At 38.5% G+C, this 57,671-nt stretch carries 52 protein-coding genes, 2 tRNA genes and 1 other RNA gene (2 of these 55 only partly in view); 25 read left to right on the top strand and 30 right to left on the bottom strand.

Annotated elements, in window-relative coordinates:
• A protein-coding gene (gdhA, locus tag AAC388_RS13210; protein ID WP_017387156.1) for an NADP-specific glutamate dehydrogenase crosses the window boundary here: on the top strand, positions 1-752 show its 3' portion. The gene continues 652 nt to the left of window position 1, outside the view; 752 of the gene's 1,404 nt are visible here — the last part of the coding sequence; its start codon lies beyond the left edge, outside the window; the stop codon is at positions 750-752.
• 53 nt (positions 753-805) lie between these two features.
• On the opposite strand, the gene AAC388_RS13205 is transcribed toward gdhA, so the two are convergent.
• From AAC388_RS13205 to AAC388_RS13185, 5 genes are all read right to left on the bottom strand, one after another.
• Complete coding sequence (locus tag AAC388_RS13205) at positions 806-1,915, bottom strand: META and DUF4377 domain-containing protein (protein WP_032063129.1); 1,110 nt, start codon at positions 1,913-1,915, stop codon at positions 806-808.
• A 168-nt stretch (positions 1,916-2,083) separates the two neighbouring features.
• Entirely contained in the window at positions 2,084-2,860 is a 777-nt protein-coding gene (locus tag AAC388_RS13200) for a class III extradiol ring-cleavage dioxygenase (RefSeq protein ID WP_005075524.1), read from the bottom strand.
• 112 nt (positions 2,861-2,972) lie between these two features.
• A complete protein-coding gene (gene rlmH / locus AAC388_RS13195; protein WP_031997135.1) occupies positions 2,973-3,452 on the bottom strand; it encodes a 23S rRNA (pseudouridine(1915)-N(3))-methyltransferase RlmH in 480 nt (159 codons plus the stop codon).
• A 302-nt stretch (positions 3,453-3,754) separates the two neighbouring features.
• The gene (gene lon / locus AAC388_RS13190) at positions 3,755-6,184 is read right to left on the bottom strand and encodes an endopeptidase La (RefSeq protein ID WP_342370778.1); all 2,430 of its coding nucleotides are present in this window, start codon (positions 6,182-6,184) and stop codon (positions 3,755-3,757) included.
• 461 nt (positions 6,185-6,645) lie between these two features.
• The gene (locus AAC388_RS13185; protein ID WP_017398661.1) at positions 6,646-7,230 is read right to left on the bottom strand and encodes a 5-formyltetrahydrofolate cyclo-ligase; all 585 of its coding nucleotides are present in this window, start codon (positions 7,228-7,230) and stop codon (positions 6,646-6,648) included.
• A gap of 240 nt (positions 7,231-7,470) precedes the next feature.
• Between AAC388_RS13185 and AAC388_RS13180 the strand changes: the two genes are divergently transcribed.
• The 3 genes from AAC388_RS13180 to AAC388_RS13170 all read left to right on the top strand — a co-directional run bounded on the left by AAC388_RS13180 (position 7,471) and on the right by AAC388_RS13170 (position 8,455).
• The gene (locus AAC388_RS13180; protein ID WP_335996077.1) at positions 7,471-7,815 is read left to right on the top strand and encodes a hypothetical protein; all 345 of its coding nucleotides are present in this window, start codon (positions 7,471-7,473) and stop codon (positions 7,813-7,815) included.
• 112 nt (positions 7,816-7,927) lie between these two features.
• Complete coding sequence (locus AAC388_RS13175) at positions 7,928-8,041, top strand: hypothetical protein (protein WP_002117788.1); 114 nt, start codon at positions 7,928-7,930, stop codon at positions 8,039-8,041.
• Between the two features lie 93 nt (positions 8,042-8,134).
• Positions 8,135-8,455, top strand: a complete 321-nt coding sequence (locus AAC388_RS13170; RefSeq protein WP_335996075.1) for a hypothetical protein — start codon at positions 8,135-8,137, stop codon at positions 8,453-8,455.
• 140 nt (positions 8,456-8,595) lie between these two features.
• Here AAC388_RS13170 and ssrS read toward each other — a convergent pair.
• From ssrS to AAC388_RS13155, 3 genes are all read right to left on the bottom strand, one after another.
• A non-coding RNA gene (ssrS, locus tag AAC388_RS13165) (6S RNA) lies at positions 8,596-8,780 on the bottom strand.
• A gap of 192 nt (positions 8,781-8,972) precedes the next feature.
• Positions 8,973-9,257, bottom strand: a complete 285-nt coding sequence (locus AAC388_RS13160; RefSeq protein ID WP_005070547.1) for a cell division protein ZapA — start codon at positions 9,255-9,257, stop codon at positions 8,973-8,975.
• The gene (locus AAC388_RS13155; protein WP_002117619.1) at positions 9,254-9,814 is read right to left on the bottom strand and encodes a hypothetical protein; all 561 of its coding nucleotides are present in this window, start codon (positions 9,812-9,814) and stop codon (positions 9,254-9,256) included. The genes AAC388_RS13160 and AAC388_RS13155 overlap by 4 nt, the downstream gene beginning before the upstream one ends.
• Positions 9,815-9,878: 64 nt before the next feature.
• Between AAC388_RS13155 and AAC388_RS13150 the strand changes: the two genes are divergently transcribed.
• The 5 genes from AAC388_RS13150 to AAC388_RS13130 all read left to right on the top strand — a co-directional run bounded on the left by AAC388_RS13150 (position 9,879) and on the right by AAC388_RS13130 (position 14,826).
• Entirely contained in the window at positions 9,879-10,508 is a 630-nt protein-coding gene (locus tag AAC388_RS13150; RefSeq protein WP_017387159.1) for a UPF0149 family protein, read from the top strand.
• A 67-nt stretch (positions 10,509-10,575) separates the two neighbouring features.
• The gene (gene pepP / locus AAC388_RS13145; RefSeq protein WP_005070543.1) at positions 10,576-11,898 is read left to right on the top strand and encodes a Xaa-Pro aminopeptidase; all 1,323 of its coding nucleotides are present in this window, start codon (positions 10,576-10,578) and stop codon (positions 11,896-11,898) included.
• A gap of 31 nt (positions 11,899-11,929) precedes the next feature.
• Positions 11,930-13,138, top strand: coding sequence for a 2-octaprenyl-6-methoxyphenyl hydroxylase (gene ubiH, locus AAC388_RS13140; RefSeq protein WP_335996071.1), 1,209 nt, complete (start codon positions 11,930-11,932; stop codon positions 13,136-13,138).
• Complete coding sequence (locus AAC388_RS13135; RefSeq protein WP_206218359.1) at positions 13,135-14,367, top strand: FAD-dependent monooxygenase; 1,233 nt, start codon at positions 13,135-13,137, stop codon at positions 14,365-14,367. Before ubiH ends, AAC388_RS13135 begins: the two co-directional genes overlap by 4 nt.
• Positions 14,368-14,574: 207 nt before the next feature.
• Complete coding sequence (locus AAC388_RS13130) at positions 14,575-14,826, top strand: hypothetical protein (protein WP_002117665.1); 252 nt, start codon at positions 14,575-14,577, stop codon at positions 14,824-14,826.
• Positions 14,827-14,864: 38 nt separating this feature from the next.
• Here AAC388_RS13130 and AAC388_RS13125 read toward each other — a convergent pair whose 3' ends face one another.
• Complete coding sequence (locus AAC388_RS13125; protein ID WP_017387162.1) at positions 14,865-15,266, bottom strand: MerR family transcriptional regulator; 402 nt, start codon at positions 15,264-15,266, stop codon at positions 14,865-14,867.
• A 65-nt stretch (positions 15,267-15,331) separates the two neighbouring features.
• On the opposite strand from AAC388_RS13125, the gene AAC388_RS13120 reads away from it, so the two are divergent.
• The gene (locus AAC388_RS13120; RefSeq protein WP_005075543.1) at positions 15,332-15,973 is read left to right on the top strand and encodes a cation diffusion facilitator family transporter; all 642 of its coding nucleotides are present in this window, start codon (positions 15,332-15,334) and stop codon (positions 15,971-15,973) included.
• Positions 15,974-16,028: 55 nt separating this feature from the next.
• Here AAC388_RS13120 and AAC388_RS13115 read toward each other — a convergent pair whose 3' ends face one another.
• Positions 16,029-16,631, bottom strand: coding sequence for a LysE/ArgO family amino acid transporter (locus AAC388_RS13115; protein WP_342370777.1), 603 nt, complete (start codon positions 16,629-16,631; stop codon positions 16,029-16,031).
• Between the two features lie 105 nt (positions 16,632-16,736).
• Between AAC388_RS13115 and AAC388_RS13110 the strand changes: the two genes are divergently transcribed.
• Positions 16,737-17,627: a LysR family transcriptional regulator ArgP gene (locus AAC388_RS13110; protein WP_342370776.1), complete on the top strand. Its 891-nt coding sequence runs from the start codon at positions 16,737-16,739 to the stop codon at positions 17,625-17,627.
• A 2-nt stretch (positions 17,628-17,629) separates the two neighbouring features.
• On the opposite strand, the gene AAC388_RS13105 is transcribed toward AAC388_RS13110, so the two are convergent.
• Both AAC388_RS13105 and rsmI read right to left on the bottom strand, forming a co-directional pair.
• Complete coding sequence (locus AAC388_RS13105; RefSeq protein WP_002117574.1) at positions 17,630-18,016, bottom strand: hemin receptor; 387 nt, start codon at positions 18,014-18,016, stop codon at positions 17,630-17,632.
• Positions 18,017-18,115: 99 nt separating this feature from the next.
• Positions 18,116-18,952: a 16S rRNA (cytidine(1402)-2'-O)-methyltransferase gene (gene rsmI / locus AAC388_RS13100; protein WP_005075551.1), complete on the bottom strand. Its 837-nt coding sequence runs from the start codon at positions 18,950-18,952 to the stop codon at positions 18,116-18,118.
• Between the two features lie 209 nt (positions 18,953-19,161).
• Here rsmI and AAC388_RS13095 point away from each other — a divergent pair, with 209 nt between their 5' ends.
• The 3 genes from AAC388_RS13095 (at position 19,162) to AAC388_RS13085 (ending at position 21,217) form a co-directional block, all read left to right on the top strand.
• Positions 19,162-19,563, top strand: a complete 402-nt coding sequence (locus tag AAC388_RS13095; RefSeq protein WP_014206105.1) for a YraN family protein — start codon at positions 19,162-19,164, stop codon at positions 19,561-19,563.
• A 79-nt stretch (positions 19,564-19,642) separates the two neighbouring features.
• Complete coding sequence (locus tag AAC388_RS13090) at positions 19,643-20,350, top strand: BON domain-containing protein (RefSeq protein ID WP_002117601.1); 708 nt, start codon at positions 19,643-19,645, stop codon at positions 20,348-20,350.
• A gap of 3 nt (positions 20,351-20,353) precedes the next feature.
• Complete coding sequence (locus AAC388_RS13085; protein WP_002117650.1) at positions 20,354-21,217, top strand: alpha/beta hydrolase; 864 nt, start codon at positions 20,354-20,356, stop codon at positions 21,215-21,217.
• A 28-nt stretch (positions 21,218-21,245) separates the two neighbouring features.
• Here the strand turns inward: AAC388_RS13085 and nudC are convergent, their stop codons facing one another.
• The 3 genes from nudC to dnaQ form a co-directional block, all read right to left on the bottom strand.
• A complete protein-coding gene (gene nudC, locus AAC388_RS13080) occupies positions 21,246-21,989 on the bottom strand; it encodes an NAD(+) diphosphatase (RefSeq protein ID WP_005070517.1) in 744 nt (247 codons plus the stop codon).
• Positions 21,989-23,632, bottom strand: coding sequence for a chemotaxis protein (locus AAC388_RS13075; RefSeq protein ID WP_335996064.1), 1,644 nt, complete (start codon positions 23,630-23,632; stop codon positions 21,989-21,991). Before AAC388_RS13075 ends, nudC begins: the two co-directional genes overlap by 1 nt.
• Positions 23,633-23,762: 130 nt before the next feature.
• Positions 23,763-25,142, bottom strand: a complete 1,380-nt coding sequence (dnaQ, locus tag AAC388_RS13070) for a DNA polymerase III subunit epsilon (RefSeq protein WP_032005917.1) — start codon at positions 25,140-25,142, stop codon at positions 23,763-23,765.
• Between the two features lie 233 nt (positions 25,143-25,375).
• On the opposite strand from dnaQ, the gene AAC388_RS13065 reads away from it, so the two are divergent.
• The 6 genes from AAC388_RS13065 (at position 25,376) to AAC388_RS13040 (ending at position 35,540) form a co-directional block, all read left to right on the top strand.
• Positions 25,376-28,591: a LysM peptidoglycan-binding domain-containing protein gene (locus AAC388_RS13065; RefSeq protein ID WP_335996062.1), complete on the top strand. Its 3,216-nt coding sequence runs from the start codon at positions 25,376-25,378 to the stop codon at positions 28,589-28,591.
• Positions 28,592-28,606: 15 nt separating this feature from the next.
• Positions 28,607-30,442 carry an extracellular solute-binding protein gene (locus tag AAC388_RS13060; protein ID WP_335996061.1) on the top strand — a complete coding sequence of 612 codons (1,836 nt, stop codon included), beginning with the start codon at positions 28,607-28,609 and terminating at the stop codon, positions 30,440-30,442.
• 31 nt (positions 30,443-30,473) lie between these two features.
• On the top strand, positions 30,474-31,526 hold the full coding sequence (locus tag AAC388_RS13055; protein WP_342370775.1) for an ABC transporter permease subunit: 1,053 nt from the start codon (positions 30,474-30,476) through the stop codon (positions 31,524-31,526).
• Positions 31,526-32,536: an ABC transporter permease gene (locus tag AAC388_RS13050; protein ID WP_342370774.1), complete on the top strand. Its 1,011-nt coding sequence runs from the start codon at positions 31,526-31,528 to the stop codon at positions 32,534-32,536. Before AAC388_RS13055 ends, AAC388_RS13050 begins: the two co-directional genes overlap by 1 nt.
• A complete protein-coding gene (locus tag AAC388_RS13045) occupies positions 32,514-34,106 on the top strand; it encodes a dipeptide ABC transporter ATP-binding protein (RefSeq protein WP_342370773.1) in 1,593 nt (530 codons plus the stop codon). Before AAC388_RS13050 ends, AAC388_RS13045 begins: the two co-directional genes overlap by 23 nt.
• 189 nt (positions 34,107-34,295) lie before the next feature.
• On the top strand, positions 34,296-35,540 hold the full coding sequence (locus tag AAC388_RS13040; RefSeq protein ID WP_335996054.1) for an NADH:flavin oxidoreductase/NADH oxidase family protein: 1,245 nt from the start codon (positions 34,296-34,298) through the stop codon (positions 35,538-35,540).
• 41 nt (positions 35,541-35,581) lie between these two features.
• On the opposite strand, the gene AAC388_RS13035 is transcribed toward AAC388_RS13040, so the two are convergent.
• The 4 genes from AAC388_RS13035 to pyrC all read right to left on the bottom strand — a co-directional run bounded on the left by AAC388_RS13035 (position 35,582) and on the right by pyrC (position 39,655).
• On the bottom strand, positions 35,582-37,696 hold the full coding sequence (locus tag AAC388_RS13035) for a TonB-dependent receptor (protein WP_342370772.1): 2,115 nt from the start codon (positions 37,694-37,696) through the stop codon (positions 35,582-35,584).
• A gap of 183 nt (positions 37,697-37,879) precedes the next feature.
• Positions 37,880-37,955: transfer RNA gene (locus AAC388_RS13030), tRNA-Glu, on the bottom strand.
• Positions 37,956-37,973: 18 nt separating this feature from the next.
• The gene (gene rnt / locus AAC388_RS13025) at positions 37,974-38,636 is read right to left on the bottom strand and encodes a ribonuclease T (protein ID WP_002117536.1); all 663 of its coding nucleotides are present in this window, start codon (positions 38,634-38,636) and stop codon (positions 37,974-37,976) included.
• Complete coding sequence (gene pyrC, locus AAC388_RS13020) at positions 38,621-39,655, bottom strand: dihydroorotase (RefSeq protein WP_057062171.1); 1,035 nt, start codon at positions 39,653-39,655, stop codon at positions 38,621-38,623. Before pyrC ends, rnt begins: the two co-directional genes overlap by 16 nt.
• 149 nt (positions 39,656-39,804) lie before the next feature.
• On the opposite strand from pyrC, the gene AAC388_RS13015 reads away from it, so the two are divergent.
• On the top strand, positions 39,805-41,067 hold the full coding sequence (locus AAC388_RS13015; RefSeq protein WP_342370771.1) for a diguanylate cyclase: 1,263 nt from the start codon (positions 39,805-39,807) through the stop codon (positions 41,065-41,067).
• Positions 41,068-41,128: 61 nt separating this feature from the next.
• On the opposite strand, the gene argG is transcribed toward AAC388_RS13015, so the two are convergent.
• Positions 41,129-42,487 carry an argininosuccinate synthase gene (gene argG / locus AAC388_RS13010; protein WP_014206117.1) on the bottom strand — a complete coding sequence of 453 codons (1,359 nt, stop codon included), beginning with the start codon at positions 42,485-42,487 and terminating at the stop codon, positions 41,129-41,131.
• A gap of 297 nt (positions 42,488-42,784) precedes the next feature.
• On the opposite strand from argG, the gene AAC388_RS13005 reads away from it, so the two are divergent.
• The 3 genes from AAC388_RS13005 (at position 42,785) to AAC388_RS12995 (ending at position 45,695) form a co-directional block, all read left to right on the top strand.
• A complete protein-coding gene (locus AAC388_RS13005) occupies positions 42,785-44,815 on the top strand; it encodes an NADPH-dependent 2,4-dienoyl-CoA reductase (protein ID WP_033848690.1) in 2,031 nt (676 codons plus the stop codon).
• An 85-nt stretch (positions 44,816-44,900) separates the two neighbouring features.
• A tRNA-Ser gene (locus tag AAC388_RS13000) sits at positions 44,901-44,990 on the top strand.
• 366 nt (positions 44,991-45,356) lie between these two features.
• Positions 45,357-45,695 (top strand): hypothetical protein, encoded by a 339-nt coding sequence (locus tag AAC388_RS12995; RefSeq protein ID WP_342371581.1) that lies wholly within the window; start codon positions 45,357-45,359, stop codon positions 45,693-45,695.
• Between the two features lie 23 nt (positions 45,696-45,718).
• Here AAC388_RS12995 and AAC388_RS12990 read toward each other — a convergent pair whose 3' ends face one another.
• Both AAC388_RS12990 and AAC388_RS12985 read right to left on the bottom strand, forming a co-directional pair.
• Positions 45,719-46,807 (bottom strand): M48 family metallopeptidase, encoded by a 1,089-nt coding sequence (locus AAC388_RS12990; protein WP_342370770.1) that lies wholly within the window; start codon positions 46,805-46,807, stop codon positions 45,719-45,721.
• A gap of 19 nt (positions 46,808-46,826) precedes the next feature.
• On the bottom strand, positions 46,827-47,915 hold the full coding sequence (locus tag AAC388_RS12985; RefSeq protein ID WP_342370769.1) for a YjgN family protein: 1,089 nt from the start codon (positions 47,913-47,915) through the stop codon (positions 46,827-46,829).
• A gap of 937 nt (positions 47,916-48,852) precedes the next feature.
• Between AAC388_RS12985 and AAC388_RS12980 the strand changes: the two genes are divergently transcribed.
• The gene (locus tag AAC388_RS12980; protein WP_342370768.1) at positions 48,853-49,407 is read left to right on the top strand and encodes a TetR/AcrR family transcriptional regulator; all 555 of its coding nucleotides are present in this window, start codon (positions 48,853-48,855) and stop codon (positions 49,405-49,407) included.
• Between the two features lie 92 nt (positions 49,408-49,499).
• Here AAC388_RS12980 and AAC388_RS12975 read toward each other — a convergent pair whose 3' ends face one another.
• From AAC388_RS12975 to AAC388_RS12940, 8 genes are all read right to left on the bottom strand, one after another.
• Positions 49,500-49,859 (bottom strand): hypothetical protein, encoded by a 360-nt coding sequence (locus tag AAC388_RS12975; RefSeq protein ID WP_002120526.1) that lies wholly within the window; start codon positions 49,857-49,859, stop codon positions 49,500-49,502.
• A 377-nt stretch (positions 49,860-50,236) separates the two neighbouring features.
• The gene (locus tag AAC388_RS12970; RefSeq protein ID WP_204084600.1) at positions 50,237-51,595 is read right to left on the bottom strand and encodes an amino acid permease; all 1,359 of its coding nucleotides are present in this window, start codon (positions 51,593-51,595) and stop codon (positions 50,237-50,239) included.
• A gap of 145 nt (positions 51,596-51,740) precedes the next feature.
• Entirely contained in the window at positions 51,741-53,186 is a 1,446-nt protein-coding gene (locus AAC388_RS12965; protein WP_057068602.1) for an FAD-dependent oxidoreductase, read from the bottom strand.
• Positions 53,187-53,204: 18 nt separating this feature from the next.
• Entirely contained in the window at positions 53,205-54,536 is a 1,332-nt protein-coding gene (locus tag AAC388_RS12960) for an APC family permease (protein WP_032004091.1), read from the bottom strand.
• A 186-nt stretch (positions 54,537-54,722) separates the two neighbouring features.
• Entirely contained in the window at positions 54,723-55,430 is a 708-nt protein-coding gene (locus tag AAC388_RS12955; RefSeq protein ID WP_014206132.1) for a cache domain-containing protein, read from the bottom strand.
• A 65-nt stretch (positions 55,431-55,495) separates the two neighbouring features.
• Complete coding sequence (locus AAC388_RS12950) at positions 55,496-56,215, bottom strand: GntR family transcriptional regulator (protein ID WP_342370767.1); 720 nt, start codon at positions 56,213-56,215, stop codon at positions 55,496-55,498.
• A 55-nt stretch (positions 56,216-56,270) separates the two neighbouring features.
• A complete protein-coding gene (locus AAC388_RS12945; protein ID WP_002120573.1) occupies positions 56,271-57,041 on the bottom strand; it encodes a nuclear transport factor 2 family protein in 771 nt (256 codons plus the stop codon).
• Positions 57,042-57,069: 28 nt separating this feature from the next.
• Positions 57,070-57,671: the 3' end of a gamma-aminobutyraldehyde dehydrogenase gene (locus AAC388_RS12940; RefSeq protein WP_342370766.1), read on the bottom strand. 829 nt of this gene lie beyond the right edge of the window; 602 of the gene's 1,431 nt are visible here — the last part of the coding sequence; its start codon lies off the right edge, out of view; it ends in the stop codon at positions 57,070-57,072.

Here is a 57,671-nt window from a genome sequence, read left to right as displayed (position 1 = left end):
TTTCATTTGGTGGTAGCTTGATGCGTCCTGAAGCCACTGGTTATGGTACGGTTTATTTTGCAGAAGAAATGCTTAAAGCCCGTGGACAATCTTTTGCTGGTAAAACTGTTTCTGTTTCAGGTTCTGGTAACGTCGCACAATATGCAGCAGAAAAGGCGATGTTCTTAGGAGCAAAAGTTGTTACCTTGTCGGACTCAAACGGCACAGTTTATTTAAAAAATGGTTTTACAGATGAGTTACTTGCTGAAGTAATGGAACTGAAAAACGTTAAACGTGGTCGTATTTCCGAGTTTGCTTCTAAACATGGTTTTGAATACTTTGAAGGAAAAACACCTTGGCATATTCCTGTTGATATTGCTTTGCCATGTGCTACACAAAATGAATTAACAGGTGAAGACGCTAAAAAACTTATTTCTAACGGTGTCATTTGTGTAGCTGAAGGCGCTAATATGCCATCTACACTTGAAGCAGTTGAACATTTTATTGAAGCTAAAATTTTGTATGCGCCAGGTAAAGCATCTAATGCGGGTGGTGTGGCAACTTCTGGTTTAGAAATGTCTCAAAATGCAATTCGTTTAGGCTGGACCCATGCTGAGGTCGATGAACGCTTACATGCAATCATGAAAGACATTCATGCCAACTGTGTAAGATATGGTACTAAAGAAGACGGTACTGTGAACTATGTAGACGGTGCCAATATTGCAGGTTTTGTAAAAGTTGCTGATGCAATGCTTGCTCAAGGTATTTTCTAAGATAGAAATAAAAAATCCGATGCATAAACATCGGATTTTTTTAGTCTAAAAACTTATTTTTTAGGTTTTTTAACTAACTCTTGTTCTACAACCATATCTAATACATCTGCTTGACTAGATTGGTCTGCAGCCGGGTTTTTCACTTCAAAACGTTTTACACGCAAAATTACGCGTTGGTCTGGTTTGTGTTCAAAACCTTCGATTTGACCGTAATATAATGACCAGTTTTTGTCAGCGTAAGTTTTAACGCCTTTCTCGTCATATTTAATTTCACGAACTTGCATACAAGTTTGTGGCGCAACACCAGTACAAGATTTAGTTTCCGGAGCTACTTCAAGGAAAACAGTTTTTCCTTCAGATTGATATTTTGCTTCAGGTGTCATTTTACCAGTAAAAGTATATTTCTGGCCTTGAGCATCAGATACTGTCAATGTTGGTTGATCAACATTTGTAGTATTGAGTTCAAATGGAATTGCACGTTTTTGGAAGAGGCTGCTAGAGAACTGTTCCTGTTTCATTAAAGCAGGTTCACACGCCATCATCGTCGACATTACGTCAGCTGTTACAATCGTATTATTTTCAACTTTCCAAGTTGTTCCTTGGCGGTTACAACCTGTTGCGATAGATAAACGATCATTTGTAAAGTTAAGAACGATTGGCTTTTTAGTATTTTCAGGCTGATATGACCAAGAGTAGTCTGTTAAAGCTTGAGTATTAACTGCTTTTTGACCTTGGAAAATATGTTTTTGACCAGTTTTATCTGTCACCGTTAAAATCACCTGACCATTAGTGTTGCTAATTTCAATTGGTAATTTTGCTTCATTAAAGATGCTATTCGACAATTGTTCTTGTTTCATTAAATCATCTTGGCAAGCCATCATCGTTGAAACAAGATTAGAAGTAACAAGTTGGTTGCCTTCAACTTTCCAAGTACCGCCTTGGCCATTACAGCCCGTATTAATGGCTAATTTACCATCTGCATTAAAGTTAAGAATAAGTGGTTTAGAAGCTTTTACATTTTGATAAGTCCATGCATATTCACCTAAAGTGGTTGCAAGGTTTTGTTGTTGCTCAGAAACAATTGGAGCAGGAGTATTAGTAACTGTTTGACACGCCATCAAAGAAAAAGGTAATAACGCAAGAATTAAATATTTAATTTTCATTTAAAAACTTCAAGTAAAAAAACAACAGTAATAAGCTTAAAACATTCTTAAAAAAAGAAAATGTAAACATTTGATTGTTTCGGTTTTTAAAATGTATAAGTTTGTAAATTATTCTAATTTTCAACAAAAATAATGGTATACCCCGCAAAACGGGGTATTTCTTAATAATTAATCAAAACGATAGATGTCCATTCCTAATGAGCCCATTGTGAAGCTACTATGAACAATCGTAAAGCGATTGCCTGTACCCATAGCAAAAAACAAAGGTGCAAAATGTTCAAGCGTAGGGTGGTTGCGTTTCACAAACGGCAGTGATTGCCAGTCTAAAACTCCATCATAATCTTGATGGGAAAGCTTATTAACGACAGTATTTCTAAAAGTTGAAGCCCATTCAGGAACTTTAGAGTTGTCGCCTTGCCAAGATAATTCTGCAAGATTATGAGTAATACTTCCCGAACCAATGAGTAAAATTTGTTTGTCACGTAAAGGGGCGAGTGTTTGTCCTATACGATAAATTTCTTGTGCACTTAAATTTGATGGCAAAGAAATTTCGACTACAGGAATGTCTGCATCTGGGTACATATGCAATAAAGGCATCCATACGCCATGATCACGAGGACGGGTACTATTGGCATGTGCAACAAAGTGAGCATCGGCCAATAATTTTAAGATTTCTTCTGCTAATGCTGGTTCGCCAGGCGCACTGTAGCGAATTTCATATAACTCTTTAGGAAATCCACGGAAGTCATGCCACGTTTCAGGACGAGTCGAAATACTTACTTCAAGTGCTTTACTTTCCCAGTGCGCAGACATCACAATGATTGCCTTAGGTATAGGAAGATTTGTACCTAAGCGATGTAGAGCAGGTCCCACTTGTTCCGGATCAAGTGCAAGCATGGGCGAGCCATGAGAAATAAACAGTCCAGGAAGCGTTTGTAGTTCCATTTCATTACACCTGATTTGAAAAGCAGAATAATAGGTATTATGCCAAAATCAGAACATGATAAAAGTATCCAGATTTCAACGGATTGTTCTTAAAATGAAACGTTTGTTCCTTTTATGCACGGTGATAAGGATGATTGTGATTAATACTCATGGCCCGATATAGTTGCTCGATTAATAAAACACGTACCAACGGATGGGGCATGGTAAGTTTTGAAAGTGACCAATGCCAAGCGGCAGCTTTACGTACCTGATCTGACAAGCCATCTGGACCGCCAATAGCAAGTGCTACATCATTACCCTCAAGCATCCACTGTTTCATTGTGTCAGCTAATTTTTCTGTACTTAGTTCCCGACCACCAACTTCAAGAGCAATTAAGGTTTCATTCGATTTTAAAGCATTTAAAATACTTTCGCCTTCAATTTGGCAATACTTTAAAATATCCGCTTCTGAATCATTCTTACCACGTTTGGCCATAGGTAGTTCAATAACTTGGGTTTGAACAAAAGGTTGGATGCGTTTGAAATAATCTTCAAAACCAGTAAGAACCCAAGCAGGCATTTTTTGACCAATGGTCAGAATACGAATTTTCATGTTATCTATTCATTCAAATACAGCTGGCGCATTATACCTGATGAATGAAAGTATCTGACGATCTAAAAGCTGGCATAAAAAACGCAGTCCAAAAAACAGTGTTGGACTGCGATCAAATGATCATCTGTCTGGAGTTCAGATGATCATAGAGAATAAAAACAAGGCTATCTAAGAATTAGATAGTTAAGAGTACTCATTTATTTAAATACTCTTATTACCTATTATGAGGATGGTTGGATATTTTTCAATCAAATTGTGTAACAAAAAAAAGAGAGCCGAAGCTCTCTTTTTTATATTTTTAATTAGTGACGTGCTGCTTTTGAACCTTCCACCGGTTTTACAATTGGTGTTTTAGGTAAAGGCTTTGGCATCGAAACTAATGCTAAAGGTAAGATATCATCAATACTTTTCACAGCTTTGATTTCCAAACCTTCTTTAACATTCGCAGGAATTTCTGCTAAGTCTCGAACGTTGTCTTGAGGAATAAATACAAGTTTAATTCCACCGCGGTGTGCTGCAAGAAGTTTTTCTTTTAAGCCACCAATACGCATTGCACGACCACCTAAGCTTGTTTCACCAGTCATTGCAATATCAGGACGAATTGCAATACCTGTAAATGCTGATACAAGCGCAGTTGTTAATGCTAAACCAGCAGATGGACCATCTTTTGGTGTTGCACCTTCAGGTAAGTGAACGTGTACATCAGTTTCTTCAAAACGAGAAGCTTCAATACCTAACTCATCAGCACGTGTACGTACTAAAGTCATTGCTGTGGTAATAGACTCTTTCATTACGTCACCGAGTGAACCAGTCGTAATGAATTTACCTTTACCTTTAACTGCTGCAACTTCAATAGTTAGTAACTCACCACCTACAGATGTCCAAGCTAGACCATTTACGCGTCCTACTTGTGCTTCATCTTCTGCGATACCAAAGTCAAACTTATGTGGACCTAAGTATTCTGGAAGATTGGCAGAAGTCACATCAAGTTGTAAGTTTTTAGACTTTTTACTTACTGCTTCTTTTACCACTTTACGCGCAATTTTAGACACTTCACGTTCTAAATTACGTACACCAGCTTCACGTGTATAGCGTTGAACAATGTCACGGATCGCTTCTTCATGAATTGTTAACTCTTTTGGACGTAGACCATTGTTCTTAATTGCTTTTGGAACAAGGTAACGTTCAGCAATGTTAACTTTCTCATCTTCGGTATAACCCGGTAGACGAATAACTTCCATACGGTCAAGCAAGGCTTCTGGAATATTCATACTGTTTGCAGTACAGATGAACATCACTTCAGATAGGTCAAGATCAAGATCTAAATAGTGATCGTTGAACTTACTGTTTTGTGATGGATCTAATACTTCAAGCAATGCAGAAGCAGGATCACCGCGGTAGTCTTGTGCCATCTTGTCAATTTCGTCAAGTAAGAACAGTGGGTTCTTCACGCCAACTTTTGTTAAAGACTGCACAATTTTACCTGGCATCGCACCAATATAAGTACGACGGTGACCACGAATTTCAGCTTCGTCACGTACACCACCGAGTGCCATACGAACAAATTCACGACCTGTTGCTTTCGCGACAGACTCACCAAGTGAAGTTTTACCTACACCAGGAGGGCCTACTAAACATAGAATCGGACCTTTGAGCTTTTTAACACGCGACTGAACAGCTAAGTATTCAACAATACGGTCTTTTACGTCATCTAAACCGTAGTGATCTGTATCGAGAATTTCCTGTGCTTTCGCAAGGTTAATACTCACTTTGCTCGCTTTATTCCACGGCGTATCTAAAATTACTTCTAGATAGTTACGTACAACAGCTGCTTCACTAGACGCTGGTTGCATTGCTTTAAGCTTACGGAACTCAGCTTCAGCTTTTTTACGTACGTGTTCAGGTAAATCAGCTTCAGCAAGACGTTTCTCTATCTCAGCAACGTCATCTTCAGCACCGCCATTCATATCAGAAAGTTCACGTTGAATGACTTTCATTTTTTCATTTAGAAAGTATTCACGTTGGTTTTTTTCCATTTGACGTTTTACGCTGTCATGCAAAGTTTGTTCAATTTGCTGTTCGGCAGATTGATTTACCAAGTAGCTCATAAGCTCTTGCAAATGTGCTTCAAACTCATCGTGCTCTAAAAACTTCTGTTTAATTTCAATATTTAGAGGCACACGTGTTGCTACGAAGAACATGAGTTGTAGCAAGTCTTCAATTTTATTAGCCGCAGCAACGAGTTCGCGTGCATTACGTAATTTTGCTTCAGCATATTGAGCAAATAAAGTACGTAACTCTTGCAAACGAGTTTCTTGAGTAGCTTTATCTACGTTAATTGTCATTGGACTTAAGCTGTGTTCAGCAGTCAAATGGCTATCTTCATCGATAATCTTTTCAAGTTTAGAGCGATGTAAACCTTCAATAAGTACTTTAATGCAGTTTTCATCATTCTCATGATTTACGACTTGAACAATCTTGGCGACAGTTCCGTACTGATAAAGGTTATCGTGATCAATTTCTTCTGTAAGCGAATCTTTTTGCGCAACTACAAATACTAAATTGTCACTGTTACGAGCCACATCAACTGCATTGATCGATTTTTCACGACCCACGAATAACGCAATTTGCATGTGTGGGTAAACCACAACATCACGCAACGCTAAAAGTGGTAATACACTTGGAACCTGAGGCTCTAAGTCAGTTTTTTCATTCATAATAAGTTCAGACATGGGCACTCCTAATGAGTGACAACGAGGTTGCCATGTTTTTTATAGTGATGTGTATTTTAAAAATTACAAGGGCCTCACTAGAGAAAATGTGGAAAAAAGGACTAATTTAGTCAACTTTTTTTTAAAAATGTTATGAATCAAGAGATTAATTCTTAAGAAGAATAAAATTTTGTATTAATGCTAAGTAATTTAGCTTAATAATTATAAATATCCATATCACAAAAAATGTTCATGAATAGAAAATAATCATTTTACGGGCAATTTATAGACATTATATGGTTAACAATAATTCACAACTTACTCAATGTTTGGTGCCTACTAGAGGTGCTAATATAAGTTGGTGAAACGGTCTGTCACGTAAAAGTAACCATCCTTAGGGTGGTTACTTTTATGATTTTGAAAGACATAAAAGTAAAAAACTGGTTTTATATGACTAAATTTTATTAGTTTTTATATAAATATTATCTTTTAAAATAATAAACACGTTGAGGTGTGAGTAAAGCATCTAATGGCTGATCCCAACTCTGACGTTTTAAAGTATGTTCGATAAATTGAAATTGATGAGCTAACCCTAAACGATAAGGTTTGTGTTTTGCACTTGCCAAGGTACGATCATAATAACCGCCTCCCATGCCAATACGCGTACCATATCGGTCGCATGCCAGAAGTGGCATGATCAATAAATCAAGTGATGAAACATGTTTTGCTCTAGTTGCCATCGGTTCTTTCATTCCCAATGGGTGATGTGAAAAACGTCGGTTTATATATTGGTTTTTAGATATTTTTACCCAGACCAAACGCTGGTTCATAGAACAAATCATCGGTAAATAAACTTGCTTATTCTTTTTAAAACATAATTCTATGAGAAGCTCTGTGTGAACTTCTCCAAAGGCATGCAAATATAAACCAATTTTTTTGGAAGAATGAAAAATAGGCAGGGTATTTAAATGATGAAGAACATTAAGCTGAGCTTGTTTTTGCTCAAATGAACTTAAAGAACGTCTTTTAGATCTTAAATTTTTTCTAATAAAGCTGAGTTCATTCATGTATAAATCTAACTAAGATTAAAGATCAGTCGTGCAAAATTATACCTATTTTTCGACAGCTTTATGGAAATAGAAGGGTAATTCGAAAATAACTTAAATTCGTTAGACCAAAAGTCATAAATTGATCTGATCTATTGTGTTTAACTATTAAAAATTCTATTTCTTTACGTATTGTCAGTATTTCTTTACATTTAATAAGGTTAAGTATATTTAAAAGATTAATGCAGAATTGTTAAGCGTATGAAGTTGAAAATTTTAACCATTACAATAAGTGCTGGTATGCTACTTGGTGGATGTACGAAACAAGCCGAACCTGAAGCGGCGGAAGTTGATTATAAAGCTCAATTTGAAGAATCAGATCGTAAAATAGGAGAGTTTTTAGATCAACTAGATAACCCGAATACACCGCAAGAAGTTAAAGTCAAAATCTTATGTCATGACTATCCAGAAGTTTATAAGACCCAATATATGCCTGCCTTAATAAAAATTTCGCCTAAACCTTATACCGAAGAGAAATTATTATCAGATTTGAAAAGTGCGACGGACTACTATAAGGATGCTTTTGCGATTAGATGCACTCAATAAGTTTGTTTTGATTTTAATCTCAAAAAATCCGATAAATGTGAATTGATTGGCATTATTGAGTTGTGATAAATTTTCTTCTATCTTTATAAGGGAAAGTTTAGGGGATTTAGATATGGAAATCTTAAAGTTCTTACAGAGTTTTAATACAGTTGGTACATACTTAACGATCGCTTCAACCGTTTTAGTAGGTCTAATTATTTATTTTTATGTGATTAATCCAGCATAAAAACCTTTAAAAGAAATAGGGATCAATTTCCTATTTCTTTATTAATAATAAAATTCTGTAATTAATTTAAAGCTATAAAAATAAGGTAGGTATATGAAATTTAAATTATTTTTTCTTAGTTTTTTAGCTTTTGGCTGTTATGCCGATGAAAGTGTAAGTGACCCCGAAATTTGTAATGTGGTAAAGAAAGTTTCTTATACTGTCATGGAAGCGCGTCAACAAAAAGTCCCATCTGAAGACTTGCAGCATATAGCGAATAGTCTAGAAGATCCAAAGGCAAAAAAACTTTATCAAGATTTAATTACTTCTGCTTACTCAACCAAAGTATTCAAGACCAGCTTCTTTAAAAGAAAAGCGGTAGAAGATTTTCAAACAGCTTGGTATCAAGAATGCCTGAGTAGAAAAGAAAAGTAATTTTGAATGCAGAGACTTATTCATCTCTAAAATAATAATATCATGCTTATTGAATGCTTGAGAAAAAGATCGTACCGACAGGTCTGTATTGAAAGGCAAATTAAAATAAATATTTGAAATTTTATTATTTAATTAAAAGTAAATGCTCCGAAGATGCCGCTGCATGTGTCGTTACCCTGAACCCGATGAGTTCAAGGTGGACGCGACGTATACTTGCTGGGTTTCCTACTCGAAGGTAGGCATACACTCTAAATATACAGAACGCAATCCATAAGTTTAAGTATCGGCAGGGGAATAGACCCGCTGGCGAACATCCCAGAGATAGCTTAAGTATAACCGATCTAACTATGTTGGCAATCACTTGAGCCTATGGAACTGTAAACTTAGTTTGCGTTTGATGAAGCTTTGTACATTGAAAGTAGATAAAACGATATTCAACTGTAGTTGATAGTCAAAATAAAAAAAGCCTTGCATCTATGATTTATAGAGCAAGGCATTTTGTGGTAATCAAAGCTTGTTAAATAACCTGTTCCACATCTTCTAAAATCGTTTGAAGTAGACGTTCACAGTGAGTGTATTCCTGCAAAGATTTATTAAGACTCAGCACTTCTTGAGTTAACTGTAGAGCGACCATAATGACTAGTTTGTTGTGCTCAACACGTGGGGCACTACGGCGCATGTCATTAAATTTCTCATTGAGAAGTTGTGCAGCGCGTTCAAGTTCATCTTTTTTATCTGAGGTAGTCGCGAGTCTAAAAGTCTGCTCAATTAGCCTAAGCTCTACCATGACTTGTTCACTCATGATTGGATCTCCTCACCAGTTTCAGCATTAGGATGGGCAAGTTGCTGGATTTCTTGAGCGTGTTGATCTTGAGCAGTGCCTAAAATTCCTAAACGCTGAATAATGGCTTCAACTTTTGATTTGGCAAGCTCATTTTTTTGTAACAAACGGTCACGGTCTTGTTGTAAATCATGCAGCTCTTGTTGGGTTTGACGCTGGTGGGCTTGTAACTTCTCTTTTGCAACACGTAATTCATTTCGTTCGGCAAGAATTTCTTGAAAACGATTTTTTAAATCAGTCGTACTTTTTTCTAATCGGCTATAACGTTCGGCAAGTGTGTTAGCATCTTGATTCAATTGTTGAAATTGGCCTTTTAACTGAGAAAGTTGCTCAGTTACCGACTCAATTTCCTCTTGTTTTTTAGTGATAATACTATTTTTTTGCACAACTTGTGCGTGATGCTCTGTTTCAGCCAGTTCTTTAGCTTCCGAGAGTGCCGCATGTTCACTCTCTAAATGATGTAAGCGTGTTTTTAAAACGCTAATATGCGCTTGTAGCCGCTGTAATTGTTCTAACATAACGAGGTCGCACAGAATTGCAATCAAAGGTAATATATACAAAGTATAGAGATTGGATAAACGAATGCAAGACGATATTTCAGGCTGGACAGATTGGAACGCTCATTTTGAAGGAATTGAAGAAATTTCAAGCCCTAGTGAGTTACATGGTCTGTTAACAGGTATTGTTTGTGTGACAGAAGCGCCTACGCGTGAAGAATGGTCACAAATTTTAACAACCCTTAATGTACCAGAGTTAAGTGAAGATGCTTTAGCGCTTTTGACTGACGAAGCAGAAGATGTGGTTCATGCTTTATCTGAAGATGAATTAGATTATCTACCAATGCTTCCAGATGATGAACATCTACTTCAAGAGCGTGTGCAAGCACTATCTGATTGGTGTGCAGGTGTTGTGTTAGGTTTCGGTTTGGCATCGGGTCATGTTCGTAGTGATGAGCGTGAATTGATTGAACACCTTCAAGATGTTGCAGCAGTTGAATTTGAAGATTCTGACAATGATGAGGAAGGTGAAAGCAGTTACGAAGAATTGTATGAATTTGTACGCTTAATCCCTGTGAGCTTGTCTATTGGCAGAAAAAAAATCACTGTAGCTGAAAGTTCATTATTGAAAAACTTTCATGCAAAAAGTAAAACTGCGGTTCTAGGTACAGATCAGAATATTGTAGAAATGTTCACACCACATCGTCCAAGCTAATTGAGGCGATGTGTTATTGGTTGTATTTTATTTTTTGACTTTAAAATTCTAAATCAAGTAGATCATTATGAAATTGCCTCAAGCTGATTTTCAACATCGTAGAGACCGTTTAGCAGAAAAAATGGGTCCTAATAGTATTGCAATTATTGCAACGCGTGAGGAGATGTACCGTAATCGTGATGCGGATTATAAATTCCGTGCCGATAGCAGTTTTTTCTATTTGACGGGCTTTGCTGAGCCTGAGGCAGTTGCAGTTATTGAAACTTTTGAGGATGTAACTGACTATAGCTATAGTCTTTTTTGCCGTGAACGTAACCGCGAGATGGAAATCTGGAATGGTTACCGTGCCGGAATTGACGGTGCAATCGAAGACTATGATGCAGATGAGGCCTATGCAATTGATCTGCTTGATGAAGAAATTATTGAAAAGTTATTAAATAAAGAACGCCTTTATTATCGGATTGGGCAAAATGCTGCGTTTGATGCACGAGTGAGCCAGTGGATTAAAAAAGCAGATGCTGAGCATCGACATCAAGGTGCTCCAGCTCAACTGGTACAGCTCGACCGTATTGTTGATGAAATGCGTTTAATCAAGTCACCACAAGAACTTGAGCTGATGCAAACTGCTTCAAAAATTAGTGCTCAGGCACATACTCGTGCGATGCAAACTGTTCGCCCTGGCATGATGGAATATGCACTAGAGGCCGAGCTCAATTATATATTTGGGCAAAACGGCTGTGTCCCATCTTATAACAGTATTGTTGGTGGCGGGGCTAATGCTTGCATTTTACACTACGTTGAAAATAACCAACCTCTTAAAGACGGTGATTTAGTCTTAATTGACGCTGCATGCGAATATGAGTTCTATGCGTCAGATATTACCCGTACTTTTCCGGTCAATGGTAAGTTTAGTGCTGAACAAAAAGCATTATATGAAGTTGTATTGGCTTCTCAATATGCGGCGATTGATGCAGTACGCATTGGTAATTCGTACCGTGAGCCTCATGAAGTAGCCGTTAAAATTTTAACCGAAGGCCTAATTGAGTTAGGTTTGCTCAAAGGTGATATTAACGAACTTATCGAAACTGAAGCATACCGTCAGTTTTATATGCATGGTACAGGCCATTGGTTAGGAATGGATGTACATGATGTCGGGTCTTACAAAAAAGGTGAAGACTGGCGTCAATATGAAGAAGGTATGGTCGTTACCGTTGAACCAGGCCTATACATTGCACCAGACGATGAAACTGTAGATAAAAAATGGCGTGGTATTGGTATTCGTATTGAAGATGATGTGGTCGCAACCTCGAAAGGTCCACGAGTTTTAACTGCTGATGTAGTTAAAAATATTGCAGATATTGAACATTTAATGGCGCAAGCTAAATCATAATTAAACGTATTCGCCAAAGGAGCACAACTCGATGCAACAACAAGTGATTATTGTAGGTGGGGGAATGGTTGGACTTAGCCTTTCACTCATGCTGGCGAAGGCTAATATTGCAGTAAAGCTGTTAGAAGCTGTGAAATACCCAAACTATGATGATCAAAATGTTGCCCCTTATCATTCCAGTTTCGATGCGCGTAATACGGCTTTATCGCGTCGTAGTGTCCAGATTTATCAGAAGCTGGGGTTATGGGATGCATTACAGCAGCACGCGACTCCAATTCTACAAGTTCACATTACTGAACAAGGCAGTTTTGGTAAGGCACGATTAATTGCAGAACAAGAAAAAGTCGAAAGCTTTGGGCAGGTGATTGAAAATGCTTGGTTGGGTCGTGTTTTATTGACTCAAGTACGTCAGCAGCCTTTGATTGAGCTGATTGATGGCGTTCAAGTGACTGCTTTAACTCAAGATGCTGAGCAAGTACATATTGAGGCCAAGCGTGGTGATGAAGTTTTAAAACTTGAGTCAAAGCTATTAATTGCCGCAGATGGACGTGACTCTTTCTGTCGTCAGGCTATCGGCGTTGGTGTAGATGTTCATGATTATGATCAGGTTGCAATTGTCACTACCGTTCAGACTTCAAAACCACATGATCAAGTAGGTTTTGAGCGTTTTAGTGCATTAGGCCCTTTAGCTTTATTGCCTTTACCGGGCGAATATCGCCGTTCGGTTGTATGGCCTGTTAAAAAAGGCACTGAAAGTGAGTGGTTAGGCGATGAAAATGATCAGCATTTCTTAAGTGCGTTACAACAAACTTACGGTGACCGAGCGGGCAAATTTGAAAAAACCGGCAAACGCTTTAGTTATCCGCTTTCACAAGTGCTCGCACATAAACAAGCTGTCGGACGCGTTATTTTAATGGGTAATGCGGCGCATACAATCCATCCTGTTGCAGGACAGGGTTTTAACCTATGTCTACGCGATGCGGATGTTTTAGTGCGTTATTTAGTAAACCAGCTAACCGCTTCTGACGATATTGGCACCCCTGATAATTTACTGGCTTATGAACAGGCTCGTTTGTCAGATCAACAGCGAGTAATTAAGTTCTGTGACACTGTTGTGCGTGGTTTTAGTAACCAAAATCCATTATTAAAATTAATTCGTAATACGGGATTAATTGCATTCGATGTCATTCCAGGTGTTAAACCACTGGTAGCGAACTATGCAATGGGGTTAAAAGCATGAGTGAAGTACTAGATGTTGTCATTGTTGGTGGTGGGTTGGTTGGTGGTTTAACAGCTTTATTACTTGCACAAGGTGGTGTACAGCCTACTGTGCTTGATGCTGCTCCTGTACTGGATGTTGAAAAAACACTAAGTGTGATGAACCCACGTGTTTTAGCACTGAGCCAAGCGACCATTCATTTACTTAAAACTGTCAATGTTTGGGATGATCTAGCACGTCAAATGCCATATACAGGAATGCAGGTATGGAATCTGAATGGCTATGGTGAAATTAATTTTGGCCAGGAGTCCGTACAAAGGCCAATGCCAGAACAGTCCTTGGGTTCTATGGTTGAGCCAAGTGTATTGAATGTTGCCATTCAACAAAAAATGCTTGAGCAACTAAAAGATTATCGTACTCAGGTTCGTGTGACTCGCATTGAGCAGGGTGTTGGTTGTTGGCATATTCAATTGGCAGATGGTACGACACTTAAAACAAAACTGCTGATTGGTGCAGATGGTGCCAATTCATTTGTACGAGAACAGGCCTTTATTGACCTAGATGTCTTAGATTACAAGCAAGCAGCGATTAGTTGTGCCATTAAAACATCTAAACCCCACAATCATGTTGCTCGTCAAATTTTCTTACCTACAGGGCCTTTAGCTTATTTGCCGATGGCTAGTCTTGAAGAAAGTGAAAATGGCTACTGGCAGTCAATTGTCTGGACACTACCTGATGATTATGCCGATGAATATTCTGCTTTAACCGATCATGAATTTATGCAGCTTTTAACTCGTGAAAGCCAACATATGTTGGGTGAAGTGTTAGATGTACGTTCAAGAGCCCAATTCCCGCTCAAAGCGCGCGCCGCAAAACAGTATGTGAAAGCTGGTTTAGCTTTAATTGGGGATGCAGCACATGTTATCCATCCACTTGCTGGACAAGGGGTAAATATTGGTTGTTTAGATGCGGCTGTACTCTGTGATGCATTACTACATGATTTAGCGCGTGGCGTATGGGCAAATGAACAGACATTGTTGCGTTATGAGCATCGCCGTAAAGGTCAAAATGATGCAATGATGCATAGCATGTCGGCAATTGGCTGGTTGGAAAGTAGTGAGCTATTTCCATTTATCTGGGCTCGGAATGTGGGACTCAAGCAAGTTGAACAAATTTCCTTCTTAAAAGAGCGTTTTATGCAACAAGCAAACGGTTTAGGGTCTTTACAAAACACCCAGTATAGTCGTTAAAATAATTACGAAGTTTATGCTCTACTGGTCTAAATAAATATCAGTAGATATTTTTTAAACAATCATTTATATATCATTACCAATTGGGTTGAAAAAGATACACATTTGACCAATTTGGCTCTTTGCTAAATGCAAAGAGATTGCTAAATTTCTGAGGTCTTGGGACCATAGCGATGATGCAATAGAAATCATTCTGGGGAGTGAAAAATGTCAGATATCAATGATTATGAAGATGCAGAAGATTCTGCCGTAGATGAAGATGAAGCGAAAGCAGCTGAAAGCGGTGCAGCTGATGAAGAAGCAAGCAGTATTAATGATACTGATATTGCTGAGGCAGAAACACTGACTGTGACTGCTAAGCAAAAACAGCGCCAAGCGCTGGAAGATGAAGTTGCCGCATTTTTAGCTCGAGGGGGGAGAATTACCGAAGTTCCTCCAGATGAACATAGCGACCATTAATCCTAAAAAGCATCACATGAGTGATGCTTTTTTTATTTTTAAGGTGCATTTTGAAGTTCTTTCAAAATCCCGCATTCATCTACTGTTCGATTGGTAGAGCAATGCTGTTTTAAATCAATTAAAGATTCTTTTAAAAGTAATAATCGTTCGATTTTTTCAGATACTTCTTTTAAGTATTTATCGACTAAATTATCAATTTCTGTGCAGGCCTGTTTAGGCTGAGTTTTCATTTCTTTTAACGTTTTAATATCACTCAGTGAAATATTTAATTCACGGCAATGCTTAATAAATAAAAGGTCTGCAAGTGTTTGTTCGGTGTAAACACGATAATTATTTTCTGAGCGCTGAATACGGTCCAGCACACCTACTTTTTCGTAATAACGGATCGTATCAATTGGAATATCCGCTTTTTTTGATAATTGACCAATAGAAAGACTCATAAGACTTGACTCTGGAGCTACTCGAGGGTTTTTAATCACTATAAAAGAGTTTTTGAGGAAATAAAATGGCTGGATGTGGTTGTGCTTCAACATGTTCTCCTTCAAAGAAAGTGAGTCCGCGTTTTAGAAAAGCTTTATGGATTGCACTTGTAATCAATGCCTTAATGTTCGTGGTGGAAATATTGGGAGGTTATAAGGCCCAATCTGTTTCACTTTGGGCAGATGCATTGGACTTCGCCGGAGATGCAGCAAACTATGCATTATCTTTAGTCGTTCTTTCGATGAGTTTATATTGGCGTGCGACAGCGGCATTAGTTAAAGGAATAACGATGGCGGCTTTCGGTGTTTTTGTCATTGCGAAAGTGGTCTGGTCGTATTTTTATGGTGTTTCACCCGAACCAATGGTGATGGGGGCAATTGGTGTAATGGCTCTAATTGCTAACGTTTCTGTGGCGCTTATGCTTTATGCATTTCGTGATGGTGATGCCAACATGCGCTCTGTTTGGTTGTGCAGTAGAAATGACTCAATTGCTAATATTGCTGTAATTTTAGCGGCGGTTGGGGTATTTGGAACAGGCAGTGTATTTCCCGATTTATTTGTTGCCTTTGTCATTGCATACTTGGGTGTATCTTCTGGCTATGCTGTTATAAAACAGTCACAACAAGAAAGAAAACAGGCAAGAGTTATAGTTGCCAGTGAAGCGTAATACTAAAGAGTAATAAAAAAGGATCTTTTTATGATCCTTTTTTAATTTTAAGCCGCTAAAACAAGAGGGTTATAGCGATACTCCACATAACGCAACCAATAATGAAATCTAAAATTTTCCAAGCTTTAGGATTGGTAAATAGTGGCTTTAATAATCTTGCACCATAGCCCAGACTAAAAAAGAAAACCCAAGAGGCAAGAATGCTGCCCAAAGCAAAACTCACTTTATCTTCAAGCTGAGTTGCAACTGAACCAATCAGAACAATAGTATCTAAATAGACATGAGGATTAAGCCAAGTAAAGGCAAGACAGGTCACTAATGCTTGAGTTAATGTTTGTTTTTGACTGCTATCAAGGTCCATACTTTGGGTAGTCTTAAATGCAGCATAAAATGCTTTGGCACCATAAACTAATAAAAACGTTGCCCCTAAATATTTAGCTATGGTAATTAAGATAGGTGATGCCGTCATGATTTCGGCAAAGCCTAATACACCACAGGCAATTAAAATTGAGTCGGATAGAGCGCAGATTAAACACAACCAAAATACATATTGCTGTTTAAGTCCTTGTTTTAGGACAAAAGCATTTTGAGCGCCAATTGCTACGATAAGCCCACTGCCAATACCGAAACCTTTAAAAAATATACTAAGAGAGAACATAACAATAAGATGGAAAAATCAGATATGGGAATTATCTGACTTTTTATTAAGAAATAAGTAAAATTAAGAATATTTAGGTTTGGCTAAAAATAATTTAGGTTTGATATGTTAGATAGCAAACAATGTGAAGCCTTTCTTGCAGTTGCAGAATTGGGAAGTTTTGATGCAGCAGGAGAGTATTTATATATTACGCCCTCGGCAGTGTCCTTACGCGTACAAGCTTTAGAAAAGTATTTAGGACAAATACTAATTATACGTGGCCGCCCTTGTGTGCTCACTCAAGCAGGGCAAACTTTATTGCAGCATTTACGTCATACGAGATTAATGGAGCAAAATTTATTACAAGGTTTGATGGGGAAATCATCTGAATCTGAATTTTATAAAATTGCTCTAGCTTCAAATGCAGATTCATTAGCAACTTGGCTTTTACCAAATATTCAGCAAACGCTTTTTAAAGAAAAAATCGTGTTAGAACTAAAAATTGATGATCAATCTCACACGCACACTTTATTGGAAACAGGACAAGTCAATGCCTGTATTTCGGCAGAAGAGCAGGTCATGTCAGGTTGTTTAGCTCAACCACTAGGAAAAATGCGTTATAAAATGTTGGCTTCTGCTGATTTTGTAAATAAATGGTTCAGTGCTGGAGTGAATAGAGACGCATTAAGAAAAGCACCAGCAGTTATTTTTAATCATAAAGATTTAATGCATTCAGAGGTTCTATTAAAAGGATACGGTTTACCGATGCAAAGTTATCCTTATAGTTTTATTCCAGCAACAGATGCTTTCGTCAAAGCAATTCAATTAGGTTTAGGCTATGGCATGGTGCCCGAACTTCAAGTTCAACCATTACTCGAAAATGGAACACTTGTTGATATTATGCCTGAAGCCGAACTTGATGTTCCTTTATATTGGCACCACTGGAAAAGACAGTCACAGCAACTTGACGTATTAACTGAAACAATTGTTCAGTCAGCAAAAAAGATATTGAGATAAATTTAAGTCCGTGAGCGGGCATAAAAATTTGAAACATGCTGAATATAAAACTCTATATCTTGTGTTGAGTAACCTAAAAGTTGTCCGATTCTACGGTCAAGTTCTAAGCGATCTTCGAGTTGAGTCTCCTTTAGTGATTTTTCAATACATAACACAAGTTCATTTAAATCTGCTAAAGGAGCATTTTTATAGATCAGCATAATTGAAAATGGTAAAGGTAAAGAGGTTTCAATATCTTTACTCAGCATAGATAAAGTACCTTGCTCGAGATGCTCTAAAAACTCGGTAGGTAGTAGATCATAAAACAAAGCGATAGGTTTCTCGCCTGAAAGTAGTAATTCTAGTTCACACTCTTCATGCGGCCCAAGCTTTCCAAGCTGTTCAATCATGTAAATACTCTTATTTTTATCTTTAATATTATTATGCAAAATTCATGCACAGTGATGATGAAGGCTATTTATTGTTCATCACTGTGCTTAATCAAAAGATTAAGATTGTGTTAACTCAAGCGCACGTTGATAAGCGACTTTTTTCTTAACTCCTGTTAAATCAGCAGCCAGTTGAGATGCCGCTTTAACAGATAAATCTTGAAGTAAGCGCTTTAAAAGCTCATCTAGTTTTTCTTGTTCCAGATCTGTTTTTTCTGGTGCACCGCCTACTACAAGAACAATTTCGCCTTTTTCTTGGTTGTGATCATTTTCTATAAAACTGACCAAATCTTTTAAAGTCATTTTTTTGATGGTTTCAAAGGTTTTGGTAATTTCACGTGCGAAACCTACAGGGCGGTTTTCACCAAATACCTCAGCCATATTTTTTACACATTCTAAAATACGGTGTGGTGCTTCATAGAAAATTAAGGTCTGAGTTTCATTTTTGAGTTTTTCTAATTGAGAAATACGTTGAGAAGCTTTTGATGGCAAAAATCCTTCAAAACTAAAACGATCGCTCGGTAGACCTACTGCACTTAGAGCGGCAATTGCAGCACATGCGCCAGGCACAGGAACAACTTTAATGCCATGTTCTTGAGCAGCTCGAACTAACTTAAAACCAGGGTCACTAATAAGTGGTGTACCGGCATCACTAATTAAAGCAATGTTATCGCCTGCAAGTAATTTTTGAACTAACTGCTCAATTTTATTACTTTCATTGTGATCATGACATGCAGTAAGTTGGGTCGATATATTATAGTGCTTAAATAATTGTGCTGATTGACGAGTATCTTCGGCAGCTACGATAGAAACTGATTTTAAAATATCAATTGCACGGAAAGTCATATCATCTAAGTGCCCGATTGGGGTGGCTACAACGAATAACTGAGCACTCATTTGGTTTTACTCCGTACAGATAAAAAATTTTAATGGGGTAGTTTACCCGAAATTATGATTTGGGCGTGAACAATGTCTGCCAACCTTTGCTTTTCCAAAATGATCTGATTTTCATTTGTTCAATTTAAATCAAAAAGTACGGGTGGATTTAACGAAATAATTTAAGCATCAAAATATGTGGTGCTACTTTTAATTTGGGGAAGATAAAAATGTTAATAGCGCAGCAGTTGGGGAAATGGGCAGAGCAAACAGCTTTAAACCTATTGCAAAAGCAAAACTATGTATGGGTAACCAGTAATTACCATTCACGCCGTGGTGAAGTGGATTTGATTGTTAAAAGAGGGCAAGAGCTGGTTTTTGTTGAGGTAAAGGCACGTACTATAGGAAATTATGGGCAGGCTTGCGAAATGGTGACAAGAACAAAGCAGAAGAAAATTATTAAAACCGCGATGCGTTTTTTACAGCGCTACCCATCTTATCAGGATTTTTATTGTCGTTTTGATGTGATTTGTTTTGATTTTCCACAGAAAATTGCAAAAACAGTACAGCAAGACTTTTCAAATTTCCATTATGATCTGCAATGGATCGAAAATGCATTTACTTTGGATTAAGAGTTCATTACTCTTTTGAGCAAATTAAAACCGATGTTTTATGATCAAGCCAAGAAGAGATTGATAGGAGTCTGGTGGAGTGTTGAAACGTATTGCTGTAACAGCGCTTTGTGTCGCAAGTTTGTCAGGTTGCGCAAGTTTTATTTCTGGTGGAACAGGTACAGCTCCAGTCGGAACAGATAGTGGTGTACGTAGCTTAGGTCAGGTATTCATTGATTCTTCAATTAAACGTACAGCGAATATTAACCTCTATAAGCTTGATCAGCGTTTTAAACAATCACGTATTAATATCGAAAGTTTCCATAGTACTGTTTTATTAACAGGACAAGTGCCAGACCCATACTTGAAACAATTGGCAGAAGACAATCTTAAAGCCATGAGTGATGTAAAAGCTGTACATAACTACATTACCGTGGGTAATAAGGTCAGCTATAACACGATCATGCAAGATGCTGGTGTAACTGCAAATACACGTGCTCTTTTAATGAAAGCGCCAGTTGTATCGGACAGTAAAGTACTTGTCCATACCGAAGATGGTGTTTTATATGTAATGGGCCGTTTAAATACAGCTGAAATTAATGATTTAAATAATGTGCTTCAAAATGTTGGTAACGTGACCAAAATTGTGACACTCATTGATAACGTTGATTTAGCACCTGCGCCAGCGGCGAGTACTGCTAGTGCAACGACTACACCAATTATTAATAACGTCATTGCTCAACCAACAGTTCAAACTCCTGTTGCAATTGATCCTGACCAAACAGATCCAGCTTCGAATGCACAGTAATATATGAATCTGATTGAACAACTACAAAGCAAAATTGAACAGGCGCGAACTCTTTATAAAGAGTTCCGCCTTTATGATTTGGGGAGTTTTGCTTTAAACCGTTTTACGCCAAAAGATGGTTTTGAACAGGTCGCAAATGTACGTTATGGTTTAAAGCCGCGTCACCGTTTGGATATTTACCGATCTGTTAAAAAACTAGCACATCAGCCTCTTATTGTTTTTGTACATGGTGGTGCTTGGCAACATGGTAATAAGCGGGATTATCTTTTTATTGGTGAGACGTTTGCTAAAGAAGGTTATGACGTTGCAGTTATCAACTATCAATTAGCTCCTAAAAATATTTTTCCGAGTTTTGTTGATGATTTGACTCAGGCACTGAATTATTTACATCAAAACCAAGACAAACTAGAAATTTCTACAGAAAATGTTGTGCTTATGGGACATTCAGCAGGGGCATTTAATGTAATGTCTGCTGTTTATCACCCAAAACCAAATCCTATTCAATGTTTAGGTAATATTAAGGCGATTTTTGGTTTAGCTGGACCTTATCATTTTGATTATAAGGGTGACCCACTAGCTGAAGATGCTTTTGATCAAAGTATTTCTTATCAAGAAGTGATGCCATACTATTTCGTCAATCAAAATAGTATTAAACATTACTTACTCATGGCTGAAAATGATCAGCTTGTCGGCAAAGAGAATACGTTGGATTTGGATCGGGCTTTAAGACAGAGTGGAAATCACAGTCATATCGCTGTGATTCCTAAAACTGGACATATTACAATTTTGGCCAGTCTTTCTAGCTTTATTAGCCACTATTTCAGAACGAAAAGAACGATCTTACATTTTCTCGAAGAAGTGTTTTAAACGAGAGTCTCGTTTAAAACACGGCAGATTACCCAGCTTGGGTAATCTGCATAATCATTGAATGAGCAATACTTCCTTTAAACGGAATCTCAGGTAATTGATCAATTTTGAAGAATTGTGCATCTGCAATTTCTTCTTCTTGAAGCTTAATTTCACCCGACTCATATTCTGCCCGAAATGCCACCATAAGGTTACTTGGGAATGGCCAAGGCTGACTTGACATATACTGAATATTTTTGAGTTTTAAACCTACTTCTTCAAAGGCTTCACGTTGTACTGCCTCTTCAAGTGTTTCGCCCACCTCAACAAAACCTGCAATCAAACCATACATATTGGTTTTGTTGTGAACTGACTTAGCCAGCAAGATTTCATCATCACCACGAGTAATGACGGTAATAATGCAAGGGTTTACACGAGGATATTGGTGGTAGCGACAGGAAGGGCATACCATTGCATATTCGGTTGGATGAACTTCTGTCGGATGTCCACAGTGACTACAAAACTTATGGTTACGTCGCCATTCAAGTAATTGAACAGCACGGCTTGCTTGCAAAAACTGTTCTTTCGACCAGCTGGTAATAAGCTGGCGAATTGGAACAAGCTGTAAGCCTTCGGGGATAGGTTCCTCAGCAAGCAAGTCACGTGCAATGACTTGCTCATCATGAGTGAAAAGTAAATCACTTGCTAACTTTTCGACTTTGGGTAGTTGGAGATTCTGGTCAACCAGTAATTGTTGATGATGGAAAATATAAGCAAGTGATAATTCAGACATTAAGCTGCCTTTTTTTGAAGTTGTTGACTACTCGACAATGCTACATTAAACATGGATTGTAGAACAGGTTGTTTATTTTTTAAATTGTCAACTAACATGTCAATGCCTGCCAATACGTTAAAAATACAGTGAATTTGGTCTGTATTAAAAGGCTGGCTTTGTTCAAGTTGCTCTTGAACAAATTGGGCAGTTTGGAGTAAAGCATGTTGTTGAGTCGTGCTTCCTAAAAATTCGGCTGCACCTGCTAACTCTTTTAATGAACCTGCAATGGCTTCAATATTTTGTGTTTGGTCATTGGCATACAACGTAAGACTCTGACAGATAAAATCAATTAAATTTTTTGTCTCGGTAAGCAAAGCCTGATGAGCTTCATCAAGACGATCTAAAGAAATAGCCGTATTATTTACGCTAAGTTGTAGACGATTTGACGTGTAATTGCGTACCAAAATACCAATTGAGTTCATAGCAGATAAAATGCTGTTCATCAGCTGCTGAGCATAGTTTTCATCACTTAAAATGTTAAGTTGACTTAAACTGCTGGCTTGTTGAGAAAGAGCAGATGCGGCTTCATCAAGGTTTAGAAGTTTAAAGGTATGAGCCAATTGTAAAAGGCTCGCTTGTAGTTGCTGTGCTTTTTCAGGCGACATATTTTGATAGTTGTATTCAATATCGTTCCGCACCTTATTCATTTCATCTAAGATTAATTGGCTGACTGTGTGCATCGTGTCAAAGTCAGGACCAAAAAGATGGCGACTTAAAACGAGTAATTGAGTATCAGTCGGTGTTTCATCACCAATATGAATTTGGTTACGAATAAGGTGAGCAATCTCATCTTCTTGAGCGATGACAATACTTAAAATATCTGCGAAGGCGGCTAAATTGGGCTCAAAACTTTCGGGCGCTGCCAAAAATAGAGCAATATGACTTTCAATATTAATCAGTACACGTAGGCGTGAATCATTTAAAAGGAGGTCATCAATATGGTTAAAAGCGTAATTGACGAGCTGCCAATATTTTTGGCTTGGCTGAGTATTCGCCATGCTGACCAAATAGGTTGCAATAAGTTTAAAGGCTTGAAAATCCTGAGCTGAGGCTGTCTTTTTTAAAAATTGGTGTAGAGATAGTTTGTATAGTTGATGGATGAACTGAGTTTTTTCACTAATTAATATTTCGGGCAAGGGTAGTTCAAGCGAAGTATCTGCAAGTAAGGGAACAAGAGCCTGTCCGGATGTAGTCAGGGGCTTATTTAAAGCTAATTCTAAATTATTTAAGGTCGTAAGAAGAAATTGTGGAACTTGTATTTCACGCAAACAGATAAATTCAATATAGCGCTTTACCATGGTCGTGCCTTCGCTTAGGGCAACCACATCATCCGTATTAATTTGGGTTGGATTCGCAATAATTTTTTGCATCAACTCAGTTGAATACTGAGTGATTTTTGCAAGATAAGGAACATCAATTAAGCGTAGAACTTGAGTGCATTGTTTAAATTGTTCTAATGCATCATCAATACCAAAAGGGAGAGCCTGTTCTTCAATTAAGGTACTTACCGCACCTTCAACCAGTTTTATTGAACGATCAATTTCATGTTTAATGATGAGTAAAGCTGTTGGATCGAAATGAATCGACGTATGCTCAGACATAAACGTTCCCCTTTGCAAAAAAATCAATTGTTATATTCGTAGTGCTCAATACTTTGAGCTAAAAATCTATGCGACTAATATAACTTAACTTACAAAGGGGAAAAGCTAAAAACACTAAAGAATCAAAAATTTATTTTGCAAAAAGGCAAGGTTCTCCGTGTTTTTCCTCATATTCTTTGACCCAAGTCTCATGTATATTTAACTCTTCATCTGAAGGGTAAATTACAGGGAGGTCAATTTGAACTCTGCTTCTATTGGTTGTTTGCTGGCTATTTTCACTCTGAGATAAGGCATCTATATCAAAAGAAACCTGACCACCAGTCATTGCCAAGTAGACATCAGCAAGAATTTCAGCATCGAGTAACGCGCCGTGGAAAGTACGGTCACGTGCTGGAATTTCATAACGTCTTACAAGCGCATCAAGGGAGTTTTTTTGTCCCGGATGTTTGTTTTTCGCTAAAGCTAAAGTATCCGTTACCTCACACACTTCAGAAAGTGCAGGAAGCCCTACGCGTTTAAACTCCATATCAAGGAAGTTCATATCGAAGGTCGCGTTATGGGCAATAATCTCTGCACCTTTGAGATAGTCAAATAAGGTGTCAGCAATGTCCGCATAGAGCGGTTTATCTTTTAAGAAATCATCACTGATACCGTGGATGTTTTCTGAGTCTCCCACTGGTTTTTGTGGGTTAATATAAATATGAATCGAGCTACCCGTAAGCTTACGGTTAATCATCTCAATTGCGCCCACCTCAATAATGCGGTCGCCATCTTGGAAATAAAAACCAGTAGTTTCCGTATCGAGAATCAGTTGTCGAGGACCTTGTAATTTTAGTTTGGCTTCGGTCACAACGATTTGGGGATGAATATTATTGGTTGGCTGCTTACTTTTTTGTTTGGCAGTTTCAACGTCAATAATTTCTTCTTCCACAATAATCATCTCAACTTCTTCAGATGTTTCAAGATGAATATTTTCTTCTTCAGTTGAATCAGCCAGATCAAACCCGAAAGGGTCATCTAGCAGCCAGTCCTGTTCAGGCTTTTTTATATCTTGCGATACAGTGGCAGACTGTGGTTGCTTGAGTTCTTTCGCAGTTTTGTCTGCACCTAAATTAGCAAGCTGGTCTGCCATTTCATTGCCAGGGTGTCCTGCATGGCCTTTAATCCAGTTCCACTCAATATTTCTACCTGTACAGACAGCATCTAATTTCTGCCAAAGGTCAGGATTTTTTACATCTTTCCAGTTTTTCTTTTTCCAACCATGAATCCACTCAGTAATACCTTGCTTCACATAATTTGAATCTGTCCAGATAATCAAATGTGCATCGGCTGGGCAAAATGAAACACCTTCAATGGCAGCAGTGAGTTCCATACGGTTATTGGTCGTATCAGGCTCACCGCCAAATAATTTATGTTCACCCTGCTCGGTAATGACATATGCGCCCCAACCACCTAAACCCGGATTGCCACGACATGCACCATCAACATACAGTGTGATTGTTTGAGACATAAATCGAAACCTAAACTAAAAGAAAAAGAACTGAATATGGTGTATTGTATACGCAAAAAGTTCGGTTCCATCGTATCAAAGCAAGGTTTTTTTAATTTCTTGTAACATTTCCATGCAAATGACATTAAATTATTGCCTTGTCTATCTTGCATGCTTTACTACAATGGCATCGAAGACCTAGGGTTTGTGGGCAGACCCCAAAAAAATATTACGCGAGTTGTTTGGAAGTTTTTATGTATAAACCAACCACATTTGTGTGGCAGCCATCTGCAGCATCATTGTTTAAAATTACCGTACTTAGCTCTGCGTTAGCTGCGTTGGGTATTACAACAGGCTGTTCATCGACTCCGCAATCTGCAAAAACCTCAAAATCGAAACAGGTCAGTGGTGCAGGTTATTTAGATGCGAGTAGTCTTGATTCATTGGAAGACTTACTTTCAGCAACTGATATGCGTGCTGTAGAGGGTGACCGTCTGCTTATTTTAAAGCATGGTGATGTCTGGAAACGTATGTCTGTTGGTTTCAAAATGGATTTGAACCATTGGGATTCACGTATTGAAGCTCAGCGTAGTTGGTTTATTTCTCGTCAGCCTTATCTTGATCGTTTAAGTGCCCGCGCAAGTCGTTATTTGTACCATACAGTTAAAGAAGCTGAACGCCGTGGTTTGCCGACAGAACTTGCACTCTTACCTGTAATTGAAAGTTCATATGACCCAGCTGCAACAAGTAGTGCGGCTGCAGCAGGTTTATGGCAGTTTATTCCGAGTACTGGCCGTATTTATGGCTTAAAGCAAACAGGCATGTATGATGGCCGTCGCGATGTTGTTGAGTCGACTCGTGCTGCCTATGAGTTTTTAGGAAGCTTATATAACCAATTCGGTTCTTGGGAGCTTGCTTTAGCAGCCTATAACGCTGGACCTGGACGTATTCAACAAGCAATTAACCGAAATCAGGCAGCAGGTTTACCTACTGATTATTGGTCTTTAAAATTACCTCAAGAAACCATGAACTATGTTCCTCGTTTCTTGGCTGTTGCCCAAATTATTAAAAATCCAAAAGCTTACGGTATTTCTTTACCACCAATTGCAAATAGACCCCATTTCCGTGAAGTGACTTTATCTGCACCTTTATCTTTAAATGAAATTGCTTCTGTAGCTGGATTAAGTCGTTCGGAACTCTATGCATTAAACCCGGGATATCGTGGTGAGATGGTGGATCCTGCAAGTCCAATGCGTATTTTGATTCCAGCCGATTTAAGTCCTTCAATTGATAATAAATTAAAAGGTATGAAGTCTGGCGGTGGTTCAGGTTGGTGGGCAAATGTGACTTCACCATCTAAGCCAGATGTAAGTGCTTCAACATCTGTGACAATTAAAACCACGCCTGCAAATCAGGTTCAACCAGTTAAACCGTCAACACCTACTAAAACAACGAGTAGCTCTACCACGGTAAAAACTTCAACTCCTCGTGGGTCTGATGCTTTAGCCGCGTTTGCAGCTTCGGCTGATGTACCAAGTGCTCCACGTATTCCTGTTGCTGTGACACCTGCAGCAAATATTAAGCAAGTGAAGACAGAGCCACCAATCTCGGCTGCAGAACGTGAAAAGATTTTAGCGGCAGTTCGAGCTGAAGGTGAGAAAGAAACAGTTCAACAAGCTTTAGAGCCACAACCAACGCAGGCTGAAAAAGATCAAGTAGTTGCCGAGTTAAAAGCTATTGCACCACAAGGAACAGAAATTGTTGATCCTTATGATGGCAAAATTAAGTTAACTGCAATTCAAACAAGTCAGTCAGTTGCAGAGCAACAAGGTAAAGAAGTAAGTAAAGGTTTTGCATATCCAAAAACTTTAGCTGAAGATGTGACTGTAGCTAACTCTGAAGATGGGCAGCGCAATAAAGACAAGCCTTACATTAAAACTGATACAGATGTAGTGGTCGTGCAGCCAAAAGGCAAACGTAGTACCTATACAGTTTTACCAGGTGATACTTTAGCCGTTATTGCGATGAAAAACGGCGTAAACTGGCGCGATGTTGCTAAGTGGAACCAGATTGATCCTGAAAAGACGTTATATGTTGGTTCAACGCTTTACCTTTATGACGCTAAGCCACAAGAAACTCAATCGACTTCAAAAAGCACAGCTAAACCAGATGTATATGTCGTTCAGGCTAACGATAGCTTAAGCGGTGTGGCAAACCAGTTTAATTTATCAGTAAGACAATTGGCTGAATATAACGATTTATCAGTGACTGATGGCTTATTTGTTGGGCAAAAACTACAGTTAAAAGAACCAAAGAATAGTCGCGCAAGTACTAAAGCCGAGCCAAAAGCAGTTCAGGCAAGTGCAAAACGTATAGCAACTAAAAGCTATACTGTGAAGCGCGGTGAATATCTTAAATTGATTGCAGATCGTTATGCGCTCTCTAATCAGGAACTTGCTGAATTAACTCCGGGATTAACTGCGGGCAGTAACTTAATGGTAGGCCAAAAAATTAATGTGCCTACACAAGATATTTCTGTAGATGAAGTTGCTGAAACTAAGGCTTCTAGTAAATCTGAGAAAGCATCGGCAAGTGTTTCTTATAAAACAGAAGGCTATAAAGTACAACGTGGTGATACTTTATCGAGTATTGCAACTAAATCAAAAATTAGCCTAGCTGAGTTAGCCGAGTTAAATAACTTAAAAGCAAATAGCCATGTGCAGCTTGGTCAAACTTTAAAAGTACCGGCAGGCTTAAGTGTTCCAGAACAATACGTTGTACAGTCTGGCGATAGCTTAAATGCGATTGCGAGTAAATATAATTTGCAAACAAGCTATTTGGCTGACCTAAACGGTTTGTCTCGTACTGCTGGTTTGCGTGCTGGTCAACGCTTAAAACTAACAGGAACTGTTGAAGAGGCGCCAACTAAATCTTCTAAAAACGCCAAAGAAGAAACACCAGAAACTTATACAGTTAAATCTGGTGATAGCTTAGGTAATATTGCTAATCGCTACCACTTACAGTTGGACTACCTTGCTTCATTAAATGGTCTTTCACGCAATAGTAGCGTTCGTGTGGGGCAGCGTTTAAAGCTAACGGGTGATGTGCCTACAGTTGAAACAGCTAAAGCAGATACTAAGTCTTCAACTAAAACGGTTGCCGCTGGTAAAAATACTGAAAGATATACGGTTAAATCTGGTGAGTCTTTAAATAGTATCGCGAGCCGTGCTGGTGTTTCAGTGCGTGAACTGGCTGAAATGAATGCATTAAAAGCAAATGCTAACTTACAGCGCGGTCAGAATATTGTGATTCCAAAAACTGTCGTGGAATACAAAGTGAAGCGTGGTGATACCTTAATCGGCCTTGCGAGTAAATATGGTTTAGAAACCAATTTATTGGCTGAGCTGAATAATTTAACGCCTTCTACTCAGCTTCGCATTGGTGATGTGATTAAAGTGCCTAATTTGTAAAATAATTAGTCATTTATGCATAAATTAAATTTTCAACTGAGCCTGCTAGTCGGGCTCAGTGTCATTTCCCATAGTGTTTTTTCTGCACAACAAACCACTTCATATATAGCGATTCATTCTAAGCCTAAGTATTTAGAAATGATAGCTATGCCATATGCAAACCCAAATGCCCCTAAAGGTGGCCTATTAAGTCAGGCAGCTCAAGGAACTTTTGATAACCTCAATAGTATGAATGGTAAGGGGAATGCTACAGAAGGCGTGAATTATCTTTTTGATACCTTAATGACTCAATCACTTGATGAGGTCGGGGTTTTATATCCGCTTTTGGCACAGAAAGTGAGTTTTGACCCAGAAAAAACGCAATCAGTGACTTTCTATTTAAACCCTAAGGCGCGTTTTAGTAATGGACAGCCGGTCACTGCGGTGGATGTTAAATTTAGTTTTGATGCTTATCAGACGAAGTCTAATTTAGGTTTGCAAATGTACCTTGCTGATTTAGCAAAAACAGAAGTAATAAATGCTCATCAAGTAAAGTTTAGTTTTAAGTCTACACATAACCCTAAAATGCCATTCATTTTGGCAACCTTACCCATTTATTCAAAAGTAGATTGGCAAAAAAGAGATTTTAGCCGAATTACCTTACAACCGATTGTTGGTTCGGGACCTTACGTGGTTGAACGAATTGATCCGGGCAGAAGCATCAGTTATAAACGGAACCCAAATTATTGGGCAAAAGATTTACCTATTAATAAGGGGCGTTATAACTTTGACCGATTAAAATATGTCTATTATCGAAATTGGGATATTGCTTTTGAAGGATTTAAATCTGGGCAATACACTTTGCATGAAGAAACTAATCCTAAAAAATGGGTAACTGATTACCGGTTTCCAGCCGTAAAAGCAGGGTTGGTTACTCAATATAAGTTTCGTCATCATAATCCTATCGCCACTGAAAGCTATGTTTTTAATACGCGACGAAAACCTTTAAATGATATTCGTTTTAGACAAGCCTTAACCTATGCCTATGACTTTGAATGGCAGAATAAAGCTTTGTTTTATGGACAATATCAGCGCCTACAAAGTTATTTTGAAAATAGTGAATTAGCAGCAACAGGTCGACCTTCAAAAACTGAATTAGAGTTGTTAAAACCGTTATTGCCTAAGTTATCTCCACTTATGCAACAAGGTGTTTTAGCAAACTGGAAATACCCAGTGTCAGATGCGAGTGGATTTAACCGTCAGAATTTATTAACTGCGCGCCAATTGCTTATACAAGCTGGCTATAAAATTAAAGAAGGGCAGCTATTTACACCTGAGGAAAAGAAAGTTCAGCTTGAGTTTTTAATTCAGCAAGATGGTAAACAACGAACACTTCTACCTTTTATTCGTAACTTAAAAAAATTAGGCATTGCTGTTAATTTACGTCAGGTTGATGCTCCGCAATATTTAGAACGAACTCGCCGTTACGATTTTGATATGACCACAATGAATTTGCCGCAATCTCTCAATCCGGGAAATGAACAGACTCAATTTTGGGGGAGTATCGCCGCAGCTCAGGATGGAAATTACAATTATGCTGGAATTCGCAATCCAGTAATTGATCAAGTGATTGCAAAACTCGTTGCAAGTAAAAGCCGTGAACAACAGATTATTTATACTCACATTCTCGATCGATTGCTTAGAGCTGGTTATTATCAAATCCCGACCTATGGTAAAGGTGAAAACTGGTATGCTTATTGGAATATGTATCAACAACCTAAAGTTAAACCAGCACTTTCTTCTGGGATAGAATATTGGTGGAGTGACGCAAACAAAGCCAAAAAAGTTGCCAAATATTTACATCAACAATAAAAAGCACCTGCCATAAAGGAAATCCTGTTATATGGGTTCATATATTCTCAAGCGACTTCTTTTAATGATTCCCACATTGTTTGTCATTCTATTGATTAACTTTGTGGTTGTGCAAATTGCACCGGGTGGGCCAGTTGAGCAAGCAATACATCAGGCACAAAGCGATTTGGGAATTGGCCGTGCATTGAGTGCAGAAACTTATTATCAAGGTGCTCAAGGTTTAAGCCCTGAAATGGTTGAACAAATTAAGGCTCAGTACGGCTTTGATCGTTCTGCTCCTGAACGGTTTTTCTTAATGTTAAAAGGCTATTTAACTTTAGATTTTGGACAAAGTTTCTTTAAAGATAAACCTGTTGTGCAATTGTTGTGGGAAAAAATGCCTGTTTCCATTTCACTTGGGCTGGTGAGTACTTTGCTGATTTACCTCATTTCTATTCCGCTGGGAATTAAAAAGGCAAAGCAACAGGGCTCTTGGTTTGATCGGTCCACTTCTTTAGTGCTTGTGGTGGGGTATGCTGTACCAAGTTTTGTATTTGCGATTTTGTTAGTTGTTTTTTTTGCAGGCGGGTCTTATTTTCAATGGTTTCCATTACAAAATTTAGTCTCAGATAATTTTCATCAACTCAGTCTCTGGGGCAAAGTTACTGATTATTTATGGCATATGACTTTACCACTGATTACGATGGTATTAGGCGGTTTTGCCAGTTTAACCTATTTAACTAAATACTCATTTTTAGAAGAACTCAATAAACCCTACGTTTTGGCAGCCTATGCAAAAGGGTTGAACGGCCAACAGGTCTTATATAAGCATGTCTTTCGTAATGCCATTTTAGTTGTGCTCGCAGGATTGCCAGAAGCGTTAGCAGGTATTTTCTTTGTAGGTAACCTGTTCGTAGAAATTATCTTTCATCTAGATGGGGTGGGTTTGTTGGGCTTTGAAGCTATTGTCCAACGTGATTATCCTGTTATTTTTGGTGTTTTATTTTTCTTTACTCTATTTAGCCTAATTTTACGTCTCTTTTGTGATGTGTTGTACCAATGGATTGATCCTCGAATTCACTTTGATGCGCAAGGAGGCAAATAATGTCCTTGATTGTGCGGACACGATTACAGTGCTTTAGACAGCATAAATTGGGCTGGGCAAGCTTTATATTATTCAGTCTGATTTTGGTTTTGTCATTAGCCGCGGAGTTAATTGCTAACGATAAACCGCTGTTAGTGAAGTATGAAGATTCTTACTATTTACCCGTGTTAAAAACCTATCCTGAAACTGCGTTTGGTGGGGTGTTTGAAACAGAAGCTGACTATAAAGATCCCGCCGTACAAGCGCTTATTGAAGCTAAAGGATGGGCAGTTTGGCCCCTCATTCAATTTTCATATCAAACTCCCAATTTAGATTTGGCAGTTCCTGTGCCATCACCACCTTCCAAGCAAAACTGGTTGGGAACAGATGATCAAGGAAGGGATGTTCTTGCCCGTATTCTGTATGGCTTAAGAGTATCGTTGCTTTTTGGCTTAGCCTTAACCTTTTGTTCTGCTTTATTTGGAATTACCGTTGGTGCTATTCAAGGCTATTATGGCGGCTGGGTCGATTTATTGGGGCAACGTTTAGTTGAAGTCTGGAATGGCTTACCCATGCTTTTTATGGTCATGATTTTAGTGAGTATGTTTGTTCCAAATGTATATTGGCTATTTTTCATTATGTTGTTTTTCGGCTGGACCGTTTTGGTGGGCATTGTTAGGGCAGAGTTTTTAAAAGCTCGTCAGCTTGATTACGTTCGTGCAGCCCAAGTATTGGGAGTGACCGATCACGCGATTATTTTTAGGCATATTTTGCCAAATGCGATCAGTTCGAGTTTGTCTCAGTTACCTTTTATTTTAACAACTAATATTAGCGCTTTAACTGCTCTTGATTTTTTAGGATATGGACTGCCACCAGATGCGGCCTCTTTAGGTGAATTATTGCTTCAAGGTAAAAATAATTTAGATGCGCCATGGCTAGCAATTTCAGGCTTTTTTAGTCTAGCGATCGTTCTTTCACTTTTAATCTATATTGGGGAGGCGGCTCGCGATGCTTTTGACCCAAGAAAATAATTTAAATACCACTTCAACATTATTAAAAGTAGAGCATCTTTCGGTTCAAACCAAAAATCAAAAAGTTTTATTAGATGACCTGAATTTTTACTTAAGTGAAGGGGAAACACTGGCTGTTGTGGGCGAAAGTGGTTCAGGTAAATCGATGAGCTGCTTAGCAATAATGGGCTTGCTACAAGAAAAATTAGAAATAACGGGTCAGGTCTGGATTGATTCACAAAACATGCTTGAGCTAGATGAAAGAGCTCAATCAAATTTACGTGGTCGACAAATCGCTATGATTTTTCAAGAGCCTGCTACTGCGTTAAATCCGCTCCATCGGGTTGAAAAAATTATAGGTGAAAATCTTCTTTTATCTGGTTTTTCAAAACTTGAAGTCCGGCAGCAAATAGTCGAATTACTAAAAGATGTGGGAATTGTTGAACCGGAACAAATTTTAAACCGTTATCCGCATGAGCTTTCTGGTGGGCAAAGACAACGTGTCATGATCGCGATGACATTGGCGCTTCGGCCTAAAATTTTGATTGCTGATGAGCCTACTACTGCGTTGGATGTGGTTTTACAGATACAGATTTTAGAGTTATTAAAATCTTTGCAAAGCAAATATGGGATGGCACTTATTTTAATTAGCCATGACCTCAATTTAGTACATCGCTATGCTGAGAAACTTATTGTATTGCAAAGTGGGCGTGTCGTGGAGCAAGGTGAACTGAGCCAAATCTTTGTAAATCCTAAAACTAGTTATACAGCACAATTATTAGATCATGATTTTGGAAGTGTAGAGTCTAGACCCGCTCAACAGAATGTTTTATCAGTTCGACAGCTCAACGTGCAGTTTCCTATAAGAAAAGGAATTTTAAATCGCATTCAAGGATATTTCACCGCAATAGAAGATTTGAGTTTTGACCTTGCTCAAGGTGAAGCACTTGGGGTAGTTGGTGAAAGTGGTGCGGGTAAGTCATCTTTAGCCCTCGCTTTGGTTCAGCTTATTCAGAGCAAAGGACAGATTGTTTTCTTAGGTCAAGATTTAAATCAGTTACAGCCAAAAGCCTTGCGTTTGATGAGATCTGATTTTCAACTTGTATTCCAAGACCCATTTGGAAGTTTAAACCCGCGTATGACAGTAGGGCAGATTATTGCTGAAGGATTGAAAGTGAAAGCAGTAGCTGATAACGAGATCAAACAGCAAGTTGAATCTGTATTGGTAAAAGTTGAATTGGCTGAAGATTTTCAACACCGTTATCCTCATGAACTTTCAGGTGGACAGCGTCAACGTGTCGCCTTAGCCAGAGCTTTGGTGGTGCAACCGAAACTTTTAATTTTGGATGAACCTACCTCTGCCTTAGATCGGACCACGCAAAAAGCCATGATCAAGTTGTTGAGACAATTACAGCAAACTGAGCAGTTAAGTTATATTTTTATTAGTCATGATCTCAATATAGTAAAAGCACTTTGCCACAAAGTGATGGTATTACGTCATGCAAAAGTTGTTGAATATCAGGAAACTGAACTTCTATTTTCTAGGCCTCAGACTGAATATACCAGACAGTTAAATAGAGCATCTCTCTAAAATAAAGATATTAATTAATTGTTTTTTAATAAAATAATTAATATCTTTATTTTATGCAAAAAGTTGCATATTTTTATATTTTTTAAAATTGACATGTGCTATTGTCAGTTATCGATTATGACTTGACATGCCCAATAACTCATTTAAATTAGAGTAATTGCTCTAAAATTCAAAGAACAGAGGTTAACCATGAACCAGATTGCTGAACCCATCACAATTCGCAATACCACCTTTAAAAACCGAATTATTAAAGGTGCAATGAGTGAGGCACTTGCAAATTATGAAGGCCAACCAAATGACTTACATTTGGGTTTATATGGTGCATGGGCAAAAGGTGAGCTTGGCTGTGCCATTACTGGCAACGTCATGGTAAATGCCGGCGCAAAAAATGAACCAGGTGTTGTTGTTATTGAAACTGAACGCGACCTAGAGCGCTTAAAAGAATGGGCGGCATTAGGTAAAAAATATGGCATGGTTCAGTTGATTCAATTATCGCATCCAGGTCGTCAGTGTCCAAAAGGTTTAAATAAAGAAACTGTAGCGCCTTCAGCCGTACCTTTTAGCCCAGCTTTAGCAACCATGTTTGGAACGCCACGTGAACTTACTCATGACGAAATTCTAGATATTATTAAACGTTTTGCGACAGCAGCTCACATTTGTGAAAAAGCAGGTTTTGAAGGGGTGCAATTACATGGTGCACATGGCTATTTAATTAGTCAGTTTTTATCACCATTAACCAATAAGCGTACAGATCAATGGGGCGGTTCAGTTGAAAATCGTAGCCGTTTTTTACTAGAGGTTTATAAAGCGGTACGTGAAGCGACTTCAGATAATTTTATCATTTCAGTGAAACTTAACTCAGCTGACTTCCAGCGTGGTGGTATTAGCGAAGAAGATGTAATTTCAGTATTTAAAGCAGTGGATGAAGCTGGTATCGATTTAATTGAAATTTCAGGCGGTACTTACGAGGCACCAGCAATGGCTGGAGCTAAGGCTGACAAACGTAAAGCAAGTACGATTGCACGCGAAGCATACTTTTTAGATTTTGCAGAGAAAATCCGCCAGCATGTTAAGTGTAAACTCATGGTGACAGGCGGTTTCCGTACTGTAGAAGGTATGAATGCCGCACTTGAAAGTGGTGCATGTGACTTTATTGGTATTGCTCGTCCATTTGCAGTAGAAACCGATTTAACAGAACGTTTAATTGCAGGGCAAGATGTTCGCTATGCTGTAAAACCGATTAAAACAGGTTTACCTTTTGTCGATAAAATGGCAATTATGGAAATTATTTGGTATGCCGCTCAATTTAAAACGATTGGTAAGGGTAAAAAGCCAAATCCAAAACTTTCACCACTGGTGGTGTTTTTAAATTACGCCAAAGGCAATATTAAAGCGGTGATTCAAGGACAAGTTAATTCACGTAAGTCTGCATAAATTTGATGCGCCATTTCAATAACTGAAATGGCGTATTTGTTTTAGAACGTATAGCTCATACCTAATTGAACAGTACGTGATTCACCCGGATATGCATATAGATTGAAAGCACTTTCATCATAAACTTTGTCAAAAAGATTTTTCAGATCTAAGTTAATACGAAGTTTTGGTGTTGCCTGATAATAAGAAACTAAATCTGTAACAGCATAACCTTTCATTGTGTAAGTACTATTGGCTGTTTGACCTGCACGCTTATCAATATATTTTTGATTAATGCCCAGACCTAGGCCTTGTAAAGGGCCATCTTGAAATTCATAGATATTTAAGAGATTAAAACTATTCTTTGGAATATTGGCTAAAGCGATTCCTTTTTGCAAAGTATTGTCTTTAGTTACTTCCGCATCTGTATAGGCATATCCACCAATAATTTTCCAAGCTGGAGTAATTTGTCCTGCAACGTTTAGCTCAATGCCTTGGCTACGAACTTTACCCGCAGCAACTTTATAAGCTGAATCTACAGGATCTAGTGTTAAGACATTTTCTTTTTTTGCATAGAAAATCGCAGAGTCAACCGATAGCATATTGTCGAGTGCTTGCCATTTAAAGCCTAACTCGTAAGCCATACCTTCTTCTGGGTCAAAACCTTCTCCATTACGGCTAGCACCAGTGTTAGGTTTAAAAGATTTTGCAGCATTGCTATAGATTGAAAGGTCATCACGCGCTTTAAAAACTAAACCTAAACGCGGAATAAATGCATCATGACTGGTATTCCAGTTTGCCGTATTCGGTAATAGGTTTTTGTAATCATGTTCGTAGTGCTCAAAACGCAAACCCAGCAGTGCACTTAAACGCTCATTTAAATCGATTTGGTCCTGTACAAAAAGGGCTGTTGTTTTTAAATTTTCGCGGTCATGGGTCGTAACATTTTTAAGCTCAGGGAGAGGTTGGCCTAAAACTGGATCATAAATATTAATCGGGTAGTTATTTGACTTAGCATCTGAACGAATAATATATGACTTATAATCATAATTTTCATATTCAAGCCCTGTCACTAAAGTATGAGCTAGACCTAAAAGTTGGAAATTACCTGTTAGATTAATTTGGGCATCGGTATCTTGCCATTTTAATTCGCGATAGTTGTAATTTCGGTTTAAAGTTTCTCCATCATCTTGAATGCCATTTGCCTCTACTGCATAGCCATGCAATTTACCATTTAAATATTGCACACCAGCATTCAGCTTCCAGTCATTACCAAGGTCGTGTTCGACTCGTAATTGAGTCATGTTGTTATCATTGTAGAGTTGGTTGTTATATTTACCTGTTTCCCACAAATAGGTTTCGGGTGAACTATTAAAAGACTTCTGACCTGCATAGCGTGTTTGGCCACGATCAAGTGGATGCTGATTTCTTAAAATATCGGCTTCAAAGGTAACTTTGGTTGCATCAGAAGCTTGCCATTGAATGACTGGTGCAATTCCATAACGTTTAGACTCGACATGATCGCGATAACTATCACCGCCTTCAGCAATCACATTTAGACGATAACCAATATTTTCTGTATTTGGAATATTACCTGTGGTGTCTACGGTGGTGCGATATAAACCTTCACTGTTAAGCTGCGCACCTAAAGTGGTTTGTTGTTCAGACTTTGGTGTTTTAGAAATTAAGTTAAACGTACCACCTGGGTCACCACGACCATATAAGCTAGAAGAGGGTCCACGTAAAACGTCTACACGTTCAATAGTGTTGCTATCTGGAGCGTTTGGATAACCACGGTTAATCGGGAATCCATTACGGTAAAACTCACCGCTAGTGAAACCACGGAGATTAAAGCCTGTTAAGCCTTGGCCACCAAAGTTATTAGCGCGAGTCACACCACCAGCTAAATCAAGCGCTTCGATTAAACGTGTCGCGCCAATATCTTCAATTACTTTTTGAGTCACTACACTGACAGATTGTGGTGTATCTTTTAATGCGACTTCACTACGTGTTGCGCTACTTGAACTATCGACTTTATAAGCTTGGTCGGCAGCTTGTTGGGCTTTAATCTTAATGGTAGCGAGCGTTGTTGAGGAATTATGGGTTTCTGCGAAAGTACTTGAAATACAGCATAGTTGAGCGATGCTCAGGGAGAGGAGGCGAAGCTTAAGATCCATTTAAAACCTTGTTGATAATAAATATCAGTATAAAAATAAGAATTATTATATTGTAAATCTATGTAAAGGAAATACTGGATCAGTGATATATATGTACAAGTGTATTTTATTGGGAAATACAGAAAATTAGAAATATAAAAAATTTAAAAATAAAATAGAAAGGAATTTTATAAGAAGAGAATATGGCGTCCCTACGGGGATTCGAACCCCGGTTACCGCCGTGAAAGGGCGATGTCCTAGGCCTCTAGACGATAGGGACGTTGAGGATGGCGGTATCTTAAGAAGCCGCCACCAAACTGTCAAGAAGGTAAGGTGACAGTTTGTTCAAAATATAGCAAAACAGTTCAGCAGTCTTCTGAGTATCGTACAAAGCAGAGTGTGCTTCTTTGCCATCGAACTCAATTCCAGCTTGAATACACGCTTTCGCAAGCACGGTTTGTCCAAACATAACAGCACTTAAAGTAACCGTATCCATCACAGAAAAGCTATGAAATGGGTTTTGGTTTTTTGTACTTGTACGCGCAATTGCTGCTTGTACAAAACCAAGGTCAAAATGCGCATTGTGGCCCACTAAGACTGCATGTGTACAGTGTTGCTGTTTACGGACTTCATTCACCGATTTAAAAATACGGCGTAATGCAGTGCGCTCATCTTCAGCCATTGCAATACGCATTGGATTGAATGGATCAATACCAATAAAGTCTAGCGAACGACGATCGAGATTAGCCCCTTCAAACGGGTTAATATGCGCATGAAATGCTGGACCAGGGACAAATTGTCCCTGAGCATCATATACAATTGGAATGCACGCAATTTCTAGCAATGCATCTGTCTGGGCATTAAAACCTGCCGTTTCAACGTCAACAACAACAGGTAAGAAGCCACGAAAACGTTGGCCAATGACCGGGACAGAGGTTTCTTGTGTCACACTTTTCTCCATTGCAGCGTTTTCCCGGCATGCAGCGGGATAATTTTTTGATCATCTAAATAATCAAAAGATTCTGGAACGAGGTTATCTTCTTTTACCAAAGTAATGGTAGAAGTATTACGTGGTAGGCCGTAGAAGTCTGCGCCAAAGAGGCTGGCAAAACCTTCTAAACGTTCTAGTTTACCTACTTGATCAAATGCTTGAGCATAAAGTTCAATTGCATTAGGCGCACTATAACAGCCCGCACAGCCACACGCATTTTCTTTTGCATTTTGCGAGTGAGGAGCACTATCTGTACCCAAGAAAAATTTAGGGTTACCGCTCGTTGCAACTTCAAGCAAAGTAGTCTGGTGAGTTTGACGCTTTAAAATTGGTAAGCAATAGAAATGCGGTTTAATACCACCAACTAACATATCATTACGGTTAAATAATAAATGCTGAGGCGTGATTGTTGCAGCCACATTGCGGTCTTGTTCTAAAACAAAGTGTGCGGCATCGCTTGTTGTGATGTGTTCAAGTACCACTTTCAGTTTTGGAAACTGTTTTAATAACGGTGATAAAACTTCATCTAAGAAGCGTTTTTCACGGTCAAAAATATCAACGTGGTTATGAGTCACTTCACCATGAAGTAATAACGGAACTTGATGCTCTTCTAGTTGCTCAATGACTGCATAAACTTTACGGATGTCACTTACACCGTTATCAGAATTGGTGGTCGCACCTGCTGGGTAAAGTTTAATAGCATTTACATGTCCAGATTCTTTAATTTTACGAACTTCATCTGGTGAGGTGAAATCAGTAAAATAAAGCACCATACGTGGGTCAAAGTTAAGACCCTCTGGAACATGAGCAAGAATACGTTCACGGTAAGCCAATGCTTCTTCCACAGTTTTTACAGGTGGAACAAGGTTTGGCATACAGATCGCACGAGCAAATTGTTTGGCCAAATCAGGTACAGTACGTTTTAATGCTAAACCATCACGTAAATGTGCATGCCAGTCATCTGGCTGGAGCAGGGTAATAGAGTCCAAGGCAGTTCAAACTTCGAAATAAAACAAATGATAATCGATAAAGTGTGAAAATGGTAACGAGAATTACGGACAAATGGCAAAATAAAGCGCCAGAGGCCTTAAAAAATAATGTTATATTTTGTTAGTGTGTGAGAGGCAGGAATTAAGTAGTGGCAAATAGGGGAAATGTACATGAATTACTCAAAGCAAAAGAAGAAATAGAATATTTAGTAACTCTACATACCCATCGTTATGCCAATATACCTTTGCCACATCAATTAGAAAAAAAATTCTGGTGTCTAAATCTTGAGCGAACTAAACAGAATATCTCAAAGTTTTTAGCAAGTGGCGTTTTAACCTATCTCATTTTCATATTGCTGGCTCTACCTACAGACTATTTGGTCATAGGGGTGCCTTATATTACTTGGGACTTTATTTACTGTTTACTTAGTGCAATTAATATTGCTTGTGCGCTACTGTTATTTTGGGTTTTTGCAAAGTTTAAAAAACTCACTGAATATTTTTATATCGCTGCATGTGGCATTGTATTTTTGACCATTATTATCAATGCAATGCTGCTTCTTAGCGTAGAAAATGTCGCACTTAAAAACCAGTCGATGTTACTACTTTCCTTCTTATATATGCTTGGTTTTATTTTAAGCGGAATAAAGCCTCTACATATGCTTTATGTGGGTTTAACAGCAGCCTTTTGTGTTTTTTTCCTACTGATTTTATGGCAAGCGAATTGTGATTTTATAGCTTTGGGAAGAGCGTTGTTTGGAAGTTGTATTTTAGGTTTTTCAATTAGCACGATGCTTACGTCTAGAGAAAGAAGCCTTTTTTTAAATAATCAGCTTGCTGAGCTTAACGAACAGATTTTACGTATTGAGGCATCTGAATTGCTTCATTTAAGCCAGCAGGATGCACTGACTAATATCTCAAATCGACGTACTTTTGATGAGATGTTCGACTTTTTTTACTATCGTGCAAAGCAAGAAAAGCGTCCATTGGCTGTTTTATTTATTGATATCGATTTTTTTAAAAATTATAACGATTTTTATGGACACCAAATGGGGGATAAAGTCATCTCATCTATTGCCGCTGCAATTAAAAATTCGATTCGGCATGTTGATTTTGTTGCCCGTTATGGTGGAGAAGAGTTTGTCGTGCTGTTACCGAAAACACCAGCTCAAGGCGCCTATGCCGTTGCTGCAAATATTTATAAAGCGATTGAGCGACAAGCGATTCCTCATGCAGCATCTTTAGTCTCTAAGCATGTGACGATTAGTTTAGGTTTTACTGTTTATACAGAAGGTTTTAAAGTAAATCAGGAAAAATTAATTCACGCTGCGGATCAAGCTTTGTACCGAGCTAAGCAGCTTGGACGTAACCAGATTTATTATCAACCTTTGGAAGTAGCAGAACTTGTTTGAGCACAAATATTTGAAATAAAAAAGCCACCTTTGTCGGTGGCTTTTTTATTAAGTAAGAAAATTATTTTTTCTTGCTATCAAGTTGTGGTACAGCAGAACCTTGGCCGATTGAAAGCAAACCAGCATCTGTATAGATACCAAGTTTTGCACGTGTATCGGTAATGTCGAGGTTACGCATAGTTAACTGACCAATACGGTCCATTGGCGTAAACATTGAATCGCCTTTTTCCATTGTTAAACGTTCAGCTTCGTACGTTAAGTTTGGAGATTCAGTGTTCATGATGGTGTAGTCATTACCACGACGAAGTTCAAGAGTCACTTCACCAGTAATCGCTTTAGCAACCCAACGCTGTGCAGTTTCACGCAACATAAGTGCTTGAGAGTCGAACCAGCGGCCTTGGTAAAGTAAACGACCTAAACGTAAACCGTTAATGCGGTATTGTTCGATCGTATCTTCGTTATGAATACCAGTAACCAAACGCTCATAAGCAATATGAAGAAGGGCCATACCCGGTGCTTCATAAATACCACGAGATTTTGCTTCGATAATACGGTTTTCGATTTGGTCAGACATACCTAAACCATGACGGCCACCAATACGGTTTGCTTCAAGAATAAGCTCAACTGGATTGTCAAAAGTTTGACCGTTTAATGCAACAGGTACACCTTCTTCAAAACGTACAGTCACTTCTTCTGGAGTAATTTCAACTTCATCTTTCCAGAAAGCAACGCCCATAATTGGGTCAACGATTTTGATACCAGCATTTAGGTATTCAAGATCTTTTGCTTCGTGAGTCGCACCCAACATATTTGAGTCAGTCGAGTACGCTTTTTCTTTTGACATTTTGTAGTCAAAACCGTTGTCGATCAGGAACTGTGACATTTCTGCACGGCCACCGAGCTCATCGATGAAGTTTTGATCTAACCAAGGCTTATAAATTTTAAGATTCGGGTTAGTCAACAAACCATAACGATAGAAACGTTCAATATCGTTACCTTTATAAGTTGAACCGTCACCCCAGATGTTTACGTCATCTTCTTTCATTGCGGTAACTAGCATTGTACCTGTTACTGCACGACCGAGTGGAGTCGTATTGAAATATGGAACGCCACCTGTACTGATATGGAATGCACCACACTGAATCGCAGCAATACCTTCAAGCGCAAGTTGTAAGCGGCAGTCAATTAAGCGAGCTTTTACAGCGCCGTATTGTTCTGCTTTCTTTGGAATTGCATCGTAGTCATCTTCATCAGGCTGACCTAAGTTTGCAGTATATGCATAAGGTTCTGCGCCTTTTTGTTTCATCCACAATAAGGCAGCTGAAGTGTCTAGGCCTCCGGAGAAGGCAATCCCAACTTTTTTGCCTACTGGTACATGCTGCAAGATAGTTGCATTATCAGTCATTGCTAATCCTAACATTTATGAAAAAGACCCCATATAGGCGGTCTTGAGAATTCTGAATGGCGGCTATTGTAGCACTATTCATGGTGCTTTTTTTCGCAAAAAAAGCATTAATTCACTTGTTCTGATTCGAAGTTTTAATTTGATAAAAAATATAAGGCTATTTATAGAATAAGAAGAAGTGAATGAAGTATTGTTCTTAAATAAATGGATTGACCATAAGCTCCGATAAATTTCTTTGTGTGGTCATCCAAAATTATCAAAAAAGTATTAAAGTACTATGCAACAAGTTGCAAAAAATTATTGGGACGCAGCATGACAAGTTACGCCAATTTATTAAAACCATTACATTTAGGCTTTACCACCATTAAAAACCGTGTGGTGATGGGATCCATGCATACGGGGCTTGAAGATCGTTTTTACAATTATCCAAAACTGGCAGCTTATTTTGAAGAGCGTGCAAAAGGTGGGGTTGGCCTGATTGTGACTGGGGGGATTTCTCCAAACCGTCAAGGTTGGCTACTACCCATGGGTGGAACCATGAATGGTTTAACCGATATTCCACAGCACCGTCTGGTTACACATGCTGTGCATAAGCATGGTTCAAAAATTTTAATGCAAATTTTGCATGCTGGCCGTTATGGTTATCAACCTTTTGCAGTGTCTTCTAGTCCGATCAAATCGCCAATTTCACCATTTAAACCGCGTCAGCTTTCTGAGAAAAATATTTTAAGTACGATTGATGACTATGCACATTGCGCTGACATTGCCAAAAAAGCGGGCTATGACGGCGTTGAAATTATGGGCTCTGAAGGTTATCTCATTAACCAGTTTTTAAGCAGCCATGTGAACCAGCGTACTGACCGTTGGGGCGGTGATATTGAAAACCGTATGCGCTTTCCGGTCGAAGTCGTAAAGGCGATTCGTGCAAAAGTTGGTGAAAAATTTATTATCTGTTTCCGCTTGTCGTTGCTCGATTTAGTTCATGACGGTAACACCATGCAAGAGGTGGTGACTGTAGCCAAAGCTTTAGAAAAAGCAGGTGTAACTTTATTAAATACTGGCATTGGCTGGCATGAAGCTCGTGTGCCGACCATTGTCACGTCTGTGCCTCGTGCCGCTTTTGTCGACTACACTGCTCATGTAAAACAACATATTTCTATTCCGATTATTGCATCAAACCGCATTAACATGCCTGAAACTGCCGAAGAAATTTTGGCAACTGGCAAAGCAGATATGGTTCAAATGGCGCGTCCTTTATTGGCCGATGCATTTTGGGTAAATAAAACTGCGACTAACCGTGTTGATGAAATTAATACCTGTATTGCATGTAACCAAGCTTGTTTAGACCATGCTTTTAAAAATAAGCGTGTGTCTTGTTTGGTTAATCCACGTGCAGGCCATGAAACTGAACTGGTTTATTTAAAAACTAAACAGCCTAAACGGATTGCAGTTGTGGGCGGTGGAGTAGCGGGTATGTCCGCGGCAACTGTTGCGGCAAGCCGTGGCCACGCGGTCACTTTATTTGAAGCAACGGCGGAAGTAGGTGGTCAATTTAACTTTGCCAAAGTTGTACCGGGCAAAGAAGAATTTCACGAGACGATCCGCTACTTTAAAGTCCAACTGGAAAAAACAGGGGTGGATGTACGTTTAAATACTCGCGTAAATCGTGAGCAGCTTGAACGTGAAGGTTTTGATGAAGTGATTGTTGCAACAGGTGTAATCCCTCGTGCATTAAAAATTGAAGGAAGTGACGCGCCACAAGTCCTTTCTTATGCTCAAGTTTTGAAAGGGGCAGAAGTCGGACAAAAGGTTGCAGTGATTGGTGCGGGTGGTATTGGTTTTGACGTGTCAGAATTTTTACTTAAACCGCCACATCAACCACAGCCTCAACCTTTGGCAGATTGGCAACGTGAATGGGGTGTAGACCCAGATCCAAACTATATTTCTGAAGGTGGTATGCAGCCGCCAGAAGTTGAACCAGCAATCCGTGAAATTTATTTACTACAACGTAAAACCACACCACTTGGTATTGGTCTTGGCAAAACTTCAGGTTGGGTCCATCGTGCACAGCTTAAAAAGCATGGCGTACGTATGCTGCGTGGTGTGCAATATAAAGCAGTCACTGATGAAGGGCTTTGGGTTGAGCACAATGGGCAAGATCAACTTTTACGTGTAGATACGGTTGTGGTGTGTGCAGGTCAAGAGTCGGTAAAAGACTTGATGCCAAAAGAAGGTGAGTCGACTATAGCGAACTATCATATTATTGGTGGTGCAAAGCTTGCAGCAGAGCTAGATGCGAAGCGTGCGATCAAAGAAGGAGCAGAATTGGCTGCGCAACTGTAAAATTGATGAAACAATATGCACTTGAACACAAAGCGATGATATTTTTCTTGAATAAAATGAATAAGCTTTGTATTCTTACGCACATGGAAGCGTGGCAGAGCGGTTTAATGCACCGGTCTTGAAAACCGACGAGGGTGTGAGTCCTCCGTGAGTTCGAATCTCACCGCTTCCGCCAAATTCGAAAAGCCTCTGTTAAAAGCAGAGGCTTTTTTTATATCTATTATTTTACCCCTCATTCTACCCCACATAAAAATTTGGATTGAGTTAGACAGATTTTGATTTCAGTTTAATTTTATATTGTGTAGTTAATCGCACCCTCATAATGGTCAATATCTTGTAATTGTTTGATGAATTCTTTCGGGGCAACTATTGCTGCTATAAGTATAATTATGAGTAGAATAGCTCCTTATAATACTAATCCCTTTACATCACTAACTTGCAAAGTAAAATCGCCTGATATGTACCAAATTTAAATTAAGAGATATGGATATTCATGAATTTAATAAATCACAGTAGTAAGTTCTTTTTTGCAATTTTTCTTATGATGAATCTTTCAAATACATATGCAGCAAAAATACAGGCTGTAGGTGCTGAGGTACAGGAGAGTGCTGTAGATGTAATGGAAGCTGCTGTAGATGTAATGGAAGCTGCTGGAGCAGAAGCTGTAGGTGGGCAAGAGTATATATGCCGTGCTGACGAGGCATGTGATGTTGCATCTGCTGTTTCTGAGGATGAAATGTATGGTGGCATTCAACAGGAATATGTTGTAAAAGGCTGTAAGGTAACAATCTACAATGATGGGCCTGTGAAAATGGTCAATGTAAAGACGGATCAACCATGTGATGCTCCACTTCCTAAAGACCATAAATTTTCTAGATAGACTTTGTGAGCCTATAAATTATTTTATGCACCTTTCTGTTTTTTCTCAAAATCATGAACCATTCGAATACGCTCTTCGGTTGCAGGATGTGAGGATAATGCATCAAGAACAGCTGTAGATAGTTTATTAGCTGAAGATTCTTCTTGAGAAGTTGGTGGGTTGGCCTGATTCTTTTTATCGATACCTTCTTCTGTTGTATCGCTTAAACGTTGTAAGAAATTTGCAAAGTGTGAGACTTCGATATGCTTCCTATCCATCAGCTGTAAAGCATATAGATCGGCTTCGGACTCAAATTTACGTGAATAATTTGCACCAATCATAGCGGCAGGTAAGGACGTAAATAAGTCTGAATTATCTCCTGTCATTGCAATGTATAATATACTTAGACCTAAACTCGTTAACCCTTGTTGCAAACTATGGCGATAAACCAAATGGCCTTGTTCATGGGCTAATACGCCTAAGATTTCCTGATTCGTATGTGCCAATTTGATTAGTTCATCTGTGATAATAATCGTATTATTGGGTAGCGCTACAGCATTAGCCCCTAACTGATCGCCTTTACGGAAGACTAATTTGGCTGGTTTGTTTTCAGCAACAGTATTCAAATACTGTTTAGTAATTTGGTCTTTTTGAGTTTGTGCTAATTGGCTGGGTGCAGTCCAATTATTTAATACATAATTCTCGGCTTCATCACCTAGTTTCTTTAAAGTATTCTCAGGCAATTGAAAAGCAAGATAATGGGATGTGGCTGGAACACCCCATTTGACTAGACTGATCGCAAAAGTAATCACAAAAATTACACTAAAAAGAATAAGACCCGGAGAGCGTTCAAATTTCCAGATCGAATGTTGAACCTTTTTAGTTGTGTAATTAAACCATTCAGGTAATGCACTATGAAATTCAATTCGTGCATCATCAGATAATTCAATTACTGGGTGTAACTGTCCCAGCGCACCAATCAATTTCATATCAGTATATTGATAATGACGCTGAAGTTCTAATTGTTCACCATACCGAATTAGAACCTCAGATTCAGATTGAGCTGAAATCTGAGCAGGGTATGGTTTAGACACTAGGCCATCATAGAAAGTGATATCTACTGCGTGGGACATAAATTATTAACTCAGATTGTTATAAAGAGATGTCGATATCAAAAATATCACTGATTTCTTCAGCTAAAGCACTTTGCTCTTGTTGAGCTAGATTCATCATTTGATCTGGATCATCTAATAAAACTAAACTCATCGATTCAATCTGATATTTGTGAATACGAACTGCAGCCCAAGCAGACATTAAACCTAGGGATAAGATTTTTACAATCCAGTTCGAGGCTACAATCCATGCGAAACGCCATTGGTTACAGTCTGTTTTAAATTGACTGTTCCCAATTGTAGTATTGTTCCATGTCGTAATAAAAATACGAGCAGCAATTAATGGATAAATAAATAATCCAATAAATGCATATACCGTAAATATTCCGAAGAATATAGCGTTTGGTGAGACTCCAGCAATTGTTCCTGCCATAGCAAAGTAAATGATTGAAAAAATAGCAATTATACCAATTGCAATAAAAACTGGTATATAAACTGCAGCCATATATGCAGACCATTTCGCGTTTAATTTAAAATTTAATTGTCCAGCATATAAGTTGTTAAGATAATATTTTTTATATAGCCAAATAGCGACAGGTGTAAAGATTCCTAAAGTGAAAATATATACCAATATACTCAAAAGAAAGACTTTATAAGATTCTTTTATCGTTCCACCAAAATAAAAACGTGCGTTGCCGAACTTACTATTTCTTGCAGTAAAACGCAAAGTAGCGCGAATTAGCCAAGGTACTGCTGCATATAATGCAACCAGTCCAACCACAGTCGCAATCATTGAATACTGTGATGAAATTGCAAATACGACGTAAATTCCTAATGCAATTAAACGTCCAATCAAAATCTTGGTTGGAATCCCTGTAAAATCAAAGCGGCGTTCAAAAAATTCTGTATTACCATAGAAATAGCGTAAGCGACGAACTTTAGCCCAAGGCGCATATAAGCTTAAGGTAATAATAGTCAAAAGAATATTAACGATCCAGATTCCAAAATATTCTGAGGCATTCCCATGAAACTTAAAATGATGAATTCCTGAGTGTGAAATTGGTGGAGTTGTAATATTTTGATCCTCATTTATATCTTGAGGAAGAGAGGTTAAAGCTTGGTCTTGCATTTTATTCTCTTTATTGAAAATATATGATCTTGATTGAATGTAATAGATAATTAGAAAACTATTGAGAATATTATATATTTTTTATAAATTGAAATAAATAGAATGAAAAGCAAACAACTATTTTTACCATTATATTCTTATTGAGTTGTTTTGAGCAGAAAGCTTATCGCGAGAATTATAAATAATAGGTTTAAAGGCATCGGTGACTTATTGTGATTGTAAATTTAGTAGTAATTCTAAGAAAAACTTTCTACATCATTAATTTCATCATTTACTATATTTCATATTCTAATCTTACCTGTTAAAACTAATATATCTATATAAAATTCAATCCCGTTATAAACCCCACTTTAACAATAACTCATTCATTATTTATCCTTACTTTTTAATGATCTAATTTAAAACAAATGTCATTTTGTGTGCTTGACTGTAAGAGAGTTGAATACTATTCTTCGCATGCTGGCCACATTGCCAGCCGGTTGTCGCAGACCGGGAAAACAAAGTCGATATGCAAAACTCTTGTTTTGTGTGTCGGGAACTCGTTCGCCCCCTTTTTCTCTACGGTAGGGCGGAAGGGGGACACCTTCGGGTGTGCTGGTTCCTTTGTTTCCAGTCTGCGAACCCCCTTTCGTTCTGCCACCATAATTTCTATTAATGTCTGGCAGAACTCCCAATAAAAAAGGAGTTGGCTTTGCACATCCATCATTTCTTGGTACTCAGTGCCAAAAGTTATAACGACACCACTTAAAAATTTAAAGCAGCTTGAACGCCATAAGGTTTTCAGGCTCTAAGTCATTTTTACTTAAAACTTAGCAAATACAAAACTTGAGATGTGCCAAGCACCGTCTTACGGCTTTGCTGTGCCTTTTTTTCTCCCAAAAAGGGCACAGGCTTTTTATCTCATTTAGACACAACAAGAATTTATAACGGTAAAACGATGCCAACTTTAGAAATATCTTCCAAAAAATTACAGGTTGTTCAAACCGCAATCCCACTCTTTACCACGCATGGATTCCATAATGCAGGCGTAGACCTGATTATCAAAAAATCCAAAATTCAAAAAGCCACGTTTTATAACTACTTTCACTCGAAAGAACGACTTGTTGAAATGTGCCTAATCTTTCAAAAAAGCCGACTCAAAGATGAAGTTCTTGCAATTGTCTATTCGCATCGCTATCCAAACGCAGCCGATAAACTCAAAGAAATTGTCCGTTTACATGTCGATTTAAACAGTTTTTACTTTTTGCTATTTAAGGCCATTTTTGAATTAAAACTGCTTTATCCTCGAGCTTACCGCATGGCAGTTGAATATCGAAAATGGCTACTTAAAGAACTTTTTGATTTGATATTTAGTCTAGAAAGTCGTGGCTTAAAAGCTGATGCAAACATGATTTTATTTATGATTGATGGCGCAATCATCCAACTTTTAGATCCAAATAAAGCTAGTGAAAGGGAGCAGTTGTTGGATTATTTTTTAAATGTTTTGAGATAATTGAGTGAGGGGATGGGTAAGGAAAAATACCCTAAGTGCGTACTTCCCTTACTTTAAAAATAAATTAAACCTGAACTTAATTTATATAAATATTACTTCTTTTGCTTAAAGCGGTATTTACATTTTAAACAGCGATAATCTTGAAAAATATTCTTGTCGATTATTACGCCAGCTTTCTTACCAAAAATATTGCCAACTACACCGCCAGTAATTCCTGCACTAATGGCACCGACAAAAGTCCCTACAGTTCCGCCAACAATTACACCTAAAGGACCAGCAACAGTACCAATAGCTGCTCCAACAGTAGCACCAGTCGCAGCACCACCTACAGTGCCTGCTGTTGTGCCGGCAGCTGTGAGTAAAACACCGCCAGTTGTTCTAAGTAATTTGTCATGGTCACGTGCTTCAATTTCTGTAGAACCACACTTAGGACATTGCAGAGCTTTTTCCATAAAATTTCCTGTCTTTCATCATTGAGTGACACAGTTGAGGGCTAAATCAGTAAAGTGGGTAAAGAACCTGTCTTGCGATGCAGTATCTTTTGCCTATTGAGTGATCGTAACGATAAACTGGTCTGTTTTGATTTTAGCTGAACATTGACACAAATATTTATAGATCATGTAAACACTTGTACTTTAATAATTATCTCATTAAATACCAATGCTTAGAATGACTAAGGCTTACATATCCATGTGTCTAGTAGAGAACAATTTAATAATGATGAATAGAATGTGAATGGTTTTTTGAATAGATTTTCTGAAGTTGCTTAGGGTGACAAGCTGATAAATGATAAAAGGCCTATTCTGTTTGAATAAGCCTTTTTTGAATTTTAGAGTTCTTTTTTCCAACTCAGAAATTTATATAATCCAAACATGAATGTAATCCAGATTGGAATTAAAATCACCGATTTTTCAAACCCTTGAGTCCACATGATATATAAAATCATGCCAATAAAAATCAAAACAATATAGTTACTCAAGGGTGAAAATAGCGCAGGGAATTTAACAACTTTATCTTCAAGTTTCATAGCGCGTTTAAACTTTAAGTGAGTAAAGCTAATAATTGCCCAGTTTAAAACCAGCGCTGCCACGGCCATGTACATAAGGTAGCTTAAAGCTTCTTCTGGGATAAAGTAGTTCAGTAATACACAACCAAAAATCAGAATAGAAGAGAAAATAACAGCAGGTGTTGGAACCCCTTGTTTGCTGACTTTTGTAAAAATTTTGGATGCATGACCTTGTACTGCTAGACCATATAACATACGACTGTTTGCGTACATGCCGCTGTTATAAACAGACAGTGCGGCTGTTAAAATAATAAAGTTAAGCAAATGCGCTGCCCAACCAATACCAAGCTGGCTAAAAATCATCACAAATGGACTTTTATCTAAACCACCGAGGTCAAGCTGATTCCACGGAATGAGCGACATGATAATAGCAAGCGAAGCCACATAGAAAACCAAGATTCGAAAGATGACTTGGTTAATGGCTTGCGGAATGCTTTTTTCTGGATTTTCGGCTTCAGCAGCAGTCATCCCAATCAGTTCAATACCACCAAATGCAAACATTAAAAAGGCGAGCATATAAAATAGGCCTGAAAACCCGTGCGGGAAAAATCCGCCATGCTGCCATAAGTTTGCAAAGCTAGCGATAGAGTCACTACCCGCGGTAAGCAATAAATATAAGCCAAACACGATCATGGCAATGACCGCCGCAACTTTAATAATAGCTAACCAAAACTCAGATTCGCCATAAAATTTAACGTTGCCTAAGTTCAAACATGTGACCAAAACAAAGAAAAATAAGGCTGATATCCAAGCAGGAATGTGGGGCCACCAGTAATGCACATATTTAGCAACTGCTGTCAGTTCGGTCATCGCGACCAGAATATAAACAACCCAATAGTTCCAGCCCGATAAAAAACCGGGGAATTTCCCCCAATATTTTTGTGCAAAGTAACTAAAGGAACCAACCACAGGTTCTTCTACGATCATTTCACCCATTTGGCGCATAATTAAAAATGCGACCAAACCGACAATGGCATAACCTAAAATAATAGAAGGACCAGCAGACTGGATGACTTGTGCAGAGCCTAAAAATAAACCTGTCCCGACAGCACCACCCATAGCGATCAACTGGATATGGCGATTTTTAAGTCCGCGTTTTAATTGGGAAGATGAATTGCTCAAAATATATGCGCTGAATAAAAAAGCTGGCGCTATTGTAATAGATTGGTTAGGGATAACCTAGTTTGAAAAGGATTTTACTCAGCTAAATAAAAAGGATCCGTAAAAAGCTATACGGATCCCTTTTTGAAATCGGTTATTTTATAAATTAGAAAGATACCATTTTGCCCGGATTAATCATTGCACCAATACCATACATACTTTTTGCGAGTGGAATAACAACGGGAGCAAGGGTACGACCAAAAATAATATTTTGATGATCAATTTTAGATAACATTTCGAAGTCGTTAGATTGCCCAACAAAGTCATTTGCAATCGCTTTACCAATACGTACCGTCTGAGCAACGCCGTGACCACTCCAACCATGAACAGCATAAATTGGGAATTTATGACCAAACTTACGGCTATCTACTGCACCATTTACGGTTAAATCGGTCGTGCCACTCCAGACAAAATCCATCTCTAAATTTTTAATTTGAGGGAAAACCGTATGAATTCGATGTTCTAGATAATTTAAAGTTTTCTCTGGACCCCAGCAGGTTCCTGTACCTTGGCCACCAAACAATAAGCGGTTATTAAACACGGGACGGTAGTAATCAATCTGGAACTGAGTGTCATAAACCGGATGCCCAAATGGGAGTAGCTCTTTTGTATCAAGCTCTAGCGGGGCAGTCGTCGCAACATAGGTATAAAACGGAATTGTGGTATTGTTTTGCTCTGATAAAAGTTTAAACGAAGCATGGTGCACGGCTAACACCACAGACTTTTTAGCTTTTACGACAGCATTTGCTGTTTGAACATAAATACCATCTGCTTTTTCTTCTATTGAAATAACTTCTGTTTGCTCATAAACAGTACCGCCATTTTGGCAAAAGCCATAAATTAAACCACGGTTCAAAGCTAAAGGATGAATTTGTCCACCTAACTCATCAATTAAGCCACCTGTATAGTAGTCAGATTTAATATAGTCCATGAGTTCGTGTTTACCCACAATGCGGGTATGGTCTTCACCTAAATATTTTCGTGCATCGGCGCCTTGTGTTAAACCAACTAAATGCCCTTCATGAACGGCGGCGGTAATGTGGCCGTATTTGCGGTCAAAGTTGAGTTGGTATTTTTCCGAAATGTCATCAATGAGTTGCATTGCTTCCGTAGAGGTAAAATGCCAGAGTTTTTTGGCATCTTCGTAGCTCAAGCGATCGGCCATTTCTTGAGCTTCCCAGCGAGCTAAACCAGGGGTAAGTTGTCCGCCATTGCGTCCAGAAGCTGCGCTACCTACACGGTTTTTTTCTAATAAAACAGTCTCTACGCCTTGTTCAGCTAAATGTAAGGCCGTAGATGAACCCAATAAACCACCGCCAATAACTACCACATCACATTCAATATCAGCTTTTAAACTGTCAAAAGTATGCCAATCAGAAAGTGAGCTTTCATAATAGTTTGCAGGGTTATCTACCGAGGTGACTTCTACAGTAGTTGAGTCAAATTTTGCATGTTTCGGATTTAACCAGCTCCATTCTTTACCCACTTGTAGAGATTTACTTGGTTTATATTCCACGTCTTTTAAAAGTTGAGGTTTAGAAATAATTTTCATAATAAAGTTCCTTAAAAATTAATAAGCATTACTAATAGCAATACTTTGTTTTTTAATCGTTTTATAGATAAATAGGAGAACACCCAAAGCTAACCAGAAACAACCAAACATGAGTGAAGATGAATCGAGATTAAGCCAGAGGCAAATAATGCTAAAGACTGATATAAGCGGTAAAAACAGGTTTAGAAATTTGTTTTTAAACCCTGAACGCTGTTTATCTTTAATATAAAACTTCATAAAAACTGAGAAATTTACGGCTGTAAAAGCGACTAGAGCACCAAAGCTGATTAGGCTGACGACTTGGGCTAAATCTAGAAAAACCGCTGACATTGAAATAAGACCAACAAACAAAACCGAGAAAAACGGTGTACCTAATGAAATATGAATTGTCCCAAAATACTTTTTAGGGAAAATATTATCGGTGCCCATTATATACAGTAAACGTGAAGCGCTGGCATGTGAGGCAAGGCCAGAGGCGACTGTGTTCATAATTTGCCCGCACAAGAATACGGATTGGAAAAAAGCACCACCAACGTAAAGCACAATTTCAGGCAACGCTTCTGAAGGATGTTGAAAACGAAGATTGTTTGGAAAATAAAGCTGAATAAACCAAGCGGCTGTGAAAAAAATAAGCCCGCCAGCGAGAGTCGTTAACATGACTGCACGAGGAATATTTTTGGTGGGTTGTTTGGTTTCATTTGAAAGCGTGGTAACCGCATCAAAACCTAAAAATGAAAAGCACAAAACTGAGGCACCCGCAACGAGAGGGAGTAAAGATTGGTGCTCATGCCAGAGTGGCGCCAATGTAAGCACATGCTCATAACCTTGAGTCGAGCCAATACCCTTAATCACTAAATAAACAAAAATGACCATGAGTATGATCGGTGCAAACACAAACAACAGGCTTAAATTGGCGAGTAACCGAATGCGGAAACAGTTTACTAAAGTGACTAGGCTTGCCGACACAATTACCCAGAACCAGTAAGGCAGACTTGGGATAAGTGCGGTCAGATAAATCGCAGCTAGCAAAACATTAATGAGGGGTAATAACAAATAGTCGAGTAGTGAACACCAACCGACAAAAAAACCACTTTTAGGCCCTAAACTTTCAGCAGTATAGCTATATGCCGAGCCTGATTTTTCTGAATTTTGACTAAATCTTGCATAGCTCCAAGCGGTAAGTAACATGGCACCAAGTGCGAGCAAATATGCCAGTGGCACATGTCCATTGGTAATGCCAGAGACAATACCGAAAGTGTCAAACACCGTCATAGGGGTCATGTAGGCAATACCAATAATCGTGACTTGCCAAAGAGACAGTTTTTTTAAGGAAGACGTTTTATTTTCCATGTCATTTCAACCTCAAATTCGTTGTTTTGCTTTTCATCCGGAAAAGCGATGCTATTTTTGAGCCAAAACTTCCCCTAGACTTGAATAAACACGTCTATTTGGAGAAAGTTTGTACAAAAGTTGGTGGCTGTTTCGCCTTGGTGATGCCCTAAAGCAAGATCAAATACTTATATCTTTGATATAACTCTAGATCACGACCAGTTGAAAAGATTGACACGGTCGTGAGAGAACCTGCTCGGGGCTTTGGCCTTTAAATAATGTGCCTGTTCTGATGGTGATGTCATTTGAAGTAATCACTCGAGAAGAGTCGTTAATCACAATTGCTTTTTGTTTAATGTTTTTAAGCTTCGGCATAAGAATTTTTTCGAGTGCGGAAACTAAAATATCGGTAGCAATCACACCGATAAATTGATCACGAATCATGACCGGATGGGCAAGGGTGATGGTGTATGCGCCATTGCAAATGTAGTCAACATAAGGCCCATGGATGCACGGACTTTTATTTTGAGCAGGTTTATGGAACCATTCAAAAGAGCGAAAGTCTAGAAATCGCTGAGCATTTTGATAGTTTTCAAGTTTAGCTTGTTGTAACTGATCTTCTTTTTTATACCACCATTCGAGTGTCCAATAATCTTGCTCTTCTTGCGTTGCAGGGCTATAACTTGCAAAACCAATACCTTGACTGTAATGGCTTTCCTGTAAGGCCTTTTTAATTTCTTTTTGCAAAGCTGTGCGTTCTGAACCTGAAAGCTTAACGTCTTTTGTTTTTTCAGGTTCATGTTTTGAAAGAATTTTGCTCGCTTTAGTTGCCAGCTTTTCTGTAATGGCTGTCGTTTCTTCAACCACCGTCTTTAACAAATTTTGAAGCTCTTCTATATCTAAATGTTGGGTCATTCCTATAACTCCTAAAATTCCGTATTTCTCACTCGATATTTTATAAGTGCTCTACTTTATTGTTTTTATTCAATAGATAACTTATATCGAAGCATTTGGTCTGTTAGCATCGAAATGATTTTTCGCGCTTGAATAACAGCATCATCTTCATTGCCTTGAACAAAAGATGATAAAAGTTGGTGGTATTGAGCGACGACCAGTTGATGAAATTGATCATCTTGGTAAAGCACAGCAATGAGCGGTGCCCATTCGGCTTGTATGGTTAACTCTTGATTTGCCAGTCGAGCTGATTGAGCAAAACAGGTAAGTGTTAACAAACAACGTAAATCAAGTTGGGCACGTGTATCTGGTTCAACTGCTTGTTCAAATTGATCAATAAGCTCTTTGATTTTACCCAGTTCATATTCAGTAGTTCTTTGTGCTGCCAAATATGCACCATGGCTTAAAATTGCACTATGAAACTCGCCTAAATCAGCCAGATATTCATTTGAAGCTTGACGTAGAGGATGCTTGTTTAAGAGTAAATCGGAAGGTAACTCGCAAACAAAGCTTCCGCCGTTTCGCCCGCGTCGTGTATCAATTAAACCTTTTACGCGTAAAGTATTTAAAGCTTCACGGACCGTAATGGGTGACACTCCCATTAAGCGAGCTAGATCCGCCTCGTTAGGAAGCTGTTCATTGCTTTTGAGCAATCCAGAGATAATTGCATTTTCCAAGCGTTCTACAACTTGTTCCGATCGAGTTGCCTGAGCGATAGGTGCAAAAATTATCGTATATGCTGACATGGCGAATTCTCTAAAAGCTAAGTCAGAGACTTAGCTTAATGAAACGGATAAATGATTAAAACACGCCATATTGATGGACTGCCTGTTCATCTTCAGGCACAGCTGGTATTGCATCCCAAAGTTCAACAATTTTGCCATTATCTACACGCCATAATTCAAAATAGGCATGTCGATTTCCGGCAATACTTCCTTCGGAATGTGTCAAGACAAATTGACCATCAGCAATGGAGCGATGCGTTTTGGAGTATACCAAACCTTGTCCTTCATTACGGATATTGTTCAAAAAATCAATGACTGCTTTAACACCATCGCCAATGTCTGGACTATGTTGAATGAACTGATCGTTGTGAGTGTATTCTTTAAATGCTTCGTAATTGCCATCAATTAATGACTTCTTAAAGAAAGAGGTCACAATCTCACGATTTTCCTCTGGGTCATGGTGAGTGACGATTTCAGTCGGACCATCTAATTGAGTTCTACCACTCACATTTGGCGCGGCTTCTGCCACCAGACCATCCCAGTGTTCCACAATTTTGCCGTCTTTTACTCGGTAAATATCAAAGCCAACTAACGGGTTTTCATCTAATCCTTGAAAGCGGCCATGAATTGCAACCAAGTCACCATCTGCTAGTACACGTACAGCTTCGTGTTGCATGTCAGGACAGTCTTCTACCAATTGGCGAAGGCCCGAAATGCCATTTGCAACCAGTGGTGAGTGCTCTATAAAGTCTTCAGAAAAATAACGGTCCAGAGCAGTGGTGTCGTGCAAATTAAATAGCTCGTGATGGGCTTTAGTCACCAAGTCTTTCATTTCTTGTTTATTCATTTTGATCTCCTTTCAAAACTCATTGTTATTATTCGTTTGAACTCATCACATGTTTAACGCGAGTATATTCTTCAAAACCGTAGCCAGATAAATCTTTACCATAGCCTGACTTTTTGAAACCGCCGTGTGGCATCTCTGCGGTTAAAGGAATATGGGTGTTAATCCAAACTGTACCGAAATCGAGTTCACGAGACAGACGAGTTGCACGAGCATGGTCTTTGGTCCAAACACTTGAAGCTAGGCCATACTCAACATCGTTGGCTTTTTCAATCGCATCATTTTCATCTGTAAATTTTTGAACGGTAATCACAGGTCCAAAAATTTCATTTTGAATGGCTTCGTCGTGTTGTTTTAAGCCACTAATAACAGTTGGTTCAAAATAGAAGCCTGGACGGTCTGCCTGTTTTCCACCTGTTTCAACTTTGGCGTGAGCAGGTAAGTTGTCGATAAACGCTTTAACGTTTTTCAATTGGTTGGCATTGTTAAGTGGACCATAAAGCGCGTCTTGATCATCGGGTTCACCAAAACGGGTATTTTTTGCAGCTTCAACTAACTTACTTAAAAATTCATCATGAACAGATTCAGCCACAATTACACGCGTTGCTGCAGTACAGTCTTGGCCTGCGTTGA

Origin of the sequence: Acinetobacter sp. D009 (genome assembly GCF_038562025.1) — a bacterium.
Classification (GTDB): domain Bacteria; phylum Pseudomonadota; class Gammaproteobacteria; order Pseudomonadales; family Moraxellaceae; genus Acinetobacter; species Acinetobacter pittii.
This window is presented reverse-complemented; position numbering and strand designations above follow the sequence as displayed.

What these genes read in the sequence shown, in the direction of transcription:
- AAC388_RS13005 (WP_033848690.1), top strand. Translation starts at nt 42,785, where the DNA reads ATGACAAGTTACGCCAATTTATTAAAACCATTACATTTAGGCTTTACC.
- AAC388_RS13095 (WP_014206105.1), top strand. Translation starts at nt 19,162, where the DNA reads ATGTTAATAGCGCAGCAGTTGGGGAAATGGGCAGAGCAAACAGCTTTA.
- AAC388_RS12990 (WP_342370770.1), bottom strand. Translation starts at nt 46,807, where the DNA reads ATGTCCCACGCAGTAGATATCACTTTCTATGATGGCCTAGTGTCTAAA.
- argG (WP_014206117.1), bottom strand. Translation starts at nt 42,487, where the DNA reads ATGTTAGGATTAGCAATGACTGATAATGCAACTATCTTGCAGCATGTA.
- AAC388_RS13045 (WP_342370773.1), top strand. Translation starts at nt 32,514, where the DNA reads ATGCTTTTGACCCAAGAAAATAATTTAAATACCACTTCAACATTATTA.
- AAC388_RS13115 (WP_342370777.1), bottom strand. Translation starts at nt 16,631, where the DNA reads ATGTTCTCTCTTAGTATATTTTTTAAAGGTTTCGGTATTGGCAGTGGG.
- AAC388_RS13105 (WP_002117574.1), bottom strand. Translation starts at nt 18,016, where the DNA reads ATGATTGAACAGCTTGGAAAGCTTGGGCCGCATGAAGAGTGTGAACTA.
- rnt (WP_002117536.1), bottom strand. Translation starts at nt 38,636, where the DNA reads ATGGAGAAAAGTGTGACACAAGAAACCTCTGTCCCGGTCATTGGCCAA.
- AAC388_RS12950 (WP_342370767.1), bottom strand. Translation starts at nt 56,215, where the DNA reads ATGTCAGCATATACGATAATTTTTGCACCTATCGCTCAGGCAACTCGA.
- AAC388_RS12985 (WP_342370769.1), bottom strand. Translation starts at nt 47,915, where the DNA reads ATGCAAGACCAAGCTTTAACCTCTCTTCCTCAAGATATAAATGAGGAT.
- AAC388_RS13055 (WP_342370775.1), top strand. Translation starts at nt 30,474, where the DNA reads ATGGGTTCATATATTCTCAAGCGACTTCTTTTAATGATTCCCACATTG.
- AAC388_RS13185 (WP_017398661.1), bottom strand. Translation starts at nt 7,230, where the DNA reads ATGAATGAACTCAGCTTTATTAGAAAAAATTTAAGATCTAAAAGACGT.
- AAC388_RS13170 (WP_335996075.1), top strand. Translation starts at nt 8,135, where the DNA reads ATGAAATTTAAATTATTTTTTCTTAGTTTTTTAGCTTTTGGCTGTTAT.
- AAC388_RS13110 (WP_342370776.1), top strand. Translation starts at nt 16,737, where the DNA reads ATGTTAGATAGCAAACAATGTGAAGCCTTTCTTGCAGTTGCAGAATTG.
- AAC388_RS13175 (WP_002117788.1), top strand. Translation starts at nt 7,928, where the DNA reads ATGGAAATCTTAAAGTTCTTACAGAGTTTTAATACAGTTGGTACATAC.
- rsmI (WP_005075551.1), bottom strand. Translation starts at nt 18,952, where the DNA reads ATGAGTGCTCAGTTATTCGTTGTAGCCACCCCAATCGGGCACTTAGAT.
- AAC388_RS13065 (WP_335996062.1), top strand. Translation starts at nt 25,376, where the DNA reads ATGTATAAACCAACCACATTTGTGTGGCAGCCATCTGCAGCATCATTG.
- AAC388_RS13120 (WP_005075543.1), top strand. Translation starts at nt 15,332, where the DNA reads ATGGCTGGATGTGGTTGTGCTTCAACATGTTCTCCTTCAAAGAAAGTG.
- AAC388_RS13060 (WP_335996061.1), top strand. Translation starts at nt 28,607, where the DNA reads ATGCATAAATTAAATTTTCAACTGAGCCTGCTAGTCGGGCTCAGTGTC.
- AAC388_RS12955 (WP_014206132.1), bottom strand. Translation starts at nt 55,430, where the DNA reads ATGACCCAACATTTAGATATAGAAGAGCTTCAAAATTTGTTAAAGACG.
- AAC388_RS13085 (WP_002117650.1), top strand. Translation starts at nt 20,354, where the DNA reads ATGAATCTGATTGAACAACTACAAAGCAAAATTGAACAGGCGCGAACT.
- AAC388_RS13150 (WP_017387159.1), top strand. Translation starts at nt 9,879, where the DNA reads ATGCAAGACGATATTTCAGGCTGGACAGATTGGAACGCTCATTTTGAA.
- dnaQ (WP_032005917.1), bottom strand. Translation starts at nt 25,142, where the DNA reads ATGTCTCAAACAATCACACTGTATGTTGATGGTGCATGTCGTGGCAAT.
- AAC388_RS13125 (WP_017387162.1), bottom strand. Translation starts at nt 15,266, where the DNA reads ATGAGTCTTTCTATTGGTCAATTATCAAAAAAAGCGGATATTCCAATT.
- AAC388_RS13050 (WP_342370774.1), top strand. Translation starts at nt 31,526, where the DNA reads ATGTCCTTGATTGTGCGGACACGATTACAGTGCTTTAGACAGCATAAA.
- AAC388_RS13135 (WP_206218359.1), top strand. Translation starts at nt 13,135, where the DNA reads ATGAGTGAAGTACTAGATGTTGTCATTGTTGGTGGTGGGTTGGTTGGT.
- AAC388_RS13200 (WP_005075524.1), bottom strand. Translation starts at nt 2,860, where the DNA reads ATGGAACTACAAACGCTTCCTGGACTGTTTATTTCTCATGGCTCGCCC.
- AAC388_RS12995 (WP_342371581.1), top strand. Translation starts at nt 45,357, where the DNA reads ATGATGAATCTTTCAAATACATATGCAGCAAAAATACAGGCTGTAGGT.
- ubiH (WP_335996071.1), top strand. Translation starts at nt 11,930, where the DNA reads ATGCAACAACAAGTGATTATTGTAGGTGGGGGAATGGTTGGACTTAGC.
- AAC388_RS13130 (WP_002117665.1), top strand. Translation starts at nt 14,575, where the DNA reads ATGTCAGATATCAATGATTATGAAGATGCAGAAGATTCTGCCGTAGAT.
- AAC388_RS13040 (WP_335996054.1), top strand. Translation starts at nt 34,296, where the DNA reads ATGAACCAGATTGCTGAACCCATCACAATTCGCAATACCACCTTTAAA.
- AAC388_RS12945 (WP_002120573.1), bottom strand. Translation starts at nt 57,041, where the DNA reads ATGAATAAACAAGAAATGAAAGACTTGGTGACTAAAGCCCATCACGAG.
- AAC388_RS12960 (WP_032004091.1), bottom strand. Translation starts at nt 54,536, where the DNA reads ATGGAAAATAAAACGTCTTCCTTAAAAAAACTGTCTCTTTGGCAAGTC.
- AAC388_RS12975 (WP_002120526.1), bottom strand. Translation starts at nt 49,859, where the DNA reads ATGGAAAAAGCTCTGCAATGTCCTAAGTGTGGTTCTACAGAAATTGAA.
- AAC388_RS13180 (WP_335996077.1), top strand. Translation starts at nt 7,471, where the DNA reads ATGAAGTTGAAAATTTTAACCATTACAATAAGTGCTGGTATGCTACTT.
- AAC388_RS13075 (WP_335996064.1), bottom strand. Translation starts at nt 23,632, where the DNA reads ATGTCTGAGCATACGTCGATTCATTTCGATCCAACAGCTTTACTCATC.
- AAC388_RS12965 (WP_057068602.1), bottom strand. Translation starts at nt 53,186, where the DNA reads ATGAAAATTATTTCTAAACCTCAACTTTTAAAAGACGTGGAATATAAA.
- AAC388_RS13205 (WP_032063129.1), bottom strand. Translation starts at nt 1,915, where the DNA reads ATGAAAATTAAATATTTAATTCTTGCGTTATTACCTTTTTCTTTGATG.
- AAC388_RS13155 (WP_002117619.1), bottom strand. Translation starts at nt 9,814, where the DNA reads ATGTTAGAACAATTACAGCGGCTACAAGCGCATATTAGCGTTTTAAAA.
- AAC388_RS12980 (WP_342370768.1), top strand. Translation starts at nt 48,853, where the DNA reads ATGCCAACTTTAGAAATATCTTCCAAAAAATTACAGGTTGTTCAAACC.
- AAC388_RS13160 (WP_005070547.1), bottom strand. Translation starts at nt 9,257, where the DNA reads ATGAGTGAACAAGTCATGGTAGAGCTTAGGCTAATTGAGCAGACTTTT.
- pepP (WP_005070543.1), top strand. Translation starts at nt 10,576, where the DNA reads ATGAAATTGCCTCAAGCTGATTTTCAACATCGTAGAGACCGTTTAGCA.
- rlmH (WP_031997135.1), bottom strand. Translation starts at nt 3,452, where the DNA reads ATGAAAATTCGTATTCTGACCATTGGTCAAAAAATGCCTGCTTGGGTT.
- nudC (WP_005070517.1), bottom strand. Translation starts at nt 21,989, where the DNA reads ATGTCTGAATTATCACTTGCTTATATTTTCCATCATCAACAATTACTG.
- lon (WP_342370778.1), bottom strand. Translation starts at nt 6,184, where the DNA reads ATGTCTGAACTTATTATGAATGAAAAAACTGACTTAGAGCCTCAGGTT.
- AAC388_RS13035 (WP_342370772.1), bottom strand. Translation starts at nt 37,696, where the DNA reads ATGGATCTTAAGCTTCGCCTCCTCTCCCTGAGCATCGCTCAACTATGC.